Source organism: Parapedobacter sp. (assembly GCF_053550995.1).
The window spans coordinates 1-57,671 of sequence record NZ_JBMQOC010000032.1; the positions used below are offsets into that span (position 1 = coordinate 1).

Here is a 57,671-nt window from a genome sequence, read left to right on the forward strand (position 1 = left end):
ATTGGAGGGGAAAGCAAAAGTCCGCTTTAAGACCGATTTTAAAATGACCGAAGAAGACTTGTTGGGATGAATTACCTCTTGGATTCGCATACCTTTCTTTGGGCATTATTGGATCGCAAAAAGCTATCGGCCAAGGTATCCGTCTTGTTGGAAGATGCTACCAATACGGTATTCGTTAGTTCGGTTAGCTTTTGGGAGCTTTCATTGAAGTATCGGTTGGGTAAACTCGACTTAACAGGGGTCTCTCCCGAAGAGCTTCCCGCTCTCGCGCAAGAAAGTGGCCTCGATGTTCTTCCACTTCTACCACCCGAGGCCGCAGGCTATCACCTATTAAAGGCCGATTGGCACCGCGACCCGTTCGATCGGATGCTTATCTGGCAGGCCATCCGCCACAATTTAACGCTATTGAGCAAAGACAAAAACATCGGCAAATACCAGTCTGTGGGATTAAAGCAATTGTGGTAAGCCCACAGCTTTTTCCAAATACTGTCCGCTAGTGTACAATCGGTGTTCGATATCGAACACTTCCCACTCCAAAAACAAAATCAATCAGCTAGCAAACAGCTTGTTAGGTTTTTGGCTCAGAAAATGGACGATGGCAACCATGATCAGTAATTACCTTCGGATTGCCTGGCGGAATCTAAAGCGCGACAAAGGATTCTCGGCCATCAACATCATTGGACTGACCATCGGCTTGATGGCAGCGACGGCCATTGCCCTGTGGATACAGAGTGAGCTGACCTACGACCGATTTTACAGCAACACGGACCGGCTTTCCGAGGTGTTCACGTCGGACGAGTTCCAAGGCGAGAGGCACGCATGGGGCGCCACAGCCGCCATTCTCGGCCCTACACTGGCTGCGGAATACCCCGAGGTGGAAACGGTGGTACGGATCGCCAACATGCGGAGCCGGTATGTTCTGCGTGTGGGTGCCCATAAGTTTACGCCCCGAGGTATTGCGCCCGACTCCTCTTTCTTCAAACTGTTTGATTTCAACTTCATCGCGGGAGATAAATCCACGCCACTGGCCGAGCCCAACAATGTCGTGCTCACCGAATCGTTGGCACGTCGGCTCTTTGGCAAAACGGATGTTATCGGGCAGTCCATTGCGTTAGATACGTTAGCTACCCTCCAGGTGAGTGCGGTGATTGAAGATATACCGGCAAATTCACGATTCAGTGGTATCGAGTATTTCTGTCCATGGCTATTCGCGGAGAAAACACTCGGCACCGTGTATTATGGTTCTTGGACAGGCTATAACCACCAAGCTTACGTGTTGCTTCGACCTGGGGTTGAACTCCGCGCATTCAACGAAAAAATCCGGGCGTTCGTCGCCACGCACGACACCGATCCTACCAATACGGCACATATCTTCCTGCACCCTGCCACCAAATGGCACCTCTACAATAAATCCGAAAACGGGCAAATGGTGGCTGGCCGATTAACCACCGTACGGCTGTTCATCGTGATCGCTGTGTTCATCCTCTTGTTGGCCTGCATCAATTTCACCAACCTCAGTACGGCCCGGAGTGAAAAGCGGGCCAAGGAGGTTGGGGTGCGGAAGGTTGTCGGTGCCCGGAGAAATACCCTGATTGGCCAGTTCCTGACGGAATCGATCTTCCTCTCGGTGATTGCGGGCGTGCTGGCGCTGATTTTACTGATACCGGCCATGCCGTTTTTCAGCGAACTTATCGGCCGGGAATTGTCGCTTTCGGCCATCCATCCGTTCTTTTGGTTGTTTTTTGCCCTGTTTCTTCTGCTCACCGGAATCGTCGCGGGCATCTACCCGGCCTTCTTCCTGTCGGGCTTCCAACCCGTAAAGACCCTTAAAGGTACGCTGGTTCCTTTCCGAAGTACGTTTACGCCCCGCCAGGTATTGGTGGTGCTGCAATTTACCTTCTCCATTGCCCTGATCTGCTGCACGCTGATTGTCGGCAGGCAAATCCAATACGTTCAAAACCGCGACAATGGATACAATAAGGACAACCTGATTTATGTGGCCATGAATGGTGACGCCCGTAAAAATTACGCCCTCATCAAAAAGGAATTGCTTGACAACGGAGCGGCTACCGCCGTAACCAAAACCATTGGTCCCATAACGAGGCACACCACCAACAGCTGGGGCTTCAGCTGGCCCAATAGCAAGCCGGAAGACTACGATCTGGTGTTTGAAGGGTTGAGCAGCGATGCCGATTTCGTGGAAACCATGCAGGTCGAAGTGGTTGCCGGCCGCGATATCGATGCCTATCAATTCCCAACCGACTCCAATGCCGTACTGCTCAATGAAACGGCGGTGAAGCGCATGGGGTTGGTCGATCCGCTGGGTGTTGAGCTTGTACGCAATAAGGGCAAGGAGTATGAAGAGCGGTGGCACGTGGTGGGCGTGGTGAAAGATTTTATCCTCCAATCGCCTTATGATGCCATCGAGCCTTTGATCGTTTATGGACCGGCCGGCTACTTCAGCTATATGCACATCCGGCTGAACCCCAACCACACCACCGCCGAAAATCTTGCCCTCGCGGAGGCCGCATTCAATACATTCAACCCCAACTATACATTTGAATACACGTTTGTGGACAGTGCTTATGCCCGCAAATTTGAGGAAGAACTACGCATAGCGACGTTAACAGCACTATTCGCTACGATTGCCATCGTAATCGCATGCTTGGGTTTATTCGGTCTCGCCGCATTCACTGCACAACGGAAAACCAAAGAAATCGGTATCCGCAAGGTATTGGGGGCCTCCATAACGGGTATCGTAACGCTGCTTTCGAAAAGCTTTATAAAGTTAGTGTGTTTGGCCATTGTCATCGCCTCACCCATTGCGTGGTGGGCGATGAACCAATGGTTGGAAGATTATACCTATCGTATTGAGGTGGAATGGTGGATATTCGCGCTGACGGGGTTGGCGGCCTTGGTCATCGCCCTGCTTACCGTAAGCTGGCAGGCGATACGGGCAGCGGTGGCCAATCCGGTGGATAGTTTGAGGGATGAGTGATGCATGGCTAATGCACAACCTTGTGTGTCACGTGTCTTTTTTTTACGTTTGCACGTAACATTGGGAGGGTTATATTATGCCGAGCACAAAACTAACGTTGAATATCAAAACACATGTCATTGATCAAGCCAAAGCGTATGCCAATCGACAACATATAAGCTTATCTAAGATTGTGGAGAACTATCTCAGTACCCTTACTGACCGGGAAGAGAAGATTCTCGAAATTTCGCCTTGGACGAAAGAATTGACAGCGGTAAAGAAATCAACACCGGATTTCAATCATAAATCGGATTACCGGGATGCAATTTTAGATAAATACAAATCCTGATGACGTTATTTATCGGCTCGGATATTCTCCTTGATGCCGTGTTGCGTAGAGAGCCGTATTATCATCCTGCCGTTCAGATGCTATCGTTAGTGGACTTGTTTTACCACCCGACGCTATAGCTATTCGAACCGCAATGACTACCGCATTCAACGACATCGAAGACGCCGTTCAATACACGATTGCATTGGCTAATCGCTGCGATATGATCATTACCCCAAACCTGAAAGATTACAAAAAATCACTGCTCCCGGTGATGACCGCCGAGCAATACCTCAAGACAACGCTGCGGTAGCATACCCTATCCTTTCGTCGCTTCCACCGACGGGTCATTTACCTGCCCGATGAACAAAATCAAACCCGTGTTCATTTCCCGGATGGCAAACAGGAACGGGCGGTTAACATCAAACGTATACGCCTGCGGCAGTGAGGTCATAACCATACCCACCGACGTCACCGCCGCCGCTTCCGTACCCTCCTCGTTTACTTCGATAAACGATTTATGCTTCACTTCGCTGATGGCAAGGGGTGCGGAACTAATACCCGAGAAGTCAGCGGCCGGGGTAAACGCGATACCCATCCCCATGTCGGTCAGTTCATCGTTCAGCTTATTCTCGTAGCTGAACTTGAACCTGGGTAAGGCTAATTGAGTTTCCCGCGAATAGAAAGACGATGCCAGTTTATCCCAAAGGTCGCCATCCGCCAGCTTTTCCGAGAGCTGCATCAGGTCGACACCGTCACGGGGCTTCAATACCACCATACTGAACCTCTTGTCGCCATAAGGCAGTTCGATTGCTTCCACAACATCGGTTGCGGCGACGTTGAAGGTGTGTTTCACGCGCATGAAGTCCGTTTGCAATGTTGTGCCATCGGCACGCGTGAACGTACCTTTTTCAGTCTGCTTCTTATCAAACCGTTGCTCCCATGCCCCTTTGAAATATACCGCATTGATGAGGTACATCATCATATCGCCAGGAATACCCCCCTCGATAATCGTCGGGATTTTCTTCTTGGTTTTCTTGCTGACCCAGTCGTTGATTACATCCGGGGCATCCGGGTCAGCAAAGTCCAACACGTTTACTTCTGCCTTGTAGAACTCCCTGTTTACCTCCAAAAAGCCGGGCAATACGTCGAAGCCCTGACGATACCATATGGAGTTGGCAATATCCAGCGTGGTCCGCGGGTCGAGTTGGGGCAGGTCAGCCACCAGCTTCCGGTAATAAGCGTTAATGGCTGCTGCATCGAAGCCGTCGAATTTCAGTGCTTTTTCGATTGCATTGCGGGTCTCGCCGATGGCACCGTTATGGGTCATCGCCAAGGCCATACCCACGCTTAATGGCGATAACATGGCGTTTTCGTTGGTGCCGAGACTACCCGTGGCGGTACGGAAAAACTCAAAGGCAAACCGGTTGTCGCTTTCGGCTTTCTCCTGTTCCACGGCCGTGAGAATCAAGTCTTTGCCCTGACCCAACTTTTCCGGGTTGGCTTTTTCACAAGCCGCCAGGCTCGTCGCCGTTGCGCCGGCCAACAGCATTCCATATGTTGCGAATCGATTCATCTTGGTCCTTTTTTAGGTAAGACGGCACGCAGTGTTAAAACGCTACATCAAATCAAAATGCAGGAAGTTACGCATCAACTTAAAATGCTTATCAAAACTGAACAGCATGAGCTTTTGGTCGATAACCTGTTGAACAATCATCAAATCAGGAACACCAACCTTGTTAACACCATTTCTGAGGTTCATTAATTGGTATTCACGGATAAGGTGCCAGTCTATTTGAAGTGGAATCCTCTCCAATGCGAGCAACCCTTCAAGGATATCATGCCGACCCCGATGCACCAATACCGGCTGCAATTCCGTCAATATCAAATCATTGGTGCAAACAAAGTCTTCTTCCAATAATTGATCGAGTATGGGGATATCGGCCGACTTGAAATACTGTATCCAAACGGAGCTATCAACCAATACATTATATCTTGACATCTTCCCTTCCCCGGAGTGTATCCAAATCGATGTCGAAATCGAGCGTGCCTTTCAACGCCACTAAACGCTTCCGCTTAATTCGCTTAATGTGTGCCTCCAATACCTCCTTAATCAATTGATTTTTAGTTTTCGTATTGGTAAGCGCCATTGCCTCAGCGATCAGCTCTTCGGGAATATCTACCGTTGTTCTCATCATTATTTATGCTTATCCTCACCATTATTTATGCAATAATACGCGAAATTCGGGAAACGTCAAAATATGTCCCGCAGGGCGCACGACAAAAATCCGTATTGCTCGCGACGCGAACCTTTGTAGGCTAAAAAAATCACGCAAAGTTCACGAAGGCGCTTTGCTTTCGCGCAAAGTGCGCAAAGAAATAGACTTGGTGACCTCTGCGAAAACTATCTCGATGCGGCAAAGGAGTACGGTACCGTGGGGCGCATCAAAAGCCTCAGCGACCTTTGCGTGAAAAAACGGAAATCTGTCGTGCACCCTGTCCCGCATTGCAGCCCGTGTTAAGTCGCTGAAATTCGTACCTTCGTTTATCTATTGATCATATGATGAAGAGTTACCGTTTTAAGAATGCATTATTAGTTGTCCTCGCCCTAATTATGGCGATCATGACATCCATCGCCCAACCGACCACGACAGCTGCCGGCGAAATCGCCGCCATCATGGCCAAATACGATGCCGTGGGTGTATCCGTTGCCGTGGTGAAGGGTGACAGCATCATCTACAACCGTTCCTTTGGTTTCCGGAACCTGGCCACGCAAGAGCCTCTGGAAAATGACGATGTCTTCCGCATCGCTTCCATTTCCAAATCGTTCGTAGCTACCAGCCTCATGCAACTGGTCGACGCGGGGAAGCTCTCGCTCGATGACGATGTGGGTGAGCTGATCGGTTTCCCGGTGCGCAACCCGCATTATCCCGATTCGGTCATCACGTTGCGCATGGTCCTATCGCATACCTCCAGCATCAGCGATAAAAATGGTTATTTTACATTGGACGCCTGTAACCCCGCGAAGAACCCCGATTGGGCAACCGCCTATAACGACTATGCGCCCGGCACGGATTACCAATACTGCAACCTCAACTTCAACCTGGCGGGTTCCATACTCGAGAAACACAGTGGCGAGCGTTTTGACCGGTACGTCCGTAAGCATGTGCTGGAACCCCTCGGGCTCTATGCAAGCTACAACGTAGACGAGCTCGATAGCACACGGTTTGCCGTTCTATACACATACGATTCCGACAGCAACCGGTTTGTGCCATCACCCGCCGCCTACCGGTCGCCGGCCGCATCATTGAAAACCTACCACATGGGATACAGCGCCCCCGTCTTTTCGCCCACGGGCGGCATGAAGATCTCGGCGGCCGACTTGGCCCGATACATGACCATGCACATGAATTACGGTATCCTCGGCGATACCCGCATCTTATCGGAGGAAAGCGCACGGGCCATGCAAACCTCGGTTCCCGCCGGAAAGGGGTATGCGCTGGCCCTGCGGACCAAGGATGATCTGATTTCTGGCAAAATCTTGAAAGGACATACCGGGCTTGCATACGGCCTCAACAGTGCCCTATTTTTCCAACCGCAGGAAAAGTTCGGGTTCGTGGTCATCATCAGTGGCAGCCGTACCACCTATACGGACGACTTCCCCGATATCCACCGCGACCTGATTAATTGCTTGTACCGGCATTTCGTCTTATAGCGATTTATTCGCTAACTTTGTCCAGTAATGGGACTTCACCTACAGGCGACCATCGACAAGGATTCCGGATTCTGCTTCGGGGTGGTCTATGCCATCGACATGGCCGAGGAAATCCTCGAGGAAGACGGTTACCTGTATTGCTTGGGCGACATTGTCCACAACGATGAGGAGGTGGCCCGTCTCAAGGCCAAAGGGCTCCGCATCATTGGGCATGACCAACTGCCTGAGCTGAAAAACGAAAAAGTGCTTATCCGCGCCCACGGTGAGGCTCCCGAAACCTACCGGATTGCCCTGGAAAACAACATCACGCTCATCGATGCTTCCTGCCCCGTGGTACTTAAACTGCAGAACCGGGTGAAGACGTCGTTCGATAAGAAAGAAAAAGTGCTCATTTACGGCAAACACGGCCATGCCGAAGTCATCGGCCTGCAAGGGCAGACCCATGGCGATGCCATCGTGTTCCAAGATATCGCCGAATTGGACAACGTTGAGCTTCCCGATAGTTTTACGCTATACAGCCAGACGACCAAGAGCGTGGATAAGTTCTATGCCATCAAAGATGAGCTGCTCAACCGCGGATACGACGTGAAGGCCAACGATACGATATGCCGGCAGGTGTCCAACCGGTATGAAGATCTGGGCGACTTTGCCCGCCAGTACGACAAGGTCGTCTTCGTTTCGGGCAAAAAATCATCCAACGGCCGGGTGCTGTATGAGGTCTGCCTGAAACATAACCCCAACACCTATTTCGTTTCGGATCCCTCCGAATTGAATCCCGAAAACTTCCAGTCCGGCGACACCGTGGGCATCTGCGGGGCCACCTCCACGCCCATGTGGTTGATGGAACAAGTTAAGGCGAGAGTCGAAAGTTATTGACCGAATGTTACGTAACATCGCTTCTACGTGGTATCGTTCCGCGCCGGAAAGGTTTACTGTCGCGCCAAAAGGATGCGGAGATTGCTCGCAACGGTGTTGCAACAGGCCGATTCCTTACCCTATCGCACCAAAACACTGCCAGGACGCACAAAACCCATTCGACAACGCGCGCAAATGGGCTGCATTTTCTGCGCCAATAGCTGTCTCCCCAGCAACACCATACGGTTATGTGCCGGGATAATCTGCTAATGCGACAAAGGAGTACAACGATGCGCCAACGAGGTTTCACTAATAGTAAAAAGCGTTTTCATTTTGGTTAATCGCTTTTGGGTATTTACCTCCATCGTACCGTTTTCCGTGGCTCCTACACGCTTATTCAGCGTCGGCGTAGTGGTTTGCAGCCGATTGGAACACTTATACGCCGGTGTGGCATGGCCACGGGCTACCAACATCCCGTGATTCACCGGTTCGATACGGATCGAAATCGGTCTGTTTTGGCAATTCGCCGTATCAAAACCATTTTTTAACGGCTCCGTATGGTTGCACGGTGTAACGATGCCCTTTTGGTTTGGAACAATATTCTCTTTACAAGAAACAATATATACCTACCGTTATGTTACGTAACATCCGTGCGGACCTTTCCGCTGCCGGGGCGGAACCAACCGTTGGAACCAACACCCCAACGCACTGCTGCAAAGCATAGTAACACACAGGTGCGAAGTTTTCCAGCTGAACGCCAGCGTGGGTCTATAACAGTGTGCCGCAACACGGCTGACACCCAGCGTGGTTCCCCGTTCTTACCCGCCGATAACCTGCCGACACCACCTGATACCGTGAGCACACGTAAGGTTACCGACCGGGTGCGCCATGAAACCGTGGCCGCGCGGCACCATCCGTGAAGCGCCTATACGCAAGTTGCCTGTGTGTTAGACAATGTCGTTTCGCAACGGGCATTCCCCGTTCCGCGCATGCTGCTAACCGCATGCACGGCAACTGTCCCGCCTCCGGGCGCCCCCTGCCTGCCAACGGAGCTCCCCTGTTGCAATTCTTTGCCCGATTGGTTATGTTTGCCGTAGGCATATACCAATCCCAAGAAGAACAAGACCCTTACGATGAAATACCAACGTGCCAAAGCAGGATTTATCCGTTATCCGGACGGTAAGTTGTTGGTGGCAGCCGGCCGGATTCTACAATGTATGAAAAACTCGACGACGTTTACCGACCCCCGTCCCTCCTTGGCCGAAATTGAAACCGCTTTTGAAGATTACCAACAAAAGGTTTATGCTGCTGCAGGCGGTGGAATCTTCTATTCCACGGCCAAACGGGAAAGCAAACGCCGACTGTCCGACCTGCTGCAAAAGTTGGCGCTTTACGTAAACGTGGTGAGCGACGGCCACCTGCCCACCCTGCACAGCTCGGGATTTCCGGTACTGGACCGTAGGCGAAAGGGCCGTTCGCCCGACACGCCGGGCCAACCTTTCTTACGCGACGGGCGGAAGCAGGGAGAGGTAGCTTTCGGTTTCAAACCGGTGGGGCGGGATATGTTTTACGACTATTGTTTCGCCACCGCGGCTGACAACCGGGGCAATCCCATCTGGGGCGAATTGCGCACCACCACGCGCTCATGGACCGACTATGCCGACGGGTTTACACCGGGCAGCGAGGTGTACTTCCGTGTGCGGGCGCGCAATAAACATGGGGCAAGCAATTGGACCGAACCCATCCGGCGGTTCATCCGGTGACGGAAACGACGTCATGCGTCATCTAAGCATCAAATTCTCATTGCATTAGGCGGCCCGCCCCCATAAATACCTACCTTTGCACACCATGAGCAAGGCAAAAAAAGGAATCTTGTTGGTCAACCTGGGCACACCGGACAGCCCATCGGTACCCGATGTACGGCGATATCTCAATGAGTTTTTAATGGACGGTCGCGTCATCGATATTCCCGCATGGCGTCGTTTTTTCCTCGTGCGGGGGATTATTGTGCCTTTCCGGGCGCCCAACTCCGCCAAGCTTTACCAAGCGGTCTGGGATGAAGAAACGGGATCGCCCCTGCTACATTATAGCTTACTCCAACAGCGGTTGCTCCAGGAGCGACTGGGTGATGAGTACCATGTGGAATTGGCCATGCGCTACCAAAACCCGTCCATCGCGTCGGCATTGGCAAAGCTGAAGCCGATGAATCTGGAACAGCTACGTATCATCCCGCTCTTTCCGCAATATGCATCGGCAAGCACGGGCTCGGTCATCGACAAAGTGATGGAGCTGATGCGTTCTTGGCACACCTTCCCCGAGGTCTCTATTGTCAATGATTTTTACGACAACGAACTGATGATCGATGTGTTTGCCGAAAATGCTCGCAAACTCGACCCCAACGCTTACGACCATGTCTTATTCAGCTATCACGGCCTGCCCGTGAGGCAGCTGAACGATGTAGCACCCGATGGAACGCATCGCTGTGAAACGGCGGGCTGCCGGGAGCGAATCGATGAGCATAACCGGTATTGCTATGTGGCCCAATGCTATGCAACAACCCGGTTACTCGCCAGCAAAATCGGGCTGGGGACAGACCAATACACCGTTTGCTTCCAATCGCGGCTGGGCAAAACCCCTTGGGTACAGCCTTACACAACAGACGCACTGAAGGCTGTAGCCGCCAATGGGGCGAGGCGCCTGCTGGTTTTTAGCCCCGCATTCGTGGCCGATTGCCTCGAAACCATCTACGAGATTGGCACAGAATATGCAACGGAGTTCAAAGCGCTGGGAGGTGAGCACGTGCAATTGGTAGAAAGCCTCAATGACCATCCACTTTGGATAACCGCATTGGAGCAACTGGCAACCGGCAAAACAACAAATGATACCCATCTGCACAACCGCGTATCCCACAAAACAACGATTGCAGAATAGCAGGGTAAATGATTATATTTAACACCATAGTCCTCCTTTTGATAGATTTTTATATCTACAAGGCCCTCCGGGCATCACGGATAAAATGGGCCATTGGACCGCTTTTCCCGAAAATCTGGTGGGGCTACAGCTTGTTGCTCACGGCCTGCATTTTTGTCAGCATCTATGTAAGCATACCCCTGATGTTCCGCTCCATTATCTTGGTAGCCTTTTTCCTTACCTTCATCAGTAAGTTTACGTATATCCTCATCTTGCTTGCAGACGATATCCGAAGAGGCGGCGTATGGCTGAAACGGCTTCTTATACCGAAGAAGGAACAAGTCGCTCCCGCGGCTGACATGGACACGCCACTGCCCGAAAAGCCCGTAAAGGGCATTAGCCGGTCCCAATTCCTGACCAAGGCAGGCTTATTGGTTGCTGCAGCGCCATTGGCTCCCTTGGGGTGGGGGATTATTTCGGGGGCCTACGACTACCGTGTCCGCCGTGAAAAGCTTTACCTACCCAACCTGCCCAACGCATTCCACGGGATGAAAATCGGCCAGCTTTCCGATGTCCATTCGGGGAGTTTTTACAACAAAACCGCCGTGCAGGGTGGGGTCGATTTGCTGCTGGCTGAAAAGCCAGATGTTATTTTCTTCACCGGTGACTTGGTAAACTACCTAGCCAACGAAATGCGTGATTACCAAGACATTTTCGCGAAAGTACAAGCACCACTGGGCGTTTTTTCCACCTTGGGTAACCACGATTACGGCGATTACCATTTCGGCCCCGAGCCGTCCGCCGCGAAGGCAAAAAACCTGCAAGACGTGAAAGAAGTGCACAAAGTAATGGGCTGGGACCTGCTGCTCAACGAAAGCCGTAGCTTGAAAGTCGACCGTGAGGAAATCGGCATCATCGGTGTGGAGAATTGGGGTACCGGCCGATTCCCTAAACACGGACGCCTAGACTTGGCAACGCAAGGGACCGAAGATATGCCCGTTAAATTGCTGCTTTCGCATGACCCATCGCATTGGCGGGCGCAAGTGCTTGCTCGGCCCGATGTAGACGTGATGTTTGCCGGCCACACCCACGGTATGCAATTCGGCGTACGGATGGGCAATATCAAATGGAGCCCCGCGCAATACATCTACAAGGAATGGGCGGGCCTTTACCGGCAAGGGCAGCAACAGCTATATGTAAACACCGGCTTCGGCTTCCTGGGTTATCCCGGCCGTGTGGGTATTCTGCCCGAAATCACCGTATTTGAGTTGATAAAAGGCACGAAGCCCGTACTCGGTTAATTTAGCCGGGAGCATGCTTCCGGTCATTGCTCGCTGAATACAAAATTGAATCTGCCGCCAGGGGCCGTATCGCCGTTTACGTAGAAATCCATGATATTGCCGTTATCCTGCATATTGTCGTTCCACTTGAATTCAATATCCACTTTTTTGTTTTCAAGGGATAGTATGCTTCGGCTAACTTCCATTTGCAGGTAATTCCCATTTACGGCATAAGGTGTTTCTGCCACCTTTACCCATTCCCATCGGTTCCCTACGTTTTTCTCCACGACAGCCTTTCTTGACGAGGGGGATACCCGGTTGATGATGTAATCGTAGCCATTCCATCCGGTCGATTTATCCCTGTCAGCGTCGATAAAGAGCATCATCCAGTTCCTGTCTTTGTAAGAGGTCATTTTTTCGGCCGTTTCCACATAGAAATAGAGCTGGTCGGCATCCCTTGCTACCTTCGCCAATACGATATCGTTCCGCCCCGTTTGATTGGTGTAGTACATGTTGTTCCTCCCGGGATGATCCCGATGGAACGTGTTGCCCTTATAATGGCGGTACTCGGGCAGTACACGGTCCCATTGGTCGGCCGATTTCCTGATCTTGATGGTTTGCGGAGCGGAAACCGCATCCGGGGGTGACATCCCTTTGAATTTCCTGACGCGATCCACCAATTGCAAGTAATAAACGTCGCCCTTGTCGCCCCACCCTTTATTAGGCTCGATGTCACGGCTCCGTTCCCAGTCGAACTGATCCACGAAAGAGAAGGGCTTTCCTGTCCAGTTATGTTCGGGAAGCCATTGTCCTGCGATAAACTCATTCCAGCCGGTAACGAAAACCAATTCCGGGTCGAGTTCGAAGGCCCTGTCCCATTGTTCCGAGAAATTCCAACCGTATAAATACCCATCCACCCGTGGGTCGAACCCGTTTCTATGGGAGTAACTGCGCCCCTGCGCACCGGGGAGGTTAAACGCACTGCAATGGCCATCCGTTTCCGGAGCCGCATTTTGTGCGATTCCTACGGTCACCTGTTCGAACGTTCCGTCCGGCTGTTCCACATATCCATGCTGGGGGTAGTTCTCGAGCCAGCCCCATTGATCTTTTCGCTTGGGGCCGTCCACATAATCGGGCTGTCCCGGCCTGAACGTGAAAAACTCAGCGATTTCCCGGTCCTGCTTAGCATCCGTTAAGTTATCGGGATATGCCATGATACAGGGCTTGCCTTTCCAGTAAAACCATAGGTTCTCGTACCTGCCCGGCTCATAAACATCCCGGTAGAGTTGCCGGAGTGATGTCAGCGAATTTTCGGAATAACCAAACGGGAGCATGAATGCGATCTTTGGTACCTTAACCCCATCTTTCTGGGCCTGGTCCCATGTGCGCATCAGCGCCTCGTACGATTCCTGCCAGGTGATGCTGCCATTGGTGCAATCGAAAAAGACCGCATCGACTTTCGCATCGGCAAGCATTTCCGCGTGTTTTCTCAATACCCATGGGTCGGTTGTTTTATAATAGCCCAGTAGGGGCTCCTCCCAGAAAAAGAAACCGGGCTTATGCTTCCCCCACGCAGGATGGTTGTAGTCTTTCATGGCTTCAGGGTGTTTGCGGACGATCTCGGTAATATTTTTGACGGTGGTTGTGGTATCGTCGTTTCCCTGGTGCCATGTCCAATAAAACATGGCCACAAATTTGTCTCTTTCGTCCTGTGCGTCGGGATATTCCACGACTTTTCTCCCCAACGCGTCGGTCGCGGACCATTGATCGCTTTCGACCGTCTGCGCGGCGATGAATTGGCATGAAATAAGGAAAAGGAAAACGGGCAATAGTTTTTGTGAGGTGGTATGCAACATCATAATAAAAGTATATCGTTTATTGGAAAAGCTACATGCATGATTTACTAAGCTGATTCATAGTCCTGCAAGACAATAACGCCTATTTTATAGCGTTTTTTACCGTCGTCGCCGGGGTATGGAAGCGCATAAACTGGCGTGCCATCCCGTTCGCCTACAGAGACATACAGATCATAGGTGCCCGGCAAACATGTGCGCGAGAAGACACCTTTCCGGTCGTGATGGGCGGGCGCAATAACGAAGGTCGATGACAACGCTTGCTCGGCGCTTTGGTCAGGCGGGGAAACGGGGAGGCTTTTCAGGTTAAACGAGGTATCGGTCAGTACCGAAACTATTCCTCCTTTTTCATCCTTAAGTGTGAAACAAGGATAGCCGCCTCCATAGCAGGGGGCCACCCCTGCGTTCGCCCATTTACTCTGGATGATAAAGGGTTCTCCCTTCCTGATGACGGACGGCCAGGTAATTTCGGGCACTTGCAGCCGGTACCCGATGCGTCGGTTTATCCGGGCAATCAGTTCTTTGTTCTTTTCGTAGAATAGCTCCGGCCACCAATGGATCGAGAGGAATGAGGCGTGATATTCCTCCACCGCGCGCAGAAGGAGCTCATCATCCCACGCTCCCCGGTCAACCGAACCACCGAAGTGCTCATGTTCCAGTACCACGGGAAGTGTAGGCCAGAATAGTTGGGCCATCTCGCTGTGGTACCAATGGTTGGGCTCCGGCTGCACGAGGATGCTGTCATCATGGATAGAGACCCCGCGTGAAAAAGCGTAGTCGGTAATCGGAAACCGCTCGCCCCGGAGATCGTGCCCCACGTAATCGTCGGAGATACAAAGGAGCGTGTTTTTAAAGTGGCGCCGATAGAGGTCGATCATCTGCTTCTGGGTCTCATACCCCCATGAATGACCGTGTTTCGGTGTCGTAAGTACGGTATGCCCTTCTCCCCACATGCCGTAATGGCCGACAAACACATAGGCAATATGCGGATTGTTGTCGTACCTTTCCGCCAGTATTCGGACAAATTTCTCTACCTTCTCAAGGAAAATCGGGTCGTCATAATTCGGCTCAAAATAGCCATCCACTTCGTAATGCTCAGCGCCTGCGTCGAAAACCCAGCGGGGGGTTCCCGATTCCATCCAATTCTCGGTCGCCGTGATGCAAAGCGCCACCTGCCCGCCATTGTCAATCCACCGTTGGGCAGGCGTATCGAGTATTTCCCAGACAAAATGGTTCTCTTCCGGCTCAAGGAAAGCCCAGGGAAGACGGAGGAACACCGTGTTCATTCCAGGGAAATAACGGACGGTATCGGAAGGAGCTAGCTTGGATCCATAATTTTGGTAAAGGTTGGAATAGAAATAGGTTACCCATCCCATCCCAGGGTTGACCAATGCCTCTCCGTGGTCTTTCGGTTTCGCATGGCGGATCGATGTGGGGCGGGAATCAACGACCGGGGCGAATGCAGGTTTACCGGCCTTTCCCGTGTAATCCGCTGCCGGACGCATCCCCCATAGGTCGGAATGAAGCCCTGTTGCCAATCCCGCTGTAGCTAATCCCGCTGTCTTGAAAAATTTCCTTCGATCGGTGTTCATATTCTTCATATTCGTTTCTGATACGCTGCTTAAACCCTAAATAATGGTGGGTCGGCGGGCAGGCACGTCAATAGTTGGATATCTCGCCATCTAACCAGTTCATGTGATCAATGAAAAACTGACGGTCGCACGCCACCTCTTTCTCGTATGACCCCATTGGGATCCCTCCGACACTCACCCGTTCGTTCATGATATCCCACCGCTTGAAATTCAGTTCCTGCGACTTTGCGATGAGCCGGGTCGTTTCTTCGATGTGCTGAAGAATATCGTCCGTTACAGAGAGGCTGTTCCATAATTCTTTTACCTTAGCTCTGAATTGAGGGTCTTGCAGCATCCGATCGTAATAAAATAAATTTGAGTCCCACACGTAGTAATCTGCCGGTCTTGGCCGTGCCCCATAGTACCATCCAATTCCGATAGACCATTCAAAATCCCAAACGGGTCCCATGGAGAGCCGCGAATCATTCCGATCCTCTTTGATCAGATAGATATTGGTATCCATGTTGGCGAGGATATTCTGGAAAATAAACCACCGGGCGAAACTCCCTTCATCGATATAACCCCGGTAGCCCGTCAGCGGGTCAGTAAAGGCTTCCGACGCAAGTACGGACTCGAACTCGTCCACGTAATTTTTGATATAGTGCCATTGATTGTCGGTCAACTCGTCATCGGGGTCGGGATGCTTGAATGAGTAGCCATACCCTCTTGACGCCGAGACAAAGTGTTTGGGTTCCTGTTCATAATAGCCGTCTTTCTCGAAAATAAAACCCGCCTCGGGGATGTCGATACGGTTGCTTCCCTGCTCGATTGCCTCGGTGAGCTGGTAGTTCCCAAGGTATTCGCCGTTGAGCACCACTTCCACAAAACGATCGTCGGGTGTCCAAGGGAATTGCATCAGCCGGCTCAGCTCAAAAGCGATGCTGGTACGGAGCAGGGTCTTATCACCGTAGTTGGCGAGCAGCACCCAGTCCTTAGCCTCCTCCATCCCCAGCACCGGCGCCTTGCTGTCCAATTTCAGCTTATAGGGCTTCTTCGGATAGGTCCACGTGGCGTTTCCCCGGCCTTTTATCCGTAACGCATTTTCCGATATAATTTCCCCTTCTCTTTTGATAACCATATGGGCGTTGACATAGTCGTCTTTCGAATCGACCGCTTTTTCACCCTCCGTGTCGATGTACAGGACAGGAAGCCCGGTTTCGACCAGCTGGTCGCTGAACGTGATTTGGAACGTAACTTCACGGTCGCGGGCCCGGACGGCTACATCCGATGTTCCACTTTTAAATATATTCCCTGCCCACGCCGTTTTGTAGTGGGGGGTCAACTTCCTCGTACTGTCGGTGTAGACTTCGAATAGCTCCAAGCCACTGAAATCCGGCGTCTCGCCGAGCTTGAACACCGTTCGATCGGGAAGTTTCGCGAGTTCGGTATCGGTAAATATTTTGGGTGCCAGCGCTTCTTTTCCACAGGAAAAAAAGAGGAAAGAAAGCACCGATAGCGCCATCCATGAAATCGGCTTGCTGATTTGCAATTTATCTATCATTATCGTATTAACCTGAGTTCGGTTATTAGCTACGGGCCGCATTGCCGGAAGATGGTCAATGGCCTACGCTTACGAAATTGAAAAAGCGGAGCTTCGGGAACGAAACCCCGCTTTTGGTCAACGACTAATACGTTGAGATTTCGCCGAAGTACGTCCAAGCCCCGCCTCCCCAGTTAGACATGACTTCCACTTTCAGGTATCGGCCTGCTTGCGGGTTGGTCGTCTTGTAATCCAACTCTTTCGAGTAATCATTCGACATTTCGTCGAGCTCGAGAACCGTCGTCCAATTGGTATTGTCTTCACTGACGGAGAAGATGACGTGTTTGGGCTCCATCCCATGGTCATCCTGCCGGTTCCATATCAGGAACCCTTTGATGGCCGGCCTCATCTTCATCATATCGACGACAAACCACTGCGGCATGCCATTTTTGGTCGCATCGAACGGCTCGCTGTGCCAGGTGCTGCCTTTGTTGCCGTCGAAGATTTTATCGACGCCCCAATCCGCGTTCCATTGCGATTTATAGTCGATCACTTCCCAAGTGCTCTTTTCCCAGTCATACTCGCCAGTCGGTTTCGTTCCGGCCCAGGTAGATACGTCGGCCACGTACGTGTAGGGTGCGTCGGCCCAGTTAGACAGCACCGTTACCTTGAAGTATTTGGCAACGACCTTCTCGGGCAACTCCAGCACCTGCATGGTGCGCGAAGCGGGCAATTCGGGTACATCGAGCACTTCCGTCCAGGTTTCCCCATCCATGCTGGTTTCGAACTTCACGTGCTTCGGAAGGGCGTGCTGATCCGTCTCCTGCCGGTTGATCCAGGAGAACCCTTCAACGAGCTTGTATCCGTTCATATTGATTGCAAACCACTGGGGCATGCCTGTCAATGCGCTGTGCCAATAGGAATTCCGGTTTCCGTCGTACACATTCTCCACCTTAAAGCCTTCCTGCCAAACCGATGAAGAGCCATGGGCGGTCCATAGGTTCTCGAGCGGCAGAAGCTCCACATCGCCCTTAATGACGAGATAGACCGTTTTAAGTTCCTCGTTGATCGGGATTTTATCGCCCGTAGCAGACTGCATAGTGACGGGCAGGAGGTAATCGTGCGCGAAATTGACCAACGACGGGTCAACGGTCACTGTTGCGACGTCGGATATCCGGTTTCCGTCGGGGATAACGATCGCGTTTTTGTCGAGCGACCACGAGCCTTCGGGCAACGGCAAATAAGCGGTGCCATGATCTTCGTTATAACCATCTACCAGTGCATTGTCTACGCCAAGATTCACTGAGATCTCCCCTTGGCCGTAATTGGTCGTGCCGCCATAAGAAACCGACAATGGATAGGTAAACGGATCGTCGAGGCTAATCGACTGTTCGATCGGACTGTCTGCAGCTCCCGACAGGGAGAGGAGCATAAAACGCTCCAGCTCGATCGATTCTGCATAGGGTTCACTACAGGAGTTAAGGATAAGCACCCCGCACAATAGGCTGGCCGTTAATTTTAGAATATGGTTCATACTCATTTCCTTTTGATATGATTAATTCCAGCCCGGGTTTTGCCAGTCGGCACCGGTATGGCTTTGCATTTTATTGATTTCATCCTGCGGGATGGGGTATAGGTAGAGTTTTTCCTTGAAAGATTCGCGCTCGAACCCAATCCGTTCGTAGGTAAAGGAATCACCGCCGGCCGGGGTAATCCGCATCCCCGTCACGTAACGCTCCACATCTTCCATAATTTGCCAGCGGCGCACATCAAAATAACGATGCCCCTCGTAAGCAAGTTCAACCCGGCGTTCGTTGCGGTAGCGTTTCTCGAATTCATCTTTCGATAGCCCGGCGGGCAGGTCGGGCATATTTACCCGTCGGCGGATGGCATTAACCGCATCGCGCGCACTCATGGAGATACCATTGCCGATATCGATGGCCGCGTCGGGGTTGCCCGTCGATTGATAGGCGGCCTCCGCGAAATTGAGATACATTTCGGCAAGACGGAACATACGGATTTCGCCGTCAGCGTCATTGTCGCGTCCCGATTTCCAGTTATTGTATTTCCGCAGATAGTAACCGGTATGTGTGGCGCGTCGGTCGGTAGTCGAGATGGCGTCCTTTCCACCGACATAGCTTTGAACGGGATCGGCGGGAGTCGTCTCCACCCGTACATTGATTTCCATATCCTTTACGTAAACGATACTTCCTGCATCCGCACCGACATCGAACCGCAAGGAGTGGTCAGCAGCGCCCCATTTCCACCAGCTCTCGCTCCTGTAGGAAGTCAAATCCAATTCGAAGTCGATCCATTCGTCCGATTTGTGAAGGACCACGTTTTCCGGGGTTGATTGTCCTCCGGCGGCACCGGGCGACTGGAAAAAGAACTGCGCATTGGTGATTTCTTTGTTGCTTTTGTATTTGAATTTAAGCAATATCGAACCCGCGGAAGCGTTGATGTCGGTGCCCAGGGTTGTCGTCGGTGCATAAGGGTCGCCGCCGAGGGTTTCGATACGAAATGCCCCGTCTTCCTCCGTGATCGAGATATTATTGCCCGAGGTGGTCATTTGGAGCGGGTAATGGTCATCCCTAGCTAGTCCACCCGATACGGCGCCCAGATCCCGTACCGCGCCATTGAAATAAATGGTCGCATAGAAGCGGGGGTCCCTGCCCTCATAAGGGTTTTCGGCATCGTAACCCGATGCTGTATTGATAATGGGCTGTAGGTGCTGCGGATCGGAGTAGCCCGTAATCGGGGGCAGTCCGGTAGCCTGCATTTCATAGGCATCCACCAGCTCCTGCGTGGGGCTCGCGCCCGCCGAGCTTTGCCCCGGCGTGGAAGGCATACCGTGGCTTCCCCATATATTCACTTTCGGTCCGCCGTAAATGGTTTCTTTATCGCGGGCGCGCTGTTCATCGTGCTGCGTAATGAAATAGAGTTCATAGGTGTTTTGGGCAACACCCGCGGCGGGGGTCTCCGTCCAAAGTTCGTAGCCATTGGTCAAAAGATTTGACAACGCATTGCCGGTCATGCCAGCGGCATCGTTCCATGAATAGGTACCATCGGCAAACAGCGGACTGGCCGCATAAAGGATGGCCTCCGAGCGGATGGCCTGTACCACTGCCCGGTTCATGATGAAGTTCTCTCCGACGCGGACCGTCCAAGAGAAGCCCAACGAGGATTCAGGAGCACTCATGGCTGCATCGCAATCGGCCAGTATCTGCGAAACAATGACCGATACCGGTGAACGACCATCTTGGCTGAAGTCGTGGTCGATCTCGTAAGGACTGGTAACTAAAGGAACCGCACCGTAGCGTTTGATCAACTGTAAGTAATAAAGCGCCCGCAGTGTATGCGCCTGTGCTTTCCAAGAGGTAATCTCATCCTCGAGCGAAGCCAGGTCGTCGGCGGAAACGCCTTCGATCCTTTTCAGAAAGATATTGCACTTGCGGATGGATTGGTAGATTCCGGTCCATGGCTGCCCATCCACATTGGAATAGTTGGCCGCGGAGAAGGCATCCGCATACCATAGGGAGGGGAGCGATCCCTGGAAAACCCGTTCTGAACTTTGTGCCTCGTCGGTAAGTGCCGAGCGGTTGATATCGGGGAAGATGCGCGAACCATAGCACGAATTCAGGTATCCTCTCACGCCGTTCTTGGTTTTGAACAGTTCGTCGAGCGACGAACGACCGTCATACCCGAGCTCCAGCATATCGTTGCAGGAAGGGGTAAAACAGGCTACCAACGCAATTATTAAGAAGATAGTATATCTTTTCATTATCATTCAGTTTTAGAATTTAACACTTAACCCTACGTTGTATAAACGATATACGGGAACCCCTTCGATACCACCGTTGTAGTGCCCTTCGGGCCCATAGATATCATGGTCCAACTTATCCCACGTCAGTAGGTTCTGCCCGCTCACAAAGAGCCTTATACCATTGTAAGCCTTGAACGTATAGCCCATTTCCAGGTTCTTCAACCGGAGATAGGATTTGTCTTCAACGAAGAAATTACTGGCTTCATGGTTGGAATTCTTCTTGGCAGACAATGCCGGATAAGTGATTTCCTCGCCATTGGCATACCGTTCCTCCGTCCACGCGGTCTTATGCCATTCGGAATAGATGCCTTCAAAGTTATATTCTACCCGCCCGTTGGACATATCGATCGTCCAATAATCTGCTACACCCTGGAATAGAAAATTGAAATCAAAGCTTCTGTATTTGAACCCCCCATGGAATGCATAAAAGAAGTTCGGCAAAGCACCCTTTCCGAGGGGCACCTTGTCTTTGTCGTTGATTTTACCATCGGCATTGAGATCATAGTATTTCAGGTAACCGGGCCGCGGCGTACCGATTTCATAGGTCAACCCACTGTTGTCAATCTCTTCCTGGCTATTGAAATACCCGTTGCCATTATGGTCATCGACCATGTAGCCCCATTGCTGGCCGATCGGATAGCCTTCTTGGCGGATGCGGTAGGCAAAGTCTTCCGCCCGTTCGCTTTCGTCCCAGAAAATGATTCGATTTTTGTTGTAAGCCAGCCACCCGCCCAACGACAGTGTCAGGTCGCGATTAAGGTCCCTGGTGAAATCGAGCGACACTTCGTACCCTTTGTTCTCATAGACCCCAACGTTGGTGCGCGGGTAGTTGCCAAGCGGAACACCTTGGTAGGAAGGTGTTTTTGATATGGCACTGGTTACCCCATTCTCGGTCCGCTCATTATATACATCGGCCGTCAGCCTCAGGTTGTTCCACAGGGTAAGGTCGACACCCAAATTCTTCTTGGTAATGATTTCTGGGTCGAGGAAAGGATTTGCGACCTGGCCTTCGTTCACATTATGGCCACCCAAGAACCCGAATCCGCCGCCTGTCAACGTAACGTTGTCAAGGTAAACATACCTACCTATCCCGCGGTCGTTACCTGCTTTACCCCACGAACCACGGAATTTCAAGTAGGTTAAAATGGGATTTTCTTTTAAAAACGATTCGTTGGACGCTACCCAGCCAGCTGAAACAGCGGGAAAAGCGGTGAACCGGTTTTCGCGGGAGTATTGTTCCGAGCCGGAATACCCCAGGTTGAACCGAACCAAATACCGATCATCGAATCCATAGCCCACACTCAGCCCCGAATTTAGCCGCTTGTAAGGCAATCCGCCCCCCGCCTTGTTGAGGTGCTGGTAGTAACTGTAAGCCATGCCGCTTACATCATGCACCTTATTGAACCGTCGGTGGTAATTCAAGGTGCCTTTATAATTCAGGTTATAATAAAAACTCGTGCTGCTTCGGTACTGCAATGGACTATTGACCTGTGTCCGGATCTTTTCGAACTCCAGCTCGGAATAATCACGGGTACGCACCCACTCTTCATAGGTACGGTTTACGAATAGCCCTTTGACCGCATTGGTCTGGTAGCCGTAGTGGCCGGTCAGGCTTAACCCCGGTGTTACGAAGCTCAGGTCGAGCTTGGGCGCAAACTGTGCGTAAATATTGGTAACGGTATACTGGTCATAACCCAAGCGGTTGATGACGGCCCAGGAGGTGATCGGTTCGGTTTCCGTAACCACGACCTCGCCGCCCGACGTCTCTCCGGTCTCGGGGTCTTGTACCAGCGGTGTGGTTGGACCGTAATTATATGGCGGTAAGGTGAAAAAACGATACCAGATTCGCTGTGCGAACCCGTCCCAGCTGCCTCCATACGTTAATTCCACCGCATGGCCCCCCGGGGTTCTTTCCCGCTTAATGTTGCCGCTAAGGTTCATGCCGATAGAGAAGTATTTCGACAAGTTGACGTCCACGTTGGAGCGGATGTTTGCCCAGAGGAAGTTGTTGTTGGGGTTATAATCGGTAGTCGTCGGAGCTACTTTCCACATGCCATCCTGATGCAATACGTTCACATTGGTGTAGAAAACGGCTTTGTCCCCCCCACCGGTAAGATTAACGTTCACCCGATTCATATGGGTGATATCCTTGGCATTCATTGCCCTCCAATTATTGTCGGGGAAATAATCCCGGTCTTCGCCCGCGACGAATCCCTCCTCCGCAACTTGGCTGAAATAAGAATACTGTCCGTTTCCGTCGTTATAGCCCGCCAGGTTACGTAATCGGACGAAATCCGCCGAGCTGATGTGGGGCGGGGTTGTCGTCCGTTGTTCAAACGTGTGGTTAATTTCAGCTTCTATTTTCAGCGGCTGCTTGATGCCACGCTTCGTGGTGATGACAATCACGCCATTCGCTCCATGAATCCCGTACAATGCCTGGGCGGCGGCGTCTTTCAATACGCTGATGGATTCAACCTCGTTTGCCGTGATGTACTCGAAAAGCTGATTTGCATTGTAATCATAGGGGAAGCCGTCGATGACAATCATGGCCGCCCCGCCGTTAGGAGAGGAATAGCCCCGCACCCAAAGCTCCGTGTTGGTCCGTGCCGGCTCCGAATAGGTTTCTCGGGTAAACAATCCCGGCAGGCGCCCGGCAAGTGACATGGAAAGGTTGCCGACGGGGGAACGGCGCAACTCGTCGCTTGTCACGCTGGTAGTCGAAGCGATGACCTTCTTTTGGGGTTGGGTGAAATTGCCGAAATACAGTTTTTCGTCCAAGTCATACGTTTCAGCCCGTTTCAGGGTCACATCCAGCACCCCATCGGTAATCTCATGGGTTTGCGACACATATCCGCGCAGCGAGAAAGCCAAATATTGGCTGCCATCGTCGGCTCGTACTTCATAATGGCCGTTCTTATCGGTTGCGGCGGTGCTTTTACCGTTTTCTGAGGCAACGGTTACCCCTTGCAGTATCGCGCCATATTCATCTTTGACGGTTCCACTCACCTGCGCTTGAAGGAATCCCACCCACAAAAGCAGCGAAACAAACGGAAATATAGCCTTATTTATTGAATGATTCATAAATCTCGTTTTTGAATTAACAGTCAAATTACCACCCCGGGTTTTGCCAGTTCTCCCCGGTCAAACCGATCATGATATTCGCGTCGTCGAGCGGTATGGGGAACCACAGAAACTTATTCGTGTAGCTCAAACGCTCGCGCGATACTGGCCCCCTGGCATACGTATAGGTTCCGTCATCGTTACGCGTGATATGTGCTGCGGTAATCCATCGATCGGTTTTCTCCAGGTTTTCATCGGGCGTATGCCAACGACGGACATCAAAGTAACGATGGGCCTCGAAGGCCAGTTCCACCCGGCGCTCATTCCGGATACGGAGCAGGAGCTGATCCTTGGAAAGGCCTTCCGGCAGATCAGGCATATTTACCCGGCGACGAATGGCGTTTACTGCCTCGTACGCTTCGCTTAGGTGATCGGCTTCTGCCGCGGCTTCTGCGAGATTCAAATATATTTCCCCCAACCGCATGACTTTAGGGCGGGCCATCCCGACGTTTACAACTTCCTGTCCGGTGTTAGGATGAAGGAATTTCCTCAGGAAATAGCCGGTACGCGTTGCCTTCCGGATGGTTGGGTGTATGCCTGTTTGGGGTTCGCCTTCCCAGGTGGCAATGATACGCGTGCGGTAACCCCGGCCAGCGGGATAATTTTCAATGCTTTCCGACGTTTCATCGAAAGGCCAATAGCATTTGCGTTGTGAACCATTATAGTAAATGGAAGCATAAAATCGGGGATCGCGGTTTTCGTAAGGGTCCTGCTCATCGTACAACGTATTCTCGGCGTTAAAGTTGGGCTGGAGATGCGTAACTTCATCGTTGTATGGTTTCGCTAGGTTTAGGATCGGTTTCCCGTCGATGGTTTCAAAACAATCAACGATTTCCTGCGATGGGCATGAACCGGACTTGTATCCACCCTGGGCACCCACCCCCTCGGTACCGAAGCCGTCTTGACCGGCGTTGGTCTGATAAATCGTCTCTTTGTCGGTCGGGTTGCTTTCGTAAGCCATGCTATTGCAGAAATACTCATTGAAAAGCTTCGCGGCATCGTTAGGCAAAAACACATCCGGGTTGTCGCTCCAAGACGCGAAATTAACCTTGTCGTATAATGCATAGCCGTTTGCCTTTAGGTTGGCGAGCGCTTGTTTATTAACTTGGTAAGCTTCTTCCCAATAGTTGTTCCCTTCGTTATATAACGGACTTGCGGCATAGAGCGACATCCTCGATTTAATCCCTTCGGCAACCGCTTTCGTAAGCCGGAATGCCTCGGCATCCGTCGTGATGCGCCAGGGCAATTCAGGGGTCGACAATGCGATATTACAATCTTCGATGATAAATTGCACCACATCATAATAGGAGCTACGCACGGTTTGGGAAAAGTCATCTTCATAACCATGTGCCTCCCGGACAACAGGGAGCGGGCATCCAAAAAACTTAAGTAATACCATGTAATAGTACGCCCGCAGCAAATGTGCTTCGGCCTTCCATCGCGCGCGATTAGTCTCACTCTTTACCTTGGCGGCATCGATATTATCGAGGAATACAGAGCACTTACGGATGCCTTGCCACATCCGTACCCAATAGTTACCGTTGCCCGCATCGGCCCACTGGGTGTTAAAGTGAGCGGCGGCCGAGACATTTCCGCTATACAATTGTCCAGAGGTAATCCACGGTTCGGCCTCTGCATCGGTATCCCACGACTCGTCGCTCCAGTCTACCGGTCCACGCATATGGAAGAAATAGGCCTTCCCTTCTCCGGGGATGTAACCGTAACAGGAATTCAAATAGGCAGCGGTTTTTTCATCATCTTGAAAAACATCTGCGAGGGCAATTTTCCCGTCGGGGGCTTGGTCTAAAACATCAGAGCATCCACTGAGTAATAGAAACGTAACCAACGCCAGTGTTTTTGTGATTTTAAATATATGGTCAGTCATAGCAATATCTTTTTACAGTGTGAGTATGGTCAGAATTTGATATTGGCCCCAAAGCTGAAGATCGAGGTTTGTGGGTAGCCGATCGAATCGTCATTTTCAGGGTCGAGATGGGTCGGCCTGAACTTCGGTGACCAGGTAAAGACATTCTGCCCATTCATGAAAACCCTCATATTGGAGACCCCGATCAACCTCAGCGAATTGGCTGGGAGCGTATAGCCGATCTCGAAGTTTTTCAGCCGGAAGAGATCGCGATCAAAGATAAAAAACGAGTTGCCCCTATGGTTCACGCCCTCCTCAGAATGAAGTGCCGGATAGGTAATCTCTTCGCCGTTTTTCCAACGCTCTTCCGTCCATGCTTTTTTGTGATAAGGGAAATAGGTCCCGTCAAGCGTTGTCTCATAAGTACCCTGCGCTGCAAAACCGGAATTGAACTTGCCCAGCCCTTGGAAGAAGATATAGGCATCGAAAGACTTCCATTCGGCCGAAAATGAAAAGCCATAGCTGTATCGCGGAATGTGGCCGACGCCTATCGGTGCCTGGTCCTTGTCATCTATCACATTATCGCCGTTTAGGTCCTTGTAGACGAAATCCCCGGGGCGCGGTGTGCCGAATCCGTACGTAACGCGCTCCGGATCCGCCAGCGATTCCTCGTTCCAATACCCCCCATCTTGGTCCCAATCGATGAGATATCCCCAGGCCTGCCCGATCGGATAACCTGTGCCGCGATATTTGTATGCATAGGTGTCATCACGCGGCACCTCGTCCACGTTGGTGCGTTTGTTCCGATTATAAGAAAGTTGGCCCCTAAAATGGAGGAACAGGTTGTCATTGACGCGCTTGTTGTACCCCAGCTCGATTTCATAGCCTTGGTTCTCCACTTCACCCATATTTACCTTCGGTATACTGCTGATGGGGACACCTTGCCATATAGGGATGCTACGCCGTTGAAGGAGGATTTGCGAGCGGTGTTCACGGAAGATATCGATCTGCCCCGTGATGTCCTTGATAATGGAGAAGTCTATCCCCAGGTTATATTTATTGGCGACTTCCCAAGTAAGCATTCGGTTGCCCAATAACCCTTCATTGACCCGCTTCCCAGCAGCAAGGCTGCCAGAGAGCCCACCACCAACAACCGTAATATCATCCAAATAGAGAAAGCGGAGTCCCCCCATCTTATCGTTCCCTACCTTCCCGTACGAAGTCCTGATTTTCAGAAAAGTAAGGTACGGATTGTCCTTTAGGAACGGTTCTTCGCTGACCGCCCACCCAATCGATCCCGAGGGGAAGAAGCCGAATCGCTTCTCGGGGGAAAACTGTTCCGATCCATTATAGCCGAAGTTGACTTCTGCAAGGTAGCGCGTATCATAATCGTACGTGGCCCGCCCCGCAACACCGAACACATTGAAAGGAATATCGGCTCCTCCCGAATCCCAATAATCCCGGTCGGCACGCAACATACCGCCTACGTTATGTTTCCCAAACGACCGGTTGTACAGGAGCTGTCCCTGGATATTAATGTTATATTTTGCACCCTGCCCATAGGTTAACCAAAAATTGTCTTGTTTCAACTGGAATACCGAGAAGGTGAGTTCATCCGTTTGTGGGTTGATAAATGCTTGGTACTCGGTTTGGTTCCTATTCCCCCTGACCATGTTTTCGCCGAAAGCATCGTACGAAATCATCCCCTTCAGGGCCAGCCCCTTGGTGATCCCGTCCAGATTGAAGTCCAATCCAAACGAAGAGTTCAGGTTGGAGCGGGTTCGCTGGTCGTAACCATACCAGTTCATGATGGTGAACGGCGAACGGTCGGCATAGTGTCCGCTGGTTAAGTAAGTGGGGTCCAGCGGGAGGTTAGGCGGAACGCCATAACCCGGAATGGTTACGGGACCCGGTGTCATCGGTAAAATGGTTTGTGCCTGATACATCATATCGCGTACCAACCAGTTCCGGTCGCCACCGTACATAATACCCGGATTGGGCATGTTCACTTTCTCAATGTAGGTGCCTAGGTTGAGGAATGCGGTGAGCCATTTGTTCACCTTGTAATCCACATTGGACCGGAATGAATAACGATCCAACTTGAACGAAGGGTCGTATTTCAGGATATCTTCGGAGAGTGTATTCATGTTTCCTCCCTGATGCAGGTAGCCGACATTCAGGAAGTAAGTGATTTTATCGGTTCCCCCGCTCATATTGGTATTTAGGTTGCTCTGCGGCGACCATCTCCGTACAAGCATCCGGTACCAGTCGTTGCTGGGATACATCCATTGCCTTAGGGCTGCCTGTTCTTCATAGTCGGGTGCGGACGGATCCAATCCGGCAAGGGGGTCTTCGAACTTGGCGATGATACTGGGCGTAAAAGGCGCCTCAAATCCGTCGTTTTCCATCGCCATGTTACGCAGTTTCATGTACTCAATCGATCCCGGCAGTTCCGGTTCGCGGGTGAGCTTCGAGTAGCTTTGGGTAAAGTTCACGCCGAGTTCGGGCGCCCCGGCCTTGCCTCGTTTCGTCGTGATGATCAACACCCCGTTTGCTCCCCGTACGCCGAATATCGCCGTTGCGGAAGCATCTTTGAGTACCGAGATCGATTCGACCTCGTTGACATCCAGGGTGCGGATGTTGTCACGGGGTACACCGTCGATCAGGATGAGTGGGTTGGTACCGTTGATGGTCGCTGCGCCCCGAAGGTACATGGTCGCATCATCGACGCCCGGCTGCCCGCCCACGCGTTGCATGGACGTGAGGCCGGCAACTCGACCGGCGAGCGCATTGGCAATGCTGGCCGACGATGAGACGCGCAATTCGTCGGGGGTAACCGAAGAGATAGCACCCGTCACCGTCACCTTCTTCTGTACGCCGTAGCCAATGACCACGACTTCATCCAGGCCCACATTGTCCGGCATCAACTGGACATTAAGGGGTGAACTGTTGGGCACGGGCAGCTCCTTGTCAATATAACCAACCAGGCGGAACAGCAAGGTGTCACCGATGCGTACTCCCGCCAACACAAACGTGCCGTCCAGCGCCGTAGACACAGCAGCGGTTCGGTGTTTGACACTGACGGTTACACCGCCTAAAGGCCCTTGCTCATCGCTCACTTTCCCGCTGATGCTCACTTCTTGTTGTGCCACCGATATCACCGGAGATGACATGATGAAAAAGGCAGCAAAAAAAGCAAACATCCATGGTTTTGCTTTGCTGGGTAAACGTCTAAGCATAATTACATGATTTTAAGTTAGTTTGGATAATAATTTAGTTTTACTCTAGCACTGTTAATAACCGACCAAAAATCCGTTCCATTCTAGCGTTTCCTTCTCGCCTTTCACGGGTTGGTATAATTTGGTACGATTTAGATTTATTGTTGGGTATTCCCGGAAGCCCACCCTTATCAAGGGAATCCTCCCAATGTTACTTATACCGTATTTTAGTGAAGTCTAATTTATTTTTATAACAGAACAAACCTAACCATTCGATTGAATGGCAGCAACCCGTCCCGTGCTGCCCCGTCCCGTCCCGTCCTGCCTGCTGCTCCGAAATTCCCCAAGCCGCAAATCCCGGGGTCGGCCAGAAGTTAGCGTCGCCGTCGCCTCATTCCCAAATGGATGCCACACGGAATACTTCCAGGTTTTTCACCTCGATGTTATTTCCCCAAAAATGGAAACCCTCCTTATTCTTTGCGTCTGGCTTCCGTTCCATCGCATAGGAAAACTTGCCCCCATCGATAAAAACTTCGATACTGGTCCGGTCGATATAAATATCGGCCGAAATCTCCATGCTGGTCATGTCTTCCGGCGAATAAAAAGACCCATTTAGCGTATTCCAGTTCATGTCGTAATCGATTAAGCGCTGCCCACACAGGTTGAACCCGGCATTCGTAGCATGCGATAGCTTCAACGTGGTTTTTATCCGCAGGCCGTCCGCTTGATCGAACGCATCCAGCAGCTCATTGGCTCTATCCGAAGAGACATTTTCCCATTTATCAGTTAGGGTAAACAGCTGTTCGCTTTCCTTTATCGGCATATTGAATAGGCGAGGACCATCCTTTGTGGTGCGGAGGGTCAATTCCGTGGGTAGTAACATCATCCCATTGAATGGCATTCCCTCATGGCTTATACGCCCCCAGCCCATCTGCACGCGCCGCCCGTCGGTCATGTTGGTAAACGTTTGTGCGGCATACATGGCACCTGTGGTGTATTGGTGTTTGCCCGATTCGGGAGTGAATGTTTTACCATCAAACGACCCGAGCATGTACGTGCCTGAAGCGCCGTACATCACCCATTTGGTATGATGGGGGTTACCATCAATAGGTAATTCAAACAACTCGGGGCACTCCCAGAAACCGGTGGTGTGGCTTTGGTAAATCCAATCTTTCAGGTCTGCAGAAGTATATATCGAATGTCCGTCACGCTCATTAAGCACCATCACCCAATGGTTGCCCGGTTCATACCAAAACACCTTCGGGTCGCGCGTGTCGTGGCTGTTCCACTTTTCTTTCGAATCGATAACCGGGTTTCCTTCGTATTTGGTAAATGTACGTCCGTTGTCCAAACTATAGGCGATGCACTGCACCTGTCTTTCCCGACTGTGTGCGGTGTAAGCGACCACCATCGCCGGCCTGTCGTCGTTGTTAAAGCCCGCGGTGTTATTGTAATCGATTACCGCCGAGCCTGAAAACATGGTGCCCAGTTGATCGGGGAATAATGCCACGGGCAATTCCTTCCAATGGATGAGGTCCTCGCTCACGGCGTGGCCCCAGTGCATATTCTCCCATTCACGCTCATAGGGATTATGCTGGTAAAAAAGGTGGTATTCCCCATCGTGGTAGACGAGGCCGTTCGGATCGTTTATCCAGCCGCGTTTGGTCGTAAAGTGAAACTGCGGGCGGTTTTTTTCTTGATAAAGGTGGTCTTGTCCAGCAATGGTATCGGCCTGATAAATCCCCTTTAACCCGTTGTCGCTTCCTTCATAGCTGATGGTAATGGTTTGCCCTTTCCATTCGGACACATCCTTGAATACCCAATAATCGGCCTCATCAGGTGCGAGCCGGATGGCGACTGACAAATTGGGCACGTCCTCGATCTCAAATGTCATTTTGCCCCGTTCCGCTTGGTGCGATATCGGAAAGTTGAGGTATCTGCTGTTGATATTGATTTCGATTTCTTGTGCCGATACCTGAGCACTAGCAATCCCTGCCACGCCCATCATCCATGCGGCTAACGCCAATCGTCCTTTCATTTGTCTTTGAGATTTGATACTAACAATACACCCGCAAACTAAGATATTCCACTTAAATTTGCCAAAAAAGAATAAAGTAGTACTTTTATCGATTGGTGAAATAAATTGCTCTTTTTGTATGAAGCAAGCATTCTTGATTGTTTTTGGTTATTTGTTTGTGTCAACGATAGCATCGGCCCAGGATTTTTCAGCCTTCGAAGCGAAACAGTTCGTTCATCGGGGCGATACGTTGCCTTACCGCATCCTGTATCCCCAAGACTATGATCCCGAGGGCAGCTATCCGGTTCTCTTCTTCTTGCACGGCGCGGGCGAGCGGGGCAACGACAACGAAAAGCAACTTGTCCATGGTGCAGGGTTGTTTTTAAATGATAGCGTCCGTAATGCTTTTCCAGCGATTGTGGTCTTCCCGCAATGCCCTGCGGATTCATATTGGAGCAATGTAGATATCCAATCGCCTGCCGATGGCAGGCGGGAATTCTATTTCCGAACCAAGGGTAAACCGTCCAATGCCATGTCATTATTCATCCGGTTGGTTAAGCACATACGTAAACAAGAGGCGGTAGATAAGCAACGCCTTTACATCGGAGGGCTTTCCATGGGTGGCATGGGAACTTTCGAGGCACTGCGCCGGAAGCCCCGCTATTTCGCTGCGGCATTTGCGATCTGTGGCGGCGACCATACGGCTAATGTAAGGAAGTACGCCCACGTGCCGCTTTGGATATTCCACGGCGAGCAGGATGATGTGGTACCGCCCACCCATTCGCATGCTATCGTTGCCGAATTGAGGCGATTGGGGGCCAACCCGAAGGCCACGTTCTATCCGACAGCCAACCACAACAGTTGGGACAATGCCTTTGCAGAACCGGAATTACTGCCTTGGTTGTTTGGCCACACCAATAATAAATAACCTGCTGTAACACTTGGCTACCTACACGGTCTAACCTTCTAATAAACATGGTGTGAGATGTCGGTAAAAATGTCCAATAGGGAAAATGTCAAGCTATCGCTTCAATCAATTAGCAGCAATAAGCTACGTACATTCCTCACCGCATTGATTATTGCGATCGGCATTACCGCGCTGGTAGGCATCCTTACGTCTATCGATGCCATCAAAAACTCCTTGACCGATTCGTTTTCCGCCATGGGGTCCAACTCGTTCAATATCCGCAATCGCGGTTTGAATATACAGATCGGCGGCAGCGGTACCCGGCCCAAGCAGTTTCCGCAGATCACGTATTACGAAGCCAAAGCTTTCAAGGATAAGTTCAATTACCCCGCTGTTGTATCATTGAGTACATACGCTTCGTTTGGCGGAACGGTGAAATACAAAAGTGAAAAAACCAACCCCAACATCAATGTCCTCGGGGCGGATGAGAACTACCTGCAAACCGCGGGATACAACCTGTCTTCGGGTCGTAACTTTTCCCTCCGCGAGGTTGACTTTGGTAGTAATGTGGTTATCGTCGGTTCGGAAATCGTCAAGCGGCTTTTCGGGAACGGTGAAGAGCCGCTCGACCAGATGATCCGCATCGGCAGCTCCCGGTATAAGATCATTGGCGTATTGGAAGACAAAGGTTCGAGCGCCGGGTTCGGTGGCGACAAGGCCTGCATCATCCCCTTGGTTAAGGCGCGTGCCGTAATGGCATTGGGCCACCCTTCCTATACGATTACCGTGATGGCGGGAAACCCACAACAGCTTGAAATGGCTATCGGCGAAGCGACGGCACTCTTCCGGAACGTCCGTGGGGTAAGGGTAGGACAAGAGACCAATTTCGAAATTACCAAAAGCGACGCCGTGGCGCAGATGCTCATCGAAAGCCTAACCTACGTCACCATCGGTGCGGTTGTCATCGCGCTGATTACGCTTATTGGCGCATCCATCGGATTGATGAACATCATGTTGGTATCGGTCACCGAGCGCACGCGCGAAATAGGTATCCGTAAAGCCATCGGTGCAACCCCCACGGTCATCCGCAAGCAATTCCTTACCGAAGCGGTTGTTATCTGCCTAATGGGTGGGTTCGCGGGGATTTTCCTGGGTATACTCATTGGCAATATCCTTGCCGTGGTGATGGGGGCCAGCTTCATCATCCCGTGGAACTGGATCATCCTCGGCGTGGCCGTCTGTGTAGGCGTAGGGATGGTCTCCGGATATTACCCGGCTTCAAAGGCCTCACGGCTCGACCCGGTGGAAGCGCTGCGGTATGAATAACCCGTTATGACAGGACCCATCGTACCCTGTTGCGGTCTAAGCTAACCCCCCATGTACATTTTCAAAAATCGGGAAGTGTGCGTATCGCTTTCACTGATCATTTGCTCGGGCGTGCCCTCGAAAATCAACTCACCCCCTTTTTCGCCTCCTTCGGGTCCGATATCGATGATCCAGTCGGCACTTTTGATCATATCCATGTTATGTTCGATGACGAGAATGCTATTCCCTTGTGCAATCAGGGCGTCGAATGACTTCAACAGTTTTTTGATATCGTGGAAATGTAGCCCGGTGGTGGGTTCATCGAAGATAAAGAGGGTGCGTTTATGGGTGTTTCCCTTGATAAGGAAGGATGCCAGCTTGATACGCTGGGCCTCCCCGCCCGATAACGTGCTCGACGATTGGCCCAGTTTGACGTAGCCCAACCCTACATCAGCCAGTGGCTGCAGTTTCGCCATGATTTTCGGCTGGTCCGCAAAGACGGCCAACGCCTCATCTACACTGAGATCGAGGATATCCGAAACGTTCCGTTCTTTCCACGTAACGTCCAGCACGTGTTGCTTAAATCGTTTACCACCGCATGCCTCGCAGGGCAGCACGATATCGGCCATAAACTGCATCTCGATCTTCACCTCACCTTCACCTTGGCATACGTCGCATCGCCCACCTTCCACATTGAAGGAAAACGCTGCGGGCTTTAACCCCGCTGCCTTAGCGGCAGATTGGGCGCTGTACAGCGCACGGATCTCATCCCACGCCTTCACATAGGTTACCGGATTCGAACGCGAGGAGCGCCCAATTGGGTTTTGGTCGACCAACTCGACCTGTTCAACCTGTGTGATATCGCCATCGATTCCATCGTAAAGCCCGGTTTGCTCGCCCGAATAGTTCCCCAGCGCCTTTTGCAGGGCCGGGTAGAGGATCCGCTTCACCAGCGAAGTCTTACCCGATCCGGACACGCCGGTGACGACCGTGAATACATGGAGCGGAAAGCGTACATCAATACCTTTGAGGTTGTTCTCGCGGGCTCCTTTAATCAGAATCGCGTCGTGCCACCTGCGCCTGCTTGCTGGAATTGGAATCTGCTCTTTACCGCTTAAGTACTTACCGGTAAGGCTATCGCCGTTATGTAAGATATCGTGGTAATTGCCTGCAAACACGAGCTCCCCGCCATTGATTCCCGCCTCGGGTCCGATATCAATCAAGTGGTCGGCCGCCTGCATCATCTCCTGTTCATGTTCCACCACCAGCACGGTGTTTCCCACGTTGCGCAACGACTTCAGCACGCCGATGAGGCGTTGCGTATCGCGCGGATGCAGACCGATGCTTGGCTCATCCAGTACATAGATAGACCCCACCAATGAGCTGCCCAGCGATGTGGCTAGGTTGATGCGCTGCGATTCGCCCCCCGATAGGGTATTCGATAACCGGTTTAACGTAAGGTAACTCAGCCCCACATCGGTCAAGAATTGGAGGCGATTGCATATCTCTGTCAGGAGCCGCTTAGCGATCTTCGCTTCATTCTCCGTTAGTTCGAGCTGCTGGAAGAACGCCAAGGCGACATCCAAGGGCATCAGCACAACGTCCGAGATAGACTTTCCGTTTACCTTCACATAGGTTGCATCTTTGCGAAGGCGCGTACCGTGGCAGTCGGGGCAATTGGTTTTTCCCCGGTACCGGGAAAGCATCACGCGGTATTGGATCTTATAAGTCTGCTCCTCGAGTTCGATGAAAAACTGGTCCAGGCCCCGGAAGTAACTGTTTCCTGCCCAAAGCAACGCTTTCTGCGCCGACGTTAGGTCGGCATACGCCCGGTGTATGGGAAAATCGAATTTTGTGGAGTTGCGGATAAGCTGTTGTAACCACTCGCCCATTTTCTCGCCACGCCATGGCGCAATAGCGCCATCGTATACCGAACGGCTTTTATCGGGCACCACCAAATCCGGATCGATACCGATGACCCGGCCATACCCTTCACACCGTTTGCAGGCTCCATACGGATTATTGAAACTGAAAAAATTGGGCGTGGGCTCCTCAAAGGTGAGGCCGTCCAATGCAAACCGATCCGAAAAAGTATGCACCGTCCCGTTCTCTTCGATGTAGCAGTCGCCCTTCCCTTCGAAAAATGCCGTCTGCACCGAATCCGCTATCCGGTTTGCGGTATCTTCTTCACCATCTACCATGACGCGGTCGATGACGATGAGCAAGTCGCCCGCTTTGGCCCCTTGGTTACTGAGGGTAATATCCTCCAGCAAGGATTCGATTTTCTGTAAGGCCCCCTGGTAGAAAACACGAACAAAACCTTTTTGCAGCAAGATGGCCAGTTCTTCCTTCAGCTTGCGGTTATTGCTGGGATGCAGCGGCGCACTGATCGTCGCCGTGCTGCCTTCGGGGAGAGCGGTTACAAAGCTGGTCACCGAGGTGACCGTATCCTTCTTTACCTCTTCACCCGACACCGGAGAGTACGTTCTTCCGATACGTGCATAAAGCAATTTCAGGTAATCGTATATTTCGGTTGACGTGCCGACCGTTGAGCGGGGGTTGCTGGTGATGACACGCTGTTCTATGGCGATAGCCGGCGCGATGCCTTTGATGTAGTCGACATCCGGCTTGCTCATCCGCCCCATAAATTGCCGCGCATAGGAAGAGAGGCTCTCCACGTAACGGCGCTGGCCTTCGGCGTAAAGTGTGTCAAAAGCCAATGACGACTTCCCCGAGCCAGACATGCCCGTGATAACCACCAACTTGTTTTTGGGGATAGCTACGTCTACGCTCTTGAGGTTGTGTACACGTGCCCCTTTAATGATAATGTGGGTTTTGGGATCGAGCGTCGCTATATTCATATACATAAATCACCCCACGGCGATGTGATGGTGGGGGGCACACAAAAGTACGGATAATTTTTTTAGTATCAAGCGGTGTTGAAACAACAATGGCAACCCTGCGAGCGGCCGGATTGCCATCATTCGGTAGAGAAGCAGCGTTAACGTAAAACTTCTTGTACCGGCTGCCCGATATTCCCGTTCGGTTCCTCGATATGGAGCAATGCGGCAATCGTCGGCGCGATATCCGTCGAATGCGTCTCGCGGTTGGTCGTACCATGCTTGATTCCCCAACCCATCATCACAAATGGGATGTGAGCATCGTAAGAAGCCCATGTGCCATGGGTGGTACCCCGCGAACGGGGCGATCCGCTATACCATTGAGGCTCCAGGATGATCTGGATACACCCACTGCGTTTAGGATTGTAACCGTTGACGATACGTTCCCGGATGCGCTCCGGTATGCTGGACGCGCCGGCCTTCTCCATATCCGTCACAAACGCAACGCCATCCACCGTACGCAAGAACTTGACGGCCCGCTCTTTGATATCGTCCTCATCCAAATCGTTGGCCCGGATGGTTTCGTAGTTGAGGTGTACTTGGTAGTTCATTAGGCTACGCACGATTTTCTCCTGTCCAAATTCCTTTTCCAGCACCTCATTTAGGCCCGTCAATGCATTGCGGTCATCGAAGTAGCCGGCATTGCCGCGCTTATCCATAAAAAACAAAGGATTGTGGGATGCGCCGTGATCGGCGGTGAGGAACAGTGTGTATTCACCCTTGCCAACCTGCTCATCGAGGTAGTCGAAAAATGCTTCCAGCTCTTTATCAAGTCGTAAATAGGTGTCTTCCACTTCAATCGCGTTGACCGAAAATTGGTGCCCCACATAGTCTGTCGACGACAGACTCACGCACAAGAAATCGGTAACCCCCTCCGGATTATGCCCCAATTGCTCGTGGTTGATAGCGGCCTTGGCAAGGTCTAGGGTTAACGTGTTGCCAAACGGCGTAGCACGTATCATTCCCAAGCCATTGTCTTTAACCAGCGTGCCCAGTTTCTTGGGGAATACAGGGGCATCCTCGCCACGGTAGGTGGCTTCATAATGGTTATCATCTTCAATGCTCTGCACATACGTATCAATGGGATAGAGCGTGTTCCAGTCTTGCTGCAAGTACTTTTCGGCAAGCTTCTTTTCGTTGAACTGCTTTACCCAATCGGGCAATTCCTGCATGTAGAAGGTACTCGAAACCCAATTGCCCGAACCGCCTTCAAACCAATAGGCCGCGTCAGCGAAATGACCCGCAGGCAGGATACCGCCACGGTCCTTAATGGCAATGCCAATGACTTTCGAACGGAAGTTGGTCGCGAGTTTAAGCTGGTCGGTGATGGTCGAGGAGAGGAGGTTGCGGGGCGACTGCTTACCGGCGTCCTCATCGGTCCCCACACCGCTCACATCGTCATCTTGCGTGCAGTACATCCGTTGCCCCGTCTGCTGGATGATGAAGTCATTCCCTGCAATCCCGTGTATGGCAGGAACGCTACCCGTATATACCGTGCTGTGGCCGATAGCGGTATAGGTAGGTACGTATGGAATATACGTATTCTCGCAAGAGAACCCTTCGCCTAATAGGCGCTTAAATCCGCCTTCGCCGTAACGCTCATAAAAACGGTACAGGTAATCCCAGCGCATCTGGTCAACCATCAGTCCAACAACCAGCTTTGGCCGCTCACCGGGCCGCTGTGCTTGGACATGCCCTAGGAAAAGGCCAATGACAACCACAGCTAAAAATAATCTCTTTAATTTCATCTGTTTACTTTTTGTTTTCTATTTGTCAGGCGGAGCCTTTGATGATCAAAATAACCGAAGCGACAGCGAAGCTCATTGACGCCGAAAAAATGTTAAACACTCGTCAATAATCATTGCCCTGTCTGCTTAAATGCGAAGCATCCAAGAACACCTCTTGAAATAAGCACGAGCGTGAATAACATTATTTTGATCATGTCGGGTTCATGTTATTGTATCTTGTTGCGAATGGATACCCGCGATTTGACAGGTATAACGCGGCTAATTTAGTAATTCTTGATGCCAAATCACAGGCAATTCGTAACATGCTTGTTGCACACCAGTATATCAGATGCGAAAGATCAGACCCCAATTCGCATAATCGGCTTGCACGTTATGCAGGCTGAGCGTGGTTTGGATCCCAATGTTCGGCGTAAAGTAATAACGAACACCGGTTACCCAATACCATTTGACGTTATGGTAATTCCGATAATGCAAATACTTGCCATACATGGCGTTGACAACGATGCGGCCCATCGTGAAATCGGCGCCTGCCGCCACACCCCACCGGATGGGATCTAGCGACGAGCCATAATATTGGAATGTCTCGTCAAACCGATCGGGATCGAATACGGTGTGGTAATATACCACGTGTGATCCTGCCTTGAGGCTGATGGCCCGGTTGAGGTAAAAGTTGTACCCTGCATACGCTCCCGAACGGAAAAATTTCCCCTCCCGATCGCGATATCTACCGCGCACGCCGGCGCCAAACCAAATTTCGGTGCTATTCCCTTCAATGTGCGGGTAATCCTCGGGTTCATCTGCGAACGCGTCTGCATTGCCTACGGCGGTTTTTACTCCGATAGTCCCCGTGAGTGTGTTCCAACCGCCATTCGGCACCACCACACCACCGTTGGAATAGTGCTGGATATGCCCCCCCGCCACAAGGCTGGTATTCGGACTAACAGGCACCTCCACGCTGAGCTCACCGGTAATCATCAGGTTAAGGTGGCCACCGATAGTCGACGTGGCGGGCTGGGTGAAGATCGTCTCTGTAATGTATGCCAGTCCCAATCCGGGGGTTGCCAGCAACTTCGCTCCACCGAATTGCAAAAGCTGCAGGTCAACCTCAGCTAACGCTCCGAAAGCCTGACCACCGGTATACGCCACACCATCCACGGTTTCTTTCATGTTATCCAGGTTGTGCCATGTAACGCCAAACGACAGGTTCTTGGCATTCAGAATGCGCGCCCACTCCTTATTCGAATGGGCTACGTTCTTGTCGTAGCTGATATGCAGACCATACAGGTAGTTATCTTTCCGATTGGGATTATCTGAATTGACGTCCACACCGTACTGTGCTTTTACGGAAATCGCGTGTTTAGCGTGGTCGAGCTGCGCAAGGGCGGTGTTGGATCTGATTAGGGCAAACGAAAGCAGCCCGAGCAGGATGGTTGATGGGGTTCTCAAAACGGTAAAACGGCAAATCATTGGAAAAACTAAGTTTGCAATCGCTAACAATCAGTGTCGGCGCAAACTTAACCATTTACTGCCAAAATTTCTAACCCGCCAAACTATCGGTCTTTCGACTTACGGCCATTTTGCGTACGGCATCTGTAATGGCGGCACTATCATACCCACATTGGGCCCATAGTTCGTGCTGTTCACCGTGCTCGATTACCCGATCGGGTATGCCCAAACGCACCACGTTGGCTTGGTAGCCGTGTTCGGCCATGAACTCCAGCACTGCACTGCCCATGCCCCCTTGCACGCATCCATCTTCAATGGTCATGATTTTCTTGAATTTTCCGAAGACCTCGTGAAGCAAGGCTTCATCCAATGGCTTCACGAACCGGAGGTCATAGTGGGCCGGGAATATCCCCTCTTCATTGAGCGCCATGCGTGCGTTTACAACCTCATTCCCGATATGCCCGATGCTCAGCAAGGCAACCTCTTCACCATCGCAAAGTTTACGGCCTTCGCCCACATTGATCTGCTGGAACGCCCGCCGCCAATCGGGCATCACGCCCTGCCCTCGCGGGTACCGGATGACAAATGGACCCATGCCTTGCTGCTGTGCGGTGTACATCAGGTTACGCAGCTCCTCTTCATTCATCGGGGCGGACACCGTAAGGTTGGGGATACAGCGCATGTAGGCCAGGTCATAGGCGCCGTGGTGCGTGGGGCCATCGGCACCAGCTATGCCGGCCCGGTCGAGGCAAAACACCACCTGCAGGTTCTGGATGGCCACATCGTGTATCACCTGGTCATACGCCCGCTGCATAAAACTCGAATAGATGTTGCAAAACGGAATCATCCCTTGCGTAGCCAGCCCAGCAGAAAAGGTGACGGCATGCTGTTCCGCTATACCGACATCGAATGCCCGGTGGGGCATGGCTTTCATCATGATGTTCATCGACGAGCCCGAAGGCATGGCCGGCGTAATCCCCATGATTCGGTCGTTTTTCTCGGCGAGCTCCACGAGCGTATGGCCGAATACCTCTTGGTATTTCGGAGCTACCGGCTTGTCGCTTTTGGATTTTTTGATCTCGCCGGTAATTTTGTCAAACAATCCCGGCGCGTGCCAGGTGGTCTGATCTTTTTCGGCCAACGCGTATCCTTTCCCTTTCACGGTGACACAATGCAGTAGCTTTGGCCCAGGAATTCCTTTCAGGTCATCGAGCGTGTTGATCAATCGCTTCACATCGTGGCCATCTACGGGGCCAAAATAACGGAAATTCAGCGATTCGAATAGGTTGCTGTTTTTGAGTAGCGTTCCCTTGATGCTTTTTTCTATTTTCTTCGCTACGCCGAGCGCATCAGGACCAAGCTCGGAAATCTTGGTTAGTACATGGACGATATCGTCCCTAAACCGGTTCCATGGTCGCGAAGTCGTAATGCTGGTCAGGTACTCCTTCAGTGCCCCTACATTCGGATCGATGGACATGCAGTTGTCATTGAGGATGACCAACAGATTGGACTTCTCGATGCCCGCATGGTTGAGCGCTTCAAACGCCATCCCTGCGGTCATTGCCCCATCGCCGATTACGGCGACGTGCTGACGGTCGGTCTCCCCTTTGTAGTTCGATGCCACCGCCATTCCCAAGGCAGCGGAAATGGACGTAGATGAGTGGCCCACGCCGAACGCATCGTATTCACTCTCGCCACGTTTCGGGAACCCACTGATACCACCCAACACCCGGTTTGTATGGAAATCGTCGCGCCTGCCCGTGAGAATCTTGTGACCATACGCTTGGTGGCCCACATCCCACACCAATTGGTCATAGGGAGTATTGAGCACGTAATGCAGGGCTACGGTCAATTCAACGACCCCTAAGCTCGCAGCGAAATGCCCGCCATGTGCCGACACCGTGTCAATGATGTACTGGCGCAGCTCGCTACACAGGGCTACCAACTCAGCTTGGCGCAGTCGCTTTAAGTCTGCGGGTGTGTTTATTTTCTTCAGCAGTTCTCCGGCGTCAATATCCATAGTGTCCGGTTTGGAAAATCGATACAAAGTAACTAATAATTATTGATATAGGACGCCTGAATCTTTACGCGCAGGGCAACCGCATTTAAAACTGGTCGCCATCGCTCCTTTTCACTGGCAAACGCGCTTGCAAGGACGATTAATCGTTCCTATTTTATACGGTTGCCCTGATTTTGCAGCCCGTCACTTATCGTCTCGTAAAGGGATGAACAACGATAAGGGCATATTGTTTAGCAGCGTGTGCACGGCAAATATGGCTGTGAAATGTTACCTTTGGACCGTATGCACGCCGATGGATATGAAATAAAATTACCGCAGTTTGAGGGGCCCTTCGACTTATTGCTATTTTTCATCGAACGCGACGAATTGAATATCCACGATATCCCCATTGCGAAGATTACCACCGATTTCCTTGATTATCTATTGCGTGCGCAGGCACTCAATATGGAACTGGCAAGTGAGTTTATATTCGTAGCTGCCACATTGATGCGCATCAAGGCAAAAATGCTATTGCCCAGACCGGAGCTCGATGACGCAGGCAACGAGATCGATCCGAAGCAGGACCTTGTACAGAAACTGATACTATACAAGCAGTTCAAAGAAGTCGCCGAGCAATTGCGGACCTTGGAAGAAGGGCGGCTCCAACAAGCCCGGCGGGGGAACATCATCGCCGATTTGCACATCGCGGGCGACTATGCCGACCAGGGAGAGGAGCTGACCACCTTTGACCTTTACAAGCTCCTGATGGTGTACGAACGGGCAATGGACCGCTACACTTCCCGCAGCAATGAGGTGCGCCATACGGTAGTTAAGTACCCATATACCATCGAACAGCAGAAGGAAGCCATCGCCTCACTGATCGCCATCAACGAAAAGTTGGATTTCAAGGCCGTTGTAAGGCACTCGGAAAACAAGGTGCAGTTTGTCTACAATTTCTTAGCCATTCTGGAAATGCTGCAACAGCAGCTGCTCGAGTTGCAAAGCGGATTGGGATACAACAACTTCTGGGTTACGGCAAGGAAATGAGTTCCGCCATGTATTCGTTGCGAGAAATCATCCTCGCCCCCAGGGAGGCAAGGTGATCCGTGTATACCTGGCAATCTATCAGGCCGTATCTCCCCGACCGGCAGAGTGCGGCCAACGCTACTTTAGAGGCATTGGCTTCGTTACTGAACATACTTTCGCCGCAAAACACGGTTCCGACGGCAACGCCGTAAAGCCCGCCCACTAGCTTACCAGCCAGCCAAACCTCAACGGAATGCGCGTGGCCTAGCACATGTAACCTAGTATACGCCTGTTGCATGTTTGCAGTTATCCACGTCCCGTCTTGCCCCGGGCGTGGCTGTGCGGCACAGGCATTTATTACCGCAGCGAACGCCCGGTCATGTGTCACCTCAAAGCGCCCCGACCGGAGCACTTGCCGCATGCTTTTACTGATTTTCAACGCTTCGGGGAAAAGCACAAAGCGCTCATGCGGCGAATACCAAAGAACGGGCGTATCATCATTGTACCAGGGAAAGATACCGTGGCGGTATGCCACCATAAGCCGTTCGGGCCGTAAGTCACCACCAACGGCTAAAAGCCCATCCGGCTCGGCCAGCGTTGGGTCGGGAAACGAAAGGGTATGCGGATCCAATTGGAAAATCATTCCGGCTGGCGGGGCTCCTTGCTGATTTCGTCGAAAAGCTTATCCATGTGCTCCACGTACTCATTCGTGTCGTCGAGGAAAAACTCAAGTTCCGGAACGATACGGGCTTGGTTTTTAATCCGGGCGCCCAGTTTATAGCGGATTTCATTGGTGTGCGACCGGACACGGGCCAAATCGTCCTTTGCCGTTTTCGTATGGAGGAAGCTCAGGTAAACCCGTGCAATGGCCAGGTCGGGGGTCATCCGTACACGAGTGATGGTGATGAAAGCTCCGGGTGCCCATGCACCGCCCTCCCGTTGGAAAAGTGCTCCCAAATCTTGCTGGATTACCCCTGCAAACCGCTGTTGTCTTTTACTTTCCGTATTCATGAGAAGGTGCTTAAATTATCTAACACAGCGCCCATGCCCCGCATGGTGCATGCCCTACCAGCAGCAAAGTTAATGATTTTTTTGCTTCCATCCTTAGGGGGCAGGGATGGCACCCAGCAGTTCGTCGATGCGGACAAACTGATAACCCTTGCTCTTCAAGATGTGGATCAATCGCGGCAGTTCCCGGTAAAATTTTTCCTGCCGTCGCGGGTCCGTTCCGATATGGCACAATAGGATAAATCCATTCAATCCATTTTCATCTTTTTGCTCATAGGCCAATATAGACTTCATCACCGTCTGATTGTCCACGTACCGTCCACCCATTTCCGGATAAGTATAATCCGCCGTGGAGCGGGTGCCGGGCGTAAAGTTGACGAGTTGCAGTCCCATGTCGCGCGTCCAAGAGGCAATGGTCGCGTTATACCACTCGAAGGGCGGCAGAAAATACGGGGCGTCCTCTTTGTCGATACCAAATGCGGCCAGTGCACCATACGAGTCATTCAAATCAGTTTCAAACTCATGCCGGGTAACGAGCAGGCTATCGCGGTTGGCCCAGTCGCAATACAAAAGGTGTTTGTCGGAGTGCGAACCGAGGTAATTGCCCTGGTCGCGAAGCTCTGCGATGTGTGCCTTAAAATCGGCATTCCGATAGAAATTACCTGTCAGGAAAAAAGAGGCGTGCAGTTTTTCCGCTGTCAATGTATGGATGACGGACGATAAGCCGTCACCGAACTCGTCGCCGGTAAATACCAATGCGATTTTCTTTACGGATTGGTCGCCACGGACGATACCGCCAAGAAACTCCGTAACATTACCTTGGGTGGTAACTCGGTCGGTATGCTGTGGCAGCGCTCCCGTTTGGGCTCGGGCCGTACACAAAAGGCCAAAAAGCATAACCACTAATCGTCTCATCCGTTGCCCGTTGTATGCTCGCCTTCCATGGCCAACGGTGCTATCTCCAACTTTGCCGCCAACTGCTGTAAGTCTGCCCATACCGCCTCAACCAACGGAATCCCGTTGACCCGATTCGTGTGCGTTGCTTCATATTCCGGCTCACCGGGAATAATCACGGGTTGCTGTTCGTTCACCCGTTTCGCCCCTTTGAATCGGGCGATCCATTGATCCATATGGGCTTTGAAATCAGCAACCGGCCGGAAACCGTCCACACGCATCGCCCCGACGAAGTGGCCGATCCCGTGCCCCGGTTGGTCGGCTACAGGTTGCAAATAAGCCACGAAAGGCGGTACCCAAGGGCCATAATTGGCCCCGGAGAGCACCCCCGAAAGGATGTCAACGGTTGCCGACAGGCCATACCCTTTGTGGCTGCCATGTGCACGGTCGCTCCCCAAAGGGAGGAGGGCACCTCCATTTTTCACTGCCGCGGCATCGGTTGTCGTCCGGCCATCGGGGCTCAGCGCCCAACCTTCGGGAATGGGCTTCCCGGCGCGGCCGGCAACTTCCAGTTTTCCGTTCGCTGCGGCTGATGTCGCCATATCGACCACCACGGGTGGGTACTTCCCTGCGGGGAAAGCATAGCATATCGGGTTTGTTCCCAACAAGCGCTCCGTCGAAAACGTGGGTGCCACCAACGGGCTTGCATTCGTTACAGCATATCCGATCATATCCTGTGCCACCGCCTTCAGCGCATGGTAGCCGGCGATGCCGAAATGGTTCGAGTTACGGATGGCGACCCACCCAGATCCGTAATGTTTCGCTTTTTCAATGGCTATTTCCATGGCATAGGGCGCAACCACAAGCCCCAGTCCGCCATCCCCATCGACCGTCGCTGTGGTGGGTGTTTCGTGTACGATACGCGGCTTGGGGGCCGCATTCAATCGCCCATTTTCCCACAGCCGCACATAGCCGCTCAAACGGGCGACGCCGTGGGAGTCGACCCCACGTAGGTCGGCCGTTATCAGCACGTCCGTAGCCAATGACGCATCTGCATCGGAACACCCGATGGCTTTAAAGACGCGATGTGTGAACGCGCGTAAACGCTCCTCGGGAAGTATATTCATTTATTGTCCTCCGCTCCTCGCCCGCTGCATCGGATTGGGCCCCGACGATGTGCCCCGCGCAGGGCCATTGCCTTGTTTGAATAACTCGAAACGGGTGGGGGTATGCCGACGTGGCCAAGCGTTATTGTCCTCGTCGATCTCGGCGGTTTCACGCAAGGGGTCCACCAATACCGATGCCACTTCCTTGGTCTTAGCAAACACTTTCGTCACCTCGCTTTCATTCTTCCGCCAAATATAGGCAGGGATACGTTCTACCTCCGTCGTCCCATCGGCATAAGTCCACTGTAGGATAATAGGCATCACCAGGCCCCCCTTATTGCTGAAGGTGAGCTGATAAAAATGGTATTTGCCATCGTAAAGCTCCCGCTCCTCGGCCGACAGCGATTGGTAATACTGTTCGAAAGCCTTTTTGTTTTCTTCCGACACGGCAAAGCGATCCCACTTGTTATAGAAATCCTGAAGGGAGGTGTCGGCCTCCACCGCGAAATCCACCCCGGCATCGATATTGCGTTGCCGGCCTATCGTGTTCAAGTCGCTTTCATAAGCATCCCTTGCCTCTTCCTGTGCATCTGCGAGATTACCAATGGGCTGGAAATGCTGCATGTCGTCCAACGAGATATCAACAGGGTCGATACCGAAAAACCACCCCCGCCAAAACCAATCGAGATCCACTGCCGATGCATCTTCCATGGTCCGGAAGAAATCAGCGGGCGTTGGGTGCTTGAAAGCCCAGCGGCGTGAATACTCTTTGAACGCATAGTCAAACAACTCCCTTCCCATCACGGTCTCGCGCAGGATGTTGAGGGCCGTTGCCGGCTTCGCATAAGCATTCGGCCCGAATTGTACAATGTTTTCCGAGTTGGTCATAATGGGCTCCAGCTGGTCTTTCGGCAGCTTCATGTAGTCGGCGATTTTATGGGCCGGCCCACGCCGAGATGGAAAGTCTTTATCCCATTCCTGTTCGGCAAGGAACTGGCAGAAGGTGTTGAGGCCTTCATCCATCCATGTCCACTGCCGCTCGTCCGAATTGACAATCATCGGAAAAAAGTTGTGCCCCACTTCGTGGATAATCACACCGATCATACCGTATTTCGTGGCTTCGGAATAGGTGCCATCCTTATCGGCACGGCCATAGTTGAAGCAAATCATGGGGTACTCCATGCCGTTTGCGGCCTCCACAGAAATAGCTACCGGATACGGGTAAGGGATGGTATGCTTGGAATATACCTTGAGGGTGTGTGCCACTACCTTCGTGGAATATGGGTTGTAAAGCGGGTATGCCTCGGGCCCATAGTATGACATCGCCATGGGCTTGTTGCCTTCGATGCCTTCCGTTACCCGCATGGCATCCCACACCAAACGGCGGGAGGTGACGAATGCGAAGTCGCGCACGTCCTTCGCTTCAAAAACCCATGTTTTCTTAGCGGTCGCCCTGCCTTGCATCGCCTCCTTGGCCTCGTCGAGTGTTACAATCTCTATCGGCTCGTCCGCCTGCTGCGCTTGTTTCCATCGATCCAATTGCGCTGCCGATAGTACACTGCTGTAATTCTTGCATTCACCGGTAGCTCCGACGACGTGGTCTGCAGGTACCGTAATATTCACCTTGAAGTCGCCAAAGACCAGGGCAAACTCGCCACGGCCTGTAAATTGCTTATTTTGCCAGCCCTCGAAATCGGAATACACCGCCATACGGGGATACCATTGCGTAATGGTATATAGGTAGTTGTCATCGCCGGCGAAGTATTCGTATCCACCGCGCCCCCCTTCGGCCATCCGGTCGCTGATGTTGTATTGCCAATCGACCTGCAGGACGAATTTGGCTCCGGGCTCAAGCGGTGTGGGTAACTCTACCCGCATCATGGTGTAGTTGATGGTATAGGAAAGAGCATTGCCCGAGCGATCGGCGACCTTTTGTATGCTAACACCGAGGTCGTTTTCCGTGTTAATGAATTGCCGGAGTTGACGGGTGGTTACCTGGTCGCCTAGCGAGCTCTCATCAAACCGCTTGCTCTCGGCGTCGGCTTTATGCTCGTTTTCGTCCAGCTGCAGCCAAAGATAGCTCAAGGGGTCGGGCGAATTGTTCGTATAAGTGATGGTTTCCGATCCGATTACCCGCTGGTTTTCGTCGTCAACCTCCACATCGATGACATAATCCGCTTTCTGCTGCCAGTATTGATGCCCCGGTGCTCCCGACGCCGTGCGATACACATTGGGATCACTCAACAGGGTACCTAGTTGCTCAAACTTGTTTCCATGGTTAGAGGCCGGGTTGTTCTGTTGCTGGCCGTTTACCCCCAAAGCCAGGAGGCAACCTCCTAGAACAACGAAAAGTGTTTTGTAATTAAATGACATGTGATTTATTTATGATTTAAAGTCTCTCCAATGCCATCACGAATGCAATACCGAATACGGCTGCCGACAAGAAAAATGTCCAATCGCGCCGCGTGATAGCGAATATGCCTGTGGCGACAAACGACGCCAGCAATACAAAAAATACAATGATTAATTGGCCCAGTTCCAACCCCAGGTTGAACGCGAAAAGCGGCCCCGTAATGCTACTTTCTTTGCCCAGCAACGACCGTAGGTAGTTGGAAAACCCAAGCCCATGGATTAGGCCAAAAAATAATGCGTACCCATACGTAAGCCAGTCCGTCTGCGTTCGTCGCCGCCGCCGTTTCGCCACATTGCTGAATGCGGTGATCAGGATGGTTACGGGGATAAGGAATTCTATTAACACCGTGTCGACACGGATGAGGTTAAAAACGCTTAGCGCCAATGTAAGTGAATGTCCTATCGTGAACGCGGTGACCAGTATAATTACTTTGCGCCAATCTTTGATGAAGTAGGTGCTACAAAGTGCGATGACAAAAAGAATGTGGTCATACCCCGAAAGGTCTAGGATGTGCTGCAAGCCCAACGCAAAATAAATCCCAAAATCCTGCATGATCGTTCTTTTGTCCTAAATTGCCGCCCATGCGCAACGCTGTTTTATTGCATATAAGCGAGAATTTAACTAAGTTCGTAGCAATATTACGTTTATTGCTGCGAAAACACAATCAATAGCCGTAAAAAATAACGGATAGCAGCCCTCAATAGTATCAAACCGCACGATGTTAAACAGCATCTTCAACGCCCTTCTACTGCTCCTGCACCCGTTTTACGTGAGCATTACCACCGTGGATTACAATGAACAGGCACACCGTGTTGAAATAAGTTCCCGTATTTTTTATGACGATCTCGAGACGGCCCTGAAAAATGGGCGCGACCTTAAAATAGACCTGATCCATCCAACCGATAAATCAGTGGCGGATAGCCTGCTTGCCACCTATTTTGGCGATCATTTGCGGTTTTCGATGGATGGCGAACCCGTATCGGTACGTTATGTGGGCTATGAAATCGACGAAGATGTGGCGTGGTGTTTCCTGGAAGTGGTAAACATCGACCGTGTGGGGAAGTTACGCATAGATAACCGTATTCTGTTTGACCATTTTCCGAAACAGAGCAACATCCTCCACGTCACCGCCTATGGCAAACGACAAAGCACTAAACTGGATAACCCAGAACGGACCGCGGTCTTTGAATGGTAGCATCGGTCATGCTTCCCCAGGTTCCCAGTCGCCGAAATCACCGTCAAAAAGACTCCCTAACATGTCTGCGAATTCCACGCCCCCATCCAGGTAATCCTTGTTGAGCTGCGAATATTCAGCCAACCCATGGAGTACAAATTCCATGAGTAGTACTTTTTGGCTTTCCGCAAGTTTCGGGTGTAATTTCTTTACCAGTGCAAACAGGCCGGGAACCTGCGCCATTGCCTTTTTATATTGGTCATCGGATAGGTTGTCCGTCAGCTCCAACCGGTTGCCCGCGGTAAACCAATCGATGATGGGTGTATAGGGGTTTTCGGATTTCCCCTTCTTGGCTTTCTCAGGATGGGGGAAATACTGTGTAAATAGCGCCTTTATAGCTCCACCAATCAGCCGGTGGGCGACGTGCACCGGCCCTTCCAATTCGCCTTCGTACACCAGTTCGATCTTGCCCGTAATCGCTGGTACCACACCAACAAAGTCCGATATACGGGCTACCGTGGCCTGTTGGCCCGAAATCAGCATCCGCCGCTCAGCGGCACTCACCAGGTTTTCGTATGCTGAAATCGTCAGCCGGGCCGAGACGCCCGATTTCTGGTCGATGTATTCACTTTGCCGCGCCTCAAAGGCTACTTGTTCCACCAGGTCCTTCAATAGCCCATCGACATCGATGGTCGATTGTTGCTCGGGAGCGATATGGGCCTCCTGAAATGTAATTTTTCGTGATATGTCGACACTTCTTGGGTAATGGGTAAGTATCTGGCTTTCAATTCGGTCTTTAAGCGGCGTAACGATGGCCCCCCGGTTGGTATAGTCTTCGGGATTGGCGGTAAATACAAATTGGATATCAAGGGGCAAACGCAGTTTGAACCCCCTTATCTGGATGTCTTTTTCCTGCAGCATATTGAAAAGCGCCACCTGTATGCGCGCCTGCAGGTCAGGGAGCTCATTGATAACGAAAATGCCGCGGTGGGCCCGGGGGATGAGCCCGAAATGGATGACCCGCTCATCGTTGTAGGTAAGTTTCAACGTGGCCGCTTTAATGGGGTCAACATCCCCCACTAAATCGGCTACCGTCACGTCGGGTGTAGCCAATTTTTCTGTATATCGCTCTGACCGGTGTAGCCATGCAATCGGGGTTTCGTCACCCTTCGTCCGAATTTCGTTGCGAGCATACCACGAGATGGGGTGTAGGGGATCGTCGAAGAGCTCGGTCCCGGCCACATAGGGTACATATTCGTCGAGCAGGGACACCATCAGCCGGGCAATCCGTGTTTTTGCTTGTCCGCGCAATCCGAGCAGGAGAATATTGTGCCGCGACAGAATCGCGGTCTGTAGCTCTGGGATAACGGTTTCATCATATCCCACGATACCTTCAAACCCGGCTCGGTCTTCCCGCAACTGCTTAATCAAATTGGCTCTTAATTCGTCTTTTACACTACGGTGCTGGTAGCCCGATTTTTTGAGTTCGCCTAGTGTATTGATGTTATTCATTGATACCTTTTGCTGTTTGCTGTTTGCTGTTTGCTATTTGCTGTTTGCTATTTGCTTTATTTCCCCGCCCCAAAATTGCCATTTTACGGCTAAAACTACGATCACCGACCTCTTTCCCTCCACACAACTCCCCTGTTTTACGGCTGCCGCAAACACGGCCTAGGGTGCTTCGCACCCAGTCGTGGTGCGGGAACCGTAAAACCCATCACCTCACCGTCCGTCGTCTGTTGCGTACATAGTCCTCAAAAATATACTCACCAAGACCTTGGAGGGAACTGTAGAATGCCTTCCCTCCATTCGTTTCGGTAAATTGGCGGACGAATTGCTGCAAGTAGGGGTCACGCGCGATCATGAATGTCGTGATGGGGATATTGAGCCGCTTACATTGTGCCGCCATGTTCAGTGTTTTGTTGACTACCTTGCGGTCAAGCCCCACACTGTTTTTATAATAACGGCCGTTCTCTTTCAGGCAGGTCGGCTTACCGTCTGTAATCATGAAAATCTGCTTATTATGTGTTTTCCGCCGACGCAGCAAATCCGTTGCCAGCTCCAGCCCGGCCAATGTATTGGTATGGTAGGGGCCCACCTGGAGGTAGGGCAGGTCTTTGATGCTGATGGGCCACGCATCGTTACCGAACACAACGATGTCCAACGTATCCTTTGGATAGCGTGTTCGGATCAGTTCGGCCAAGGCCATGGCGACTTTCTTGGCCGGTGTGATGCGGTCCTCGCCATAAAGAATCATGCTATGCGATATGTCGATCATCAGTACGGTAGACGTCAGCGTTTTGTAGTCGCGTTCTTCTACTTCGAGATCTCGTTCGGTAAGCATGAAATTACCGATGCCATGGTTAACCTGGGCATTGTGTATGGAAGTTGTCATATCAATCTGATCGAGGCTATCACCATATTGGTATTCCCTCCGATCGGCATTTTTCTCCTCGCCCAAGCCCGAAAGGTTGCTGTTGTGGTTGCCACGGCCGCTTTTGCGCAGTTTGCCGAAAATCTCTTCCAACGCCGATTGGCGGATGGCCTGCTCACTCTTCGCCGTAATACGCACTTCCCCACTACCTGGGTCGTCGCTGAGGTACCCCTTGTCTTTGAGTTCTTGGATAAAATCGCCGATCCCATAGTCATCGTCCGTGAGCTTGTATTGCTTGTCCAACTCATTGAGCCACGCCAATGCTTCGCCGGCATCGCCAGCTGTATATTGCAGCAGCTGCGTGAAAAGTTTCAGCAGCTCTTCGAAACCGCCTTTGGGTAAGGACTTCGGTATGTATTGCGAAAAATGATAGCCGCGCATTGTTGTGTATCTCCCTTCTGTCTATTCACCAGGCCGCCCCTGTTTGAAACAGCACGCCTAAGGTAATTGTTTTTCAGCGACTGGTGGAGCCGCAGGCCACTTTTTTACATTACGCTTATGGAATCGCAGCCGTGGCCGAAACAAAAGTATAGCAATCGATATATCCTTGCTATCTTTGCTTCGAATTAGCGCCCGGCTACCCACGGATAGGTCCGGGGGTGGATGCAACAGGCGTCATTGAATAAAGACAACGATCAAATGAACGATATGATTAGAGTGGTTATTACCGGAATGGGTGCCGTTACCCCGTTGGGAAACGATGTAAAAACGTTTTGGCAACACGCTGTGCAGGGCATGAGTGGCGCAGGGGTAATCACCCGGTTCGATGCCCGTCAATTTCGCACCCAGATTGCTTGCGAAGTGAAGGCATTTGCACCCGAAAAACACCTCGACAGGAACGAGATAAAACGCAGTGACCTTTTTACCCAATACGGCTTATATGCCGCATCGGAGGCCATGGAAGACGCCGGGTTGGATCTATCCACCATGGATCCGTTTGACGTGGGGGTTATTTGGGGAGTGGGGCAAGGCGGGATGGAAACCTTCGAGCATGAGGTCACGCAATACGTCGAAGGCGCATACGCGCCCCGGTTCAGTCCGTTTTTCGTGCCGCGGCTCATCATCAACATGGCTTCGGGCATGATCTCGATGAAATACGGACTCCAAGGGATCAACTACACCACTGTTTCGGCTTGCGCCACGGCCAATACGGCCATTATGGATGCCTTCAACTACATCCGGATGGGCAAAGCCAAGGCGTTCATCACGGGTGGTTCCGAAGCACCCATCACGCCGGCTTCCATCGGGGGGTTTTCAGCGATGAAGGCGATGTCTGCCCGAAATGACGACCCGCAGCGTGCCAGCCGGCCGTTTGATACCGATCGGGACGGATTTGTGATGGGCGAGGGGGCAGGGGCGCTACTATTGGAAGAATATGAACACGCCAAAAAGCGGGGCGCCCACATTTATGCCGAGGTGGTGGGGGCGGCAATGACTGCCGACGCATACCACCTAACGGCTCCACACCCCGAGGGACGCGGCGCCTCAAAAGCGATGGAGCTGGCATTGCGCGAAGCCAAGATCGATGCCACCGACGTGGATTACCTCAACCCGCACGCCACCTCAACACCCGTTGGCGACATCAGCGAACTGAACGCGGTGAGCAAGGCATTCAAAAACACGGAAAATCTCAGCATCAGTGGAACCAAATCCATGACGGGCCATCTTCTGGGAGCTGCCGGAGCCATTGAGGCCATCCTGGCGGTTAAAGCCATCAACCATCAGGTGGTGCCCCCAACAATCAATACCGTTCATTTGGACGAGGCCATCCCGAAAGGGATGCACATCGTTACCGGGGATGCCTTGGAACGGAAGGTCGATGTCGCGATGAGCAATGCCTTTGGCTTCGGTGGGCATAACGCGACCATCGTGTTTCGTGGTGTCTAGTCGCCTTCGTCCAATAGGTTCCCGCCGATTTGCTTGCTCGCGCGGGCGCCTAGCTTCTTGAGTTTTTCCACTTTACGGATCATGTTGCCGGGGCCGGTGCCGAGTTTCTTGGTGGCATCTTCATGGGCACGGACGGCGCGGCTGAGCTGTTCGCCCATCTTATCCATATCTTGGAGGAAACCGACAAACTTATCATACAGTGCTCCCGCTTCCTTGGCGATTTCGAGGACATTGCGGGTCTGTCGCTCCTGCTTCCACATGCTGGCGATGGTCCGCAAGGTAGCTAGCAAAGTAGAGGGACTTACGATGACCACCTTGCGGTCCCACGCCTCACTGAAAAGGTCGGCTTTGTAGGTGATAGACATACTGAAGGCCGATTCGATGGGCATGAACAGCAATACGAAATCGGGCGAATTGATCTGGTACAAGTCGTGGTAGTTCTTGGCCGATAACCCTTTCACATGGTTTTCCACGGATAGCACATGCTGCTTGGCGGCAAGCTCGCGCTCCTCGTCCGTATCGGCATTTACCCAGCGCTCATAAGCCAGCAATGAGACTTTGGAATCGATCACAAGATGTTTCTCGTCCGGTAGGTCAATGATGGCATCCGGTTGGAGGCGCCTGCCTTCTTCATCCGAAATCGAGGCCTGCAAGCGATATTCACGATCCTTCACCAGTCCCGAGCGCTCCAGCACCCGTTCAAGGATCACCTCCCCCCAGTTACCCTGCTTCTTACTGTCCCCGCGCAACGCACGCGTCAGGCTATTGGCCTCATCCTTAATGCGCAGGCTCTGCTCCATCAATTGTTGCACCACCCCTTTCAGCGAATTCCGCTCGGCAGCTTCATGCTGATAGGTTTTTTCAACCTTTTCTTCAAACGTCTTTATTTTATCTTTCAAGGGTGCCAATATCTGGTCGAGCGATTTGCTGTTGGTTTCGGTAAATTTTTGGGTTTTCTCTTCGAGGATCTTATTGGCAATAACCTGGAACTCCGTATTGAATTGCTTTTTGATGATTTCTATTTCTTCCTTCTGCGCTTCAAGTCGCTCCTGTTGCGATTGGTAATAGGCGCGGCCGCTTTCCAGGGATTTATCTGCTTCCGCCAGCCGCTCGCGTGTTCGCTGCAGCTCATCCCGAAGACGCTGCTGCTCTTCCTTAAAAAGGGCCGCTACACGGTCTTTCTCTGCGACGAGGCTTTCGGCCTGCTGCTGCGCACGGGCCAGCTCGATGGCCAAAGCCTCTTTTTCCGTTCGCAGTCGTGCCACTTCCTGCATATCGGTTCCCCCCGCCGGGCGCTTAACGAGCAGAACAACCGCGATAATGAGGATAATGAGGGCGATGAGCCCAATGGCAATGACGTATACTTCCATGGTCAGACAAACTTAGATAAATTATTGACGCCTTTAATTTTTATTCTAAGGTATCCATAATTTATCGGCCTCTCCGCTGCCGTTTGGAGGTCACCAGCGCCCTCCAGCGCCGCCGCCGCCGCTACTACCGCCCCCCCAACTACCACCGCTGGAGCCGCTACCCCCACTACTGGAACCACTGCCACTAGTGCCCGATGATGACGAAATCTTAGGAAGCACTACCATGCCGAGCGACAATTTATGGTTGCAATGATGGCAATACTGCATCCGTTCGCCCTGTCCCGCACGTTTGGTTGTAGCCCGTGTGATGGTCTTTACAAACGGTTTCGTAAAAGCAAAATAGCCGCACGACGGACAGGTCATGAACTTCCGGGCCCTCTCGCCATCGAACGGTATGACCCTCCCTTCTTTCGAGCCTTCGCGCGTCCAGATTTCATATGCCCTCGCCCCGGCCTTCTCCTCATCCCGTTGGCCATCGTCTAGAAAGGGCCTCCCGTCGGGGTTTTGTTCGCGATCTACCCGCTGCCAGCCGCTGCCGGGCGGCGGCACCAACCGGATGCGCTCTTTCCGCCGCCGCTTGAAGGCAAAGAAAAACGATATCCAAAGAAGCGGTGTAGCCAGCAGCGGTAATGCCAGTTGCCTGTGGAAGGCCCTGACTGCCTCCCGCCTATGGGCCACGTCTCTCCGGTTAGCCCGGATTTCCCGAAGACCCGCCACATAGACCATCCAAATAGCTAAACCGAAAAACAGGATAACATACCACGGCAGGTGGCTCCAGCTGTAAAGCCATGTTGGCGGCATTTCGAAAAAGGCGATGGCAAAAATGGAGAGGAACGCGGCGAAGAACAATACGAACCCACTATAATACAAATACCTGGAATTAGATTTTCTATTCTTCTTCCGGCCGCGCTTGGTACGGATACGGTTGTATGCACGGCTGGCTTGCCTCCAAAGGAAATAATAACCCACCCCAGCCACCACGAGCCCAAGTAGCGTGTACCGATATCGGTAGAACCAAGAAGCTTCACGCACCATTCGGGCGGATAAGTCCTCGGCAGAAGCGGGGTCGAGCACCACTTCTTTCACGGCAGCCATGCCCGCCAGTACCCCCCCGTCATAGTCGCCCTCGCGGAACCGAGGGACCAGTAAACCTTCACCGATACGCTTCAGCAGAGCATCGGGCAACACGGCCTCCATACCGTATCCGGTGATAAACCGGTAAGCCCTTTTTTCGGTGGCAACAAACAACAACAATCCATTGTCGGCTCCATCCTTGCCGATGCCCCAAGTATTGAAAAGCTCCAAGGCAAACTGGAAATCGTCCCCTCCCACGAAATCATCCACCACGACCACTGCCAATTCTGCCGAAGTCCGATGGTCTACAGCGTACGCAAGCCGATTCAGGGAGTCCACCGCAGCTGCTCCAAGGATACCATCAGGGTTGCTTACGTAATCATGCTGGCCGCTTTCCTTCGGCGACGGGATGGTGCTTACGCGGTATTGGGCGGTTGTAACCTCGGTTAAACCAGCTAATAGCCAACACCCAATGGTGCAAACCGCCCAGAGCCAATGGTATGATAGGTCTCTCATAAGTTTCAAATATAATCATCTCGCACAACCTTTTGCCATTTGCACAAGCAGACAACTTTCCCTATGTTTGCGCAAAATTTTTAAAATGGCTACAACGAACAGAACTTTCACCATGATCAAGCCCGACGCCGTACGCAATGGCCACACGGGTGCTATACTCAACGACATCATTGCGGGCGGGTTTAAGCTGGTGGCATTGAAATACACGCGCTTGAGCAAAGAAACGGCTGGTGCATTCTATGCGGTACATAAAGAGCGCCCGTTTTACGGTGAACTGGTTGAATTCATGACCTCCGGCCCTATCGTCGCCGCTATTCTCGAAAAGGAAAATGCGGTGGAAGGGTTTCGCGCACTGATCGGTGCCACCGACCCTAGCAAGGCCGAACCCGGTACCATCCGTAATAAATACGCAAAATCGATCGATGCGAATGCTATCCATGGTTCAGACTCCGACGAAAACGCGGAAATAGAAGGTAACTTCTTCTTCTCGCAGTTCGAGCGGTTCTAAACAGCGGCTCCGTTTCTCTTCGGCATCGGATTATTTTTCCATCCCCGAATATTTTTTGTAAATCGCCCGATAACCAAACAGGCGGGCGATAGGTGCAACGGCTACCATCAACGCCTTCTGTACCGCTAACGGCATGTCGGAGAGGAACGATTTGCTATCGAGGTAACGGAGCGTAACCAGCTGCTGAACCAGACCCCCGCCACCACTTTTCCCATCGGCCGCCAAGCCGACCAGGTTTTCTATCAAGTAGTCGAAATCCAGTCCGGGTGCCACGGTATGGATGTAGGTCACCGGCATACTGTGGCCATTATAGTGATTGTGTGCCTTGTTCCTCGGCAACGTTATCCGCTCGCCTGCAGAAAGCACCCTCGTAGCGCCGTCGGCCCATATGGTTAATCGCCCATCAACAATCTCAAATGTTTCATCTTGCAGTGTATGGAGATGGTTGGGAACAAGCTGGCCCTGGCTTTTCACGGTTGCTTTAATAACTACACGCGCGCCTTCACTGTCTTTGGAGGTTTCAAGGTACTCGTACGTATCGTCCGTTATCGGGTTGGTCAATAATTGTCCCTTGGTTGGCATTGCGATCTTTTGGTTATTACTTGCTTTGGTCTATTAACCTGAGTTCGATTATTATTTCGACTCAGAAGTCTAATAGTAATCCTAGGCAAGGCGCCTTTGCGCAGCTTTATTGGGATAAAGCAAGCGGAGGCAACGCCGCATAGGGTAGCTATTGGACTAGTTTATTTCCTTATTCACTTTGAAAGGGCCATCTTCTTCCTGAAAACTCCTCGAAATAGCCCGCTATTCCAGCGTCGTTTTCAGTTGAACCTGACCTTTTCAAAGCGTTCTGAGTCAGAAATAATAATCGAACTCAGATTATTA

At 51.8% G+C, this 57,671-nt stretch carries 44 protein-coding genes; 16 read left to right on the plus strand and 28 right to left on the minus strand.

Annotation, left to right across the window (positions count from 1 at the left end; all coding sequences use genetic code 11):
* The first annotated feature begins 66 nt into the window (after positions 1 to 66).
* From ACO1NT_RS04960 to ACO1NT_RS04975, 4 genes are all read left to right on the plus strand, one after another.
* Entirely contained in the window at positions 67 to 465 is a 399-nt protein-coding gene (locus ACO1NT_RS04960; protein ID WP_326329016.1) for a type II toxin-antitoxin system VapC family toxin, read from the plus strand.
* Between the two features lie 130 nt (positions 466 to 595).
* Positions 596 to 2,998 carry an ABC transporter permease gene (locus ACO1NT_RS04965; protein WP_326329017.1) on the plus strand — a complete coding sequence of 801 codons (2,403 nt, stop codon included), beginning with the start codon at positions 596 to 598 and terminating at the stop codon, positions 2,996 to 2,998.
* 76 nt (positions 2,999 to 3,074) lie between these two features.
* A complete protein-coding gene (locus ACO1NT_RS04970; protein WP_326329018.1) occupies positions 3,075 to 3,326 on the plus strand; it encodes a DUF6364 family protein in 252 nt (83 codons plus the stop codon).
* A 133-nt stretch (positions 3,327 to 3,459) separates the two neighbouring features.
* On the plus strand, positions 3,460 to 3,618 hold the full coding sequence (locus tag ACO1NT_RS04975; protein WP_449047321.1) for a hypothetical protein: 159 nt from the start codon (positions 3,460 to 3,462) through the stop codon (positions 3,616 to 3,618).
* A 6-nt stretch (positions 3,619 to 3,624) separates the two neighbouring features.
* On the opposite strand, the gene ACO1NT_RS04980 is transcribed toward ACO1NT_RS04975, so the two are convergent.
* Genes ACO1NT_RS04980 through ACO1NT_RS04990 form a run of 3 tightly spaced genes read right to left on the minus strand, consistent with a single transcriptional unit; the run spans position 3,625 to position 5,503 of the window.
* Complete coding sequence (locus ACO1NT_RS04980) at positions 3,625 to 4,881, minus strand: serpin family protein (protein WP_326329021.1); 1,257 nt, start codon at positions 4,879 to 4,881, stop codon at positions 3,625 to 3,627.
* Positions 4,882 to 4,923: 42 nt separating this feature from the next.
* Complete coding sequence (locus ACO1NT_RS04985; RefSeq protein WP_326329022.1) at positions 4,924 to 5,307, minus strand: PIN domain-containing protein; 384 nt, start codon at positions 5,305 to 5,307, stop codon at positions 4,924 to 4,926.
* Positions 5,294 to 5,503 (minus strand): type II toxin-antitoxin system VapB family antitoxin, encoded by a 210-nt coding sequence (locus ACO1NT_RS04990; protein WP_325640557.1) that lies wholly within the window; start codon positions 5,501 to 5,503, stop codon positions 5,294 to 5,296. The genes ACO1NT_RS04985 and ACO1NT_RS04990 overlap by 14 nt, the downstream gene beginning before the upstream one ends.
* Before the next feature lie 362 nt (positions 5,504 to 5,865).
* Here ACO1NT_RS04990 and ACO1NT_RS04995 point away from each other — a divergent pair, with 362 nt between their 5' ends.
* From ACO1NT_RS04995 to ACO1NT_RS05005, 3 genes are all read left to right on the plus strand, one after another.
* A complete protein-coding gene (locus tag ACO1NT_RS04995) occupies positions 5,866 to 7,020 on the plus strand; it encodes a serine hydrolase domain-containing protein (protein WP_449047322.1) in 1,155 nt (384 codons plus the stop codon).
* 27 nt (positions 7,021 to 7,047) lie between these two features.
* Positions 7,048 to 7,896, plus strand: a complete 849-nt coding sequence (locus ACO1NT_RS05000; RefSeq protein WP_326329024.1) for a 4-hydroxy-3-methylbut-2-enyl diphosphate reductase — start codon at positions 7,048 to 7,050, stop codon at positions 7,894 to 7,896.
* A gap of 713 nt (positions 7,897 to 8,609) precedes the next feature.
* Positions 8,610 to 8,795 (plus strand): hypothetical protein, encoded by a 186-nt coding sequence (locus tag ACO1NT_RS05005; RefSeq protein WP_326329025.1) that lies wholly within the window; start codon positions 8,610 to 8,612, stop codon positions 8,793 to 8,795.
* 5 nt (positions 8,796 to 8,800) lie between these two features.
* Here the strand turns inward: ACO1NT_RS05005 and ACO1NT_RS05010 are convergent, their stop codons facing one another.
* The gene (locus tag ACO1NT_RS05010; RefSeq protein ID WP_449047323.1) at positions 8,801 to 9,028 is read right to left on the minus strand and encodes a hypothetical protein; all 228 of its coding nucleotides are present in this window, start codon (positions 9,026 to 9,028) and stop codon (positions 8,801 to 8,803) included.
* On the opposite strand from ACO1NT_RS05010, the gene ACO1NT_RS05015 reads away from it, so the two are divergent.
* The 3 genes from ACO1NT_RS05015 (at position 9,009) to ACO1NT_RS05025 (ending at position 12,086) form a co-directional block, all read left to right on the plus strand.
* Positions 9,009 to 9,638, plus strand: coding sequence for a fibronectin type III domain-containing protein (locus ACO1NT_RS05015; protein ID WP_449047324.1), 630 nt, complete (start codon positions 9,009 to 9,011; stop codon positions 9,636 to 9,638). The genes ACO1NT_RS05010 and ACO1NT_RS05015 overlap by 20 nt on opposite strands.
* An 85-nt stretch (positions 9,639 to 9,723) precedes the next feature.
* Positions 9,724 to 10,806 carry a ferrochelatase gene (gene hemH / locus ACO1NT_RS05020; RefSeq protein WP_449047325.1) on the plus strand — a complete coding sequence of 361 codons (1,083 nt, stop codon included), beginning with the start codon at positions 9,724 to 9,726 and terminating at the stop codon, positions 10,804 to 10,806.
* An 8-nt stretch (positions 10,807 to 10,814) separates the two neighbouring features.
* Positions 10,815 to 12,086: a metallophosphoesterase gene (locus tag ACO1NT_RS05025; protein ID WP_449047326.1), complete on the plus strand. Its 1,272-nt coding sequence runs from the start codon at positions 10,815 to 10,817 to the stop codon at positions 12,084 to 12,086.
* 23 nt (positions 12,087 to 12,109) lie between these two features.
* Here ACO1NT_RS05025 and ACO1NT_RS05030 read toward each other — a convergent pair whose 3' ends face one another.
* The 9 genes from ACO1NT_RS05030 to ACO1NT_RS05070 all read right to left on the minus strand — a co-directional run bounded on the left by ACO1NT_RS05030 (position 12,110) and on the right by ACO1NT_RS05070 (position 31,092).
* The gene (locus ACO1NT_RS05030; RefSeq protein WP_449047327.1) at positions 12,110 to 13,924 is read right to left on the minus strand and encodes a hypothetical protein; all 1,815 of its coding nucleotides are present in this window, start codon (positions 13,922 to 13,924) and stop codon (positions 12,110 to 12,112) included.
* Between the two features lie 44 nt (positions 13,925 to 13,968).
* Positions 13,969 to 15,519, minus strand: a complete 1,551-nt coding sequence (locus ACO1NT_RS05035; RefSeq protein ID WP_449047328.1) for a beta-galactosidase — start codon at positions 15,517 to 15,519, stop codon at positions 13,969 to 13,971.
* A gap of 58 nt (positions 15,520 to 15,577) precedes the next feature.
* Positions 15,578 to 17,050, minus strand: coding sequence for a CotH kinase family protein (locus ACO1NT_RS05040; protein ID WP_449047329.1), 1,473 nt, complete (start codon positions 17,048 to 17,050; stop codon positions 15,578 to 15,580).
* Positions 17,051 to 17,174: 124 nt separating this feature from the next.
* Positions 17,175 to 18,563: a discoidin domain-containing protein gene (locus ACO1NT_RS05045; protein WP_449047330.1), complete on the minus strand. Its 1,389-nt coding sequence runs from the start codon at positions 18,561 to 18,563 to the stop codon at positions 17,175 to 17,177.
* Positions 18,564 to 18,584: 21 nt separating this feature from the next.
* A complete protein-coding gene (locus ACO1NT_RS05050) occupies positions 18,585 to 20,810 on the minus strand; it encodes a RagB/SusD family nutrient uptake outer membrane protein (protein ID WP_449047331.1) in 2,226 nt (741 codons plus the stop codon).
* A gap of 12 nt (positions 20,811 to 20,822) precedes the next feature.
* Positions 20,823 to 23,933 (minus strand): SusC/RagA family TonB-linked outer membrane protein, encoded by a 3,111-nt coding sequence (locus tag ACO1NT_RS05055; RefSeq protein ID WP_449047332.1) that lies wholly within the window; start codon positions 23,931 to 23,933, stop codon positions 20,823 to 20,825.
* Positions 23,934 to 23,961: 28 nt separating this feature from the next.
* Entirely contained in the window at positions 23,962 to 25,857 is a 1,896-nt protein-coding gene (locus tag ACO1NT_RS05060; RefSeq protein ID WP_449047333.1) for a RagB/SusD family nutrient uptake outer membrane protein, read from the minus strand.
* A gap of 29 nt (positions 25,858 to 25,886) precedes the next feature.
* A complete protein-coding gene (locus ACO1NT_RS05065) occupies positions 25,887 to 29,075 on the minus strand; it encodes a SusC/RagA family TonB-linked outer membrane protein (RefSeq protein WP_449047334.1) in 3,189 nt (1,062 codons plus the stop codon).
* Positions 29,076 to 29,445: 370 nt separating this feature from the next.
* The gene (locus ACO1NT_RS05070) at positions 29,446 to 31,092 is read right to left on the minus strand and encodes a 2,6-beta-D-fructofuranosidase (protein WP_449047335.1); all 1,647 of its coding nucleotides are present in this window, start codon (positions 31,090 to 31,092) and stop codon (positions 29,446 to 29,448) included.
* A 118-nt stretch (positions 31,093 to 31,210) separates the two neighbouring features.
* Between ACO1NT_RS05070 and ACO1NT_RS05075 the strand changes: the two genes are divergently transcribed.
* Positions 31,211 to 31,999, plus strand: coding sequence for a carboxylesterase family protein (locus tag ACO1NT_RS05075; protein ID WP_449047336.1), 789 nt, complete (start codon positions 31,211 to 31,213; stop codon positions 31,997 to 31,999).
* A gap of 57 nt (positions 32,000 to 32,056) precedes the next feature.
* Complete coding sequence (locus tag ACO1NT_RS05080) at positions 32,057 to 33,304, plus strand: ABC transporter permease (protein WP_449047337.1); 1,248 nt, start codon at positions 32,057 to 32,059, stop codon at positions 33,302 to 33,304.
* A 41-nt stretch (positions 33,305 to 33,345) separates the two neighbouring features.
* Here the strand turns inward: ACO1NT_RS05080 and uvrA are convergent, their stop codons facing one another.
* The 4 genes from uvrA to dxs all read right to left on the minus strand — a co-directional run bounded on the left by uvrA (position 33,346) and on the right by dxs (position 41,397).
* Entirely contained in the window at positions 33,346 to 36,144 is a 2,799-nt protein-coding gene (gene uvrA, locus ACO1NT_RS05085) for an excinuclease ABC subunit UvrA (protein WP_449047338.1), read from the minus strand.
* 140 nt (positions 36,145 to 36,284) lie between these two features.
* Positions 36,285 to 37,931: an alkaline phosphatase PafA gene (gene pafA, locus ACO1NT_RS05090; protein WP_449047339.1), complete on the minus strand. Its 1,647-nt coding sequence runs from the start codon at positions 37,929 to 37,931 to the stop codon at positions 36,285 to 36,287.
* A gap of 324 nt (positions 37,932 to 38,255) precedes the next feature.
* Positions 38,256 to 39,377 (minus strand): acyloxyacyl hydrolase, encoded by a 1,122-nt coding sequence (locus ACO1NT_RS05095; protein WP_449047340.1) that lies wholly within the window; start codon positions 39,375 to 39,377, stop codon positions 38,256 to 38,258.
* 91 nt (positions 39,378 to 39,468) lie between these two features.
* On the minus strand, positions 39,469 to 41,397 hold the full coding sequence (gene dxs, locus ACO1NT_RS05100; RefSeq protein ID WP_449047341.1) for a 1-deoxy-D-xylulose-5-phosphate synthase: 1,929 nt from the start codon (positions 41,395 to 41,397) through the stop codon (positions 39,469 to 39,471).
* Positions 41,398 to 41,661: 264 nt separating this feature from the next.
* Here dxs and ACO1NT_RS05105 point away from each other — a divergent pair, with 264 nt between their 5' ends.
* A complete protein-coding gene (locus ACO1NT_RS05105) occupies positions 41,662 to 42,423 on the plus strand; it encodes a segregation and condensation protein A (protein ID WP_449047342.1) in 762 nt (253 codons plus the stop codon).
* Here the strand turns inward: ACO1NT_RS05105 and aat are convergent.
* The 6 genes from aat to ACO1NT_RS05135 all read right to left on the minus strand — a co-directional run bounded on the left by aat (position 42,407) and on the right by ACO1NT_RS05135 (position 48,375).
* Positions 42,407 to 43,045 (minus strand): leucyl/phenylalanyl-tRNA--protein transferase, encoded by a 639-nt coding sequence (gene aat, locus ACO1NT_RS05110; RefSeq protein WP_449047343.1) that lies wholly within the window; start codon positions 43,043 to 43,045, stop codon positions 42,407 to 42,409. The genes ACO1NT_RS05105 and aat overlap by 17 nt on opposite strands.
* The gene (locus ACO1NT_RS05115) at positions 43,042 to 43,413 is read right to left on the minus strand and encodes a ribosome-binding factor A (protein ID WP_449047344.1); all 372 of its coding nucleotides are present in this window, start codon (positions 43,411 to 43,413) and stop codon (positions 43,042 to 43,044) included. The genes aat and ACO1NT_RS05115 overlap by 4 nt, the downstream gene beginning before the upstream one ends.
* Before the next feature lie 93 nt (positions 43,414 to 43,506).
* On the minus strand, positions 43,507 to 44,325 hold the full coding sequence (locus ACO1NT_RS05120; RefSeq protein WP_449047345.1) for a polysaccharide deacetylase family protein: 819 nt from the start codon (positions 44,323 to 44,325) through the stop codon (positions 43,507 to 43,509).
* Entirely contained in the window at positions 44,322 to 45,431 is a 1,110-nt protein-coding gene (locus tag ACO1NT_RS05125; RefSeq protein WP_449047346.1) for an Ldh family oxidoreductase, read from the minus strand. Before ACO1NT_RS05125 ends, ACO1NT_RS05120 begins: the two co-directional genes overlap by 4 nt.
* On the minus strand, positions 45,432 to 47,783 hold the full coding sequence (locus ACO1NT_RS05130; protein ID WP_449047347.1) for a M1 family metallopeptidase: 2,352 nt from the start codon (positions 47,781 to 47,783) through the stop codon (positions 45,432 to 45,434). It lies immediately after the preceding gene.
* Positions 47,784 to 47,799: 16 nt separating this feature from the next.
* Complete coding sequence (locus ACO1NT_RS05135) at positions 47,800 to 48,375, minus strand: HupE/UreJ family protein (protein WP_449047348.1); 576 nt, start codon at positions 48,373 to 48,375, stop codon at positions 47,800 to 47,802.
* 166 nt (positions 48,376 to 48,541) lie between these two features.
* Here ACO1NT_RS05135 and ACO1NT_RS05140 point away from each other — a divergent pair, with 166 nt between their 5' ends.
* The gene (locus tag ACO1NT_RS05140) at positions 48,542 to 49,018 is read left to right on the plus strand and encodes a DUF6702 family protein (protein WP_449047349.1); all 477 of its coding nucleotides are present in this window, start codon (positions 48,542 to 48,544) and stop codon (positions 49,016 to 49,018) included.
* A gap of 6 nt (positions 49,019 to 49,024) precedes the next feature.
* On the opposite strand, the gene ACO1NT_RS05145 is transcribed toward ACO1NT_RS05140, so the two are convergent.
* Positions 49,025 to 50,509 carry a sigma 54-interacting transcriptional regulator gene (locus tag ACO1NT_RS05145; protein WP_449047350.1) on the minus strand — a complete coding sequence of 495 codons (1,485 nt, stop codon included), beginning with the start codon at positions 50,507 to 50,509 and terminating at the stop codon, positions 49,025 to 49,027.
* 205 nt (positions 50,510 to 50,714) lie between these two features.
* On the minus strand, positions 50,715 to 51,812 hold the full coding sequence (locus ACO1NT_RS05150) for a vWA domain-containing protein (RefSeq protein WP_449047351.1): 1,098 nt from the start codon (positions 51,810 to 51,812) through the stop codon (positions 50,715 to 50,717).
* A gap of 267 nt (positions 51,813 to 52,079) precedes the next feature.
* On the opposite strand from ACO1NT_RS05150, the gene fabF reads away from it, so the two are divergent.
* Positions 52,080 to 53,318, plus strand: coding sequence for a beta-ketoacyl-ACP synthase II (fabF, locus tag ACO1NT_RS05155; protein ID WP_449047352.1), 1,239 nt, complete (start codon positions 52,080 to 52,082; stop codon positions 53,316 to 53,318).
* Here the strand turns inward: fabF and rmuC are convergent.
* Positions 53,315 to 54,688 (minus strand): DNA recombination protein RmuC, encoded by a 1,374-nt coding sequence (gene rmuC / locus ACO1NT_RS05160; RefSeq protein ID WP_449047353.1) that lies wholly within the window; start codon positions 54,686 to 54,688, stop codon positions 53,315 to 53,317. The genes fabF and rmuC overlap by 4 nt on opposite strands.
* Before the next feature lie 90 nt (positions 54,689 to 54,778).
* Positions 54,779 to 56,278 (minus strand): TPM domain-containing protein, encoded by a 1,500-nt coding sequence (locus ACO1NT_RS05165; protein WP_449047354.1) that lies wholly within the window; start codon positions 56,276 to 56,278, stop codon positions 54,779 to 54,781.
* Between the two features lie 85 nt (positions 56,279 to 56,363).
* On the opposite strand from ACO1NT_RS05165, the gene ACO1NT_RS05170 reads away from it, so the two are divergent.
* Positions 56,364 to 56,786, plus strand: a complete 423-nt coding sequence (locus tag ACO1NT_RS05170; protein WP_449047355.1) for a nucleoside-diphosphate kinase — start codon at positions 56,364 to 56,366, stop codon at positions 56,784 to 56,786.
* 30 nt (positions 56,787 to 56,816) lie between these two features.
* Here the strand turns inward: ACO1NT_RS05170 and ACO1NT_RS05175 are convergent, their stop codons facing one another.
* A complete protein-coding gene (locus tag ACO1NT_RS05175; RefSeq protein ID WP_449047356.1) occupies positions 56,817 to 57,368 on the minus strand; it encodes a cupin domain-containing protein in 552 nt (183 codons plus the stop codon).
* Positions 57,369 to 57,671: the final 303 nt, after the last annotated feature.

Coding starts and splice junctions, on each gene's coding strand:
- ACO1NT_RS04985 (WP_326329022.1), bottom strand. CDS start 5,307: ATGTCAAGATATAATGTATTGGTTGATAGCTCCGTTTGGATACAGTAT.
- ACO1NT_RS05120 (WP_449047345.1), bottom strand. CDS start 44,325: ATGAGACGATTAGTGGTTATGCTTTTTGGCCTTTTGTGTACGGCCCGA.
- ACO1NT_RS05070 (WP_449047335.1), bottom strand. CDS start 31,092: ATGAAAGGACGATTGGCGTTAGCCGCATGGATGATGGGCGTGGCAGGG.
- ACO1NT_RS04970 (WP_326329018.1), top strand. CDS start 3,075: ATGCCGAGCACAAAACTAACGTTGAATATCAAAACACATGTCATTGAT.
- pafA (WP_449047339.1), bottom strand. CDS start 37,931: ATGAAATTAAAGAGATTATTTTTAGCTGTGGTTGTCATTGGCCTTTTC.
- uvrA (WP_449047338.1), bottom strand. CDS start 36,144: ATGAATATAGCGACGCTCGATCCCAAAACCCACATTATCATTAAAGGG.
- ACO1NT_RS05045 (WP_449047330.1), bottom strand. CDS start 18,563: ATGAACCATATTCTAAAATTAACGGCCAGCCTATTGTGCGGGGTGCTT.
- rmuC (WP_449047353.1), bottom strand. CDS start 54,688: ATGGAAGTATACGTCATTGCCATTGGGCTCATCGCCCTCATTATCCTC.
- ACO1NT_RS05175 (WP_449047356.1), bottom strand. CDS start 57,368: ATGCCAACCAAGGGACAATTATTGACCAACCCGATAACGGACGATACG.
- ACO1NT_RS05055 (WP_449047332.1), bottom strand. CDS start 23,933: ATGAATCATTCAATAAATAAGGCTATATTTCCGTTTGTTTCGCTGCTT.
- hemH (WP_449047325.1), top strand. CDS start 9,724: ATGAGCAAGGCAAAAAAAGGAATCTTGTTGGTCAACCTGGGCACACCG.
- ACO1NT_RS05125 (WP_449047346.1), bottom strand. CDS start 45,431: ATGAATATACTTCCCGAGGAGCGTTTACGCGCGTTCACACATCGCGTC.
- ACO1NT_RS05075 (WP_449047336.1), top strand. CDS start 31,211: ATGAAGCAAGCATTCTTGATTGTTTTTGGTTATTTGTTTGTGTCAACG.
- dxs (WP_449047341.1), bottom strand. CDS start 41,397: ATGGATATTGACGCCGGAGAACTGCTGAAGAAAATAAACACACCCGCA.
- ACO1NT_RS05170 (WP_449047355.1), top strand. CDS start 56,364: ATGGCTACAACGAACAGAACTTTCACCATGATCAAGCCCGACGCCGTA.
- ACO1NT_RS05145 (WP_449047350.1), bottom strand. CDS start 50,509: ATGAATAACATCAATACACTAGGCGAACTCAAAAAATCGGGCTACCAG.
- ACO1NT_RS05130 (WP_449047347.1), bottom strand. CDS start 47,783: ATGTCATTTAATTACAAAACACTTTTCGTTGTTCTAGGAGGTTGCCTC.
- ACO1NT_RS04990 (WP_325640557.1), bottom strand. CDS start 5,503: ATGATGAGAACAACGGTAGATATTCCCGAAGAGCTGATCGCTGAGGCA.
- ACO1NT_RS04975 (WP_449047321.1), top strand. CDS start 3,460: ATGACTACCGCATTCAACGACATCGAAGACGCCGTTCAATACACGATT.
- ACO1NT_RS05080 (WP_449047337.1), top strand. CDS start 32,057: ATGTCGGTAAAAATGTCCAATAGGGAAAATGTCAAGCTATCGCTTCAA.
- ACO1NT_RS05065 (WP_449047334.1), bottom strand. CDS start 29,075: ATGCTTAGACGTTTACCCAGCAAAGCAAAACCATGGATGTTTGCTTTT.
- ACO1NT_RS05150 (WP_449047351.1), bottom strand. CDS start 51,812: ATGCGCGGCTATCATTTTTCGCAATACATACCGAAGTCCTTACCCAAA.
- ACO1NT_RS05165 (WP_449047354.1), bottom strand. CDS start 56,278: ATGAGAGACCTATCATACCATTGGCTCTGGGCGGTTTGCACCATTGGG.
- aat (WP_449047343.1), bottom strand. CDS start 43,045: ATGATTTTCCAATTGGATCCGCATACCCTTTCGTTTCCCGACCCAACG.
- ACO1NT_RS04965 (WP_326329017.1), top strand. CDS start 596: ATGGCAACCATGATCAGTAATTACCTTCGGATTGCCTGGCGGAATCTA.
- ACO1NT_RS05115 (WP_449047344.1), bottom strand. CDS start 43,413: ATGAATACGGAAAGTAAAAGACAACAGCGGTTTGCAGGGGTAATCCAG.
- fabF (WP_449047352.1), top strand. CDS start 52,080: ATGATTAGAGTGGTTATTACCGGAATGGGTGCCGTTACCCCGTTGGGA.
- ACO1NT_RS05000 (WP_326329024.1), top strand. CDS start 7,048: ATGGGACTTCACCTACAGGCGACCATCGACAAGGATTCCGGATTCTGC.
- ACO1NT_RS05050 (WP_449047331.1), bottom strand. CDS start 20,810: ATGAAAAGATATACTATCTTCTTAATAATTGCGTTGGTAGCCTGTTTT.
- ACO1NT_RS05025 (WP_449047326.1), top strand. CDS start 10,815: ATGATTATATTTAACACCATAGTCCTCCTTTTGATAGATTTTTATATC.
- ACO1NT_RS05015 (WP_449047324.1), top strand. CDS start 9,009: ATGAAATACCAACGTGCCAAAGCAGGATTTATCCGTTATCCGGACGGT.
- ACO1NT_RS05035 (WP_449047328.1), bottom strand. CDS start 15,519: ATGAAGAATATGAACACCGATCGAAGGAAATTTTTCAAGACAGCGGGA.
- ACO1NT_RS05030 (WP_449047327.1), bottom strand. CDS start 13,924: ATGATGTTGCATACCACCTCACAAAAACTATTGCCCGTTTTCCTTTTC.
- ACO1NT_RS04980 (WP_326329021.1), bottom strand. CDS start 4,881: ATGAATCGATTCGCAACATATGGAATGCTGTTGGCCGGCGCAACGGCG.
- ACO1NT_RS05060 (WP_449047333.1), bottom strand. CDS start 25,857: ATGACTGACCATATATTTAAAATCACAAAAACACTGGCGTTGGTTACG.
- ACO1NT_RS04960 (WP_326329016.1), top strand. CDS start 67: ATGAATTACCTCTTGGATTCGCATACCTTTCTTTGGGCATTATTGGAT.
- ACO1NT_RS04995 (WP_449047322.1), top strand. CDS start 5,866: ATGATGAAGAGTTACCGTTTTAAGAATGCATTATTAGTTGTCCTCGCC.
- ACO1NT_RS05105 (WP_449047342.1), top strand. CDS start 41,662: ATGTTACCTTTGGACCGTATGCACGCCGATGGATATGAAATAAAATTA.
- ACO1NT_RS05135 (WP_449047348.1), bottom strand. CDS start 48,375: ATGCAGGATTTTGGGATTTATTTTGCGTTGGGCTTGCAGCACATCCTA.
- ACO1NT_RS05040 (WP_449047329.1), bottom strand. CDS start 17,050: ATGATAGATAAATTGCAAATCAGCAAGCCGATTTCATGGATGGCGCTA.
- ACO1NT_RS05140 (WP_449047349.1), top strand. CDS start 48,542: ATGTTAAACAGCATCTTCAACGCCCTTCTACTGCTCCTGCACCCGTTT.